Origin of the sequence: Microbacterium terrisoli (assembly GCF_030866805.1) — a bacterium.
Taxonomy (GTDB): domain Bacteria; phylum Actinomycetota; class Actinomycetes; order Actinomycetales; family Microbacteriaceae; genus Microbacterium; species Microbacterium terrisoli.
The window spans coordinates 2,456,616-2,514,286 of sequence record NZ_CP133019.1 but is presented as its reverse complement, the minus strand read 5'-3'; the positions used below and the strand labels follow the sequence as shown (position 1 = coordinate 2,514,286).

The following is a 57,671-nucleotide window of genomic DNA, read 5'->3' as shown; positions in this document are numbered from 1 at the left end:
CGCGCGAGTACGACGGACGGATCGCGCTGATCACCGGTTCATCGCGGGGCATCGGCCGCACCCTCGCGCTGCTGCTGGCAGGCAAAGGCGCCCGCGTGGTCGTCAACTACCGCACCAACGCCGACCTCGCCGACGAGGTCGTCGCCGAAGCCCGGCGGCGCGGCGGTGACGGCATTGCGGTGAAAGCCGACATGGAGAGCCCCGAAGACATCGTGCGGCTGTTCGACGCGGTCGCCGAGGAGTACGGCCGCCTCGACTTCTTCGTCAGCAACGCGGCCGCCGCAGCCTTCAAACGCGTGACAGACCTGAAGACGCACCATCTCGACCGCTCATATGCCATGAACCTGCGACCGTTCGTGCTGGGCGCACAAGAGGCGGTGAAGCTCATGGACGACGGCGGGCGGATCGTCGCGGTCTCCAGCTACGGAAGCATGCGCGCGTTCGCGACGTATGCGGCCCTCGGGTCGTACAAGGCGGCGATCGAGTCGTTCGTGCGGTTCATGGCGGTGGAGTTCGCCGGCTATGGCATCACCGTCAACGGCGTGAACGGCGGGCTGATCGACTCCGACTCCCTGGAGTACTTCTACTCGATGCCCGGGATGGCGCCGATGCAGAAGGTCATCGACGCGATTCCGCTGGGGCGGCCGGGAACGGTGGACGACATGGCCGACGCCATCGACTTCCTGCTGTCGAGGCGTGCGGGCTACATCACCGGGCACACCATCGTCGTCGACGGGGGCATGACCGTGGCAGCACCTCCGTACTGGCACGACACGACCGACCCGCTGGGGCTGCCGCCGCGCCCGACCAGGGGATAGCCGTTGTCAGGTCAGGGCCAGGGTATGGGCGCTGCGCCGGTGAGACACCCGTCGGCGCGATACCCGACGGTGCAGACGCCGGTGCGCATCGGCGCGCTCACACTGCCGCATCGGGTGCTGATGGGTTCGATGCACCTGAACCGCGAGACCGGCGACCCGGCGGCCCTGGCAGCCTTCTACGCCGAGCGGGTGCGCGGCGGGGCCGCACTGATCGTCACCGGCGGGGTCGCGGTCAGCCGGGTCGGTGCGGGAAACGCGGGCTACAGTCTGGCAGGCGACCCCGCGCACGCAGCGTCCTGGCGTGTCGTGGTGGATGCCGTCCACCGTGCCGGCGGGCTCATCGCGATGCAGCTGTTCCACGCCGGCCGGTACGCGTTCACCTCGTCGTTCGGTCTGACTCCGGTGGCGCCGTCGGCGGTGCACAGCCGGTTCTCGGGCGCGACCCCGGTGGCGCTGGACGAAGACGGCATCGCCGCGACCATCGCCGATTTCGCCGCCGCCGCACGCATGGCCGTGGAGGTGGGCTTCGACGGTGTGGAGGTGATGGCCTCGGAAGGCTATCTGCTCAACCAGTTCGCGTCACCGGTGACGAACCTGCGCGACGACGAGTGGGGCGGCGACGCCGTGCGTCGGCAGGCCTTTCCTGTCGCGGTGGTGCGGGCCGTGCGCGAGGCGGCGGCGGGCGCGCCGATGCTCGTGCGCATCTCGGGCGCAGACCTGGTCGAGGGGTCCTCGACGCCCGATGAGGTCGACGCGCTGGCGCTGTCGCTGGTGAAGGCGGGGGCGGATGCGATCGACGTGGGCATCGGCTGGCACGAAGCTGCGGTGCCAACGGTGCAGACGCTGGTGCCGCACGGGGCTTTCACCTCGGTGGCGGGACGAATCCGCGGGGCGCTGGCGGCTGCGGCGGCCACCGTGCCGATCGTTGCGGCCGGTCGCATCAACACGCTGGCCCAGGCCGAGCAGGTGCTGGCGACGGGCGAGGCGGATCTGGTCTCGATGGCCCGGCCGTTCCTGGCCGATCCGCACATCGTGGCCGTCTCGTTCGCCGGCCGAGCGGCAGAGGTCACTCCGTGCATCGCGTGCGACGAAGCGTGCATCGACCGTTCGTTCGGGCTGGAGCCGGTCTCGTGCACGGTCAATCCGCGTGCCGGCCGTGAGCTCGAATTTCCCCTCGTGCCGGAGCGCCCCCGTGAGGGCGAGGGAGGTGCTGCGGGCGGCGGCAGCGGTGCGGACGGAGCCCTGGCGCCGCGCATCGCCGTCGTGGGGGCGGGACCTGCGGGGATGGAAGCGGCGCGTGCGGCGGCGTTCGCCGGTGCCCGGGTCACGCTGTTCGAGGCCGGCGAGGTGATCGGCGGTCAGTTCCTGCTGGCCGGCGCCGTGCCGGGCAAGAGTGATTTCGCCGAGTGCGCGCGATCGTTCGCGCGCGCGCTGGACCGCCTGGGCGTGGAGGTGCGCACGGGTCGCACGGCGACCGTGGACGATCTCGCGGAGTTCGCCCACGTGATCGTGGCCACGGGCGTCACACCGCGCCGGGTCGAGCTGCCGGGCATCGACGGGGCGAACGTGCTCGACTACCCGCAGGCCTTCGCGCAGCTGCTGCACCCGGGCGCGGGGCAGCTGGGCTCGCGCGTCGCGGTGATCGGTGCGGGCGGCATCGCCGTCGACCTGGCGCACCTGCTGGTCGAAGGACCCGATGCCAGGCAGGAGACGGACCGGAAGGAGCGCTTCGAGCGCGAGTACGGGTTGCGCGCCGGCGCGGTGCCGGCGCCGGCGCGGCAGGTGACGATCATGCGGCGCAGCGGACCGATCGGTGCGGGGATGGGAGTGACCACCCGGTGGGCGGCCGTCCAGGCGATCCGCCGGCGCGGGGTGCGCACTCTCACCGACGTGTCGTATCGGGCGATCGAGCCCGACGGAGTGCGCATCGAGGTGAACGGAGCCGAGGAGGTCATCGAGGCCGATGTCGTCGTGGTCGCAGCCGGACAGACCTCACGGACAGAGCTGGCCGCGCAGCTGAGTGCGCGCGGCATCGCCCACACGGTCATCGGCGGCGCGCGCAACACCGCCGGTCTGAACGCGGTCGCCGCGTTCGAAGAGGGACTTCGTGCCGGTGACGCCCTCGCCCGCGGCAGACGGTGACTGTCGAACATAGCGAATGGATAGTGCCGGTTCGGATGTCGGAAGGAGGGTTTATCGTCGTTCTCACGATTGATCATCTAGAACATGTGTTCTAGCATGAAGAAGTGAGGGCGATCATGGGGGCGCAGACAGCCGAGGCGGTGAGCACGGCTTCGAGCACGGTGGTGAGCGAAGTCTCACGACTGCGCGTCCAGCTCGAGCGGGCGCAGGGGCGTCGGCTCGATGCGCCGGTGTTCCCGGTACTCCCTGCCCTATCGTCGCTCCTGCCCGGGGGCGGGCTGCGTGCGGGCGCCGCCTACACTCTCGACGCGTCGATGTCGTTGCTGCTGGCGCTGCTGGCCAAGCCCACGCAAGAGGGCTCCTGGTGTGCCGTGGTGGGCATGCCCGAGCTGGGCGCCGAGGCCGCCGCACAGATGGGAGTCGACCTCGGCCGGCTCGTCCTGGTGCCCGAGCCCGGTCCGCGGTGGCTCGCCGTGGCAGCGACCCTCGCCGACGTGCTTCCCGTGGTCGCGATCCGGCCGACCGGGCGCACCAGCGCCGCCGAGGCATCCCGATTGGCGGCCCGGCTGCGTGACCGCAGCGGGGTGCTGCTCGTGCAGGGGGAGTGGTCGCAGGCCGAGGCGGCACTGGCCGTCGACAGCTCTGAGTGGACGGGTCTGGGAGACGGCCACGGCAACCTCCGGGCGCGCACGGTGACCGTGAGTATGCGCAGCAGGCGCCGGCCGACACCGCGCAGGTCGAGGATGCTGCTGCCGGACGGTTCCGGAGCCGGTGTCAGGATGGGCTCCCGTGCAGGCGGTGCATGGCTCGACGAGAGCGAACGGATGCGGGCGGTGGGGTGAGATGGAGGCCCCGGTGCGCAGCCTGGTGCTGTGGTTTCCCGACTGGCCGGTCACGGCGCTGCTGCGTGACGGTGCGGCCGAATCCGGGCCGATCGCGATCGTGCACGACAACACAGTCGTGGCGTGCTCGGCGTCTGCGCGTGCCGACGGCGTGCGACGCGGGCAGCGCCGTCGTGACGCGCAGTCCCGCTCGCCGCGTCTCGAGGTCATCGCCGCAGATCCCGCCCGCGACCAGCGCGTGTTCTCGCCCGTGGTCACCCGCATCGAGCAGTTCGCCCCGGGGGTGCAGATCATCCGCCCGGGCCTGTGCGCACTGCGCGTGCGGGGTCCCGCACGCTTCTACGGGGGCGAGGTGGCCGCTGCGTGCGAGATCCTCGACATCCTGGCCGAGCAGCAGGATCTGCCGGGCGTGCGCGCGGGGATCGCTGACGGCCCGTTCACCGCGCAACAGGCGGCGCGCGCCACGCGTGACGACGATCCGGTGCGAGTGGTCGAGGCGGGGGGAGCGGCGGCGTTCCTGGCCCCGCTTCCGGTCGCGGTGCTCGAGGACGCCGCGCTCGTGCATCTGCTCTCCCGTCTGGGCGTGCACACGCTCGGCGCGTTCGCGGCGCTCGAGGCCACGCGCGTGCGCGACAGGTTCGGTCCGCACGGCCTGCGCCTGCACGATCTGGCGGCCGGGTCCGACTCGCAGCCGGTGATCGCGCGCACGCCGCCGGCCGAGCTCGACCGCGAAGTCGCGTTCGAACCGGCGCTCGAGGCGACCGAGCAGGTCGCGTTCGGCGTGCGCATCGCCGCCGACGAGTTCATCGCGGGGCTCGGGGCGGTCGACCTGGTGTGCACCGAGCTGCGGATCGAGCTGAGCGGAGAGCGCGGTGAGCGCAGCGAGAGGGTCTGGCTGCACTCGGGCTCCGGCAGCGGGGGCGCATTCGATGCCGCCGCAGTCGTCGACCGGGTGCGCTGGCAGCTGGCCGACGACGCGCAGAACCGGGTGCTGCGCAGCGGGGTCGCGCTCGTGCGGATCGCCCCCGAGGCGGTGGATGCGGCATCCCACCACCAGCCCGCGATCTTCGGTTCGGGACCCGACGATCGGGTGCACCATGCGCTCTCGCGCGTGCAGGCGATGCTCGGGCATCGGGGCGTGCTGACACCGCAGCTCGGCGGCGGCAGGTGGCTCGCCGAGCGCGAAGTGCTCGTGCCGTGGGGCGACCGGGGCATGGGGCAGCAGCCGCGCGACAGGCCGTGGCCGGGCAGCCTGCCGGCGCCGGCGCCGGCGACGGTGTTCCGTCCGCCCCGTGCAGTCGAGGTCGCCGCAGCGGGCGGCGGGCTGGCCGTCGAGGTCGACGAGCGCGGCACGCTCACCGCCGCTCCGGCCGTGCTCACCGAGGGTGGGCGGCGCCGCGAGATCGTGTCGTGGACGGGGCCGTGGACCGTCGATGAGCGCGGGTGGGACGCGCGGCGCGCGCGGCGCGCGCACCGGTTCCAGGTCGTCGACGCCGACCAGGGGGCATGGCTGCTCGTGTGCGAAGACGGCCGATGGAGCGCCGAGGCCCGCTATGACTGACGCGCGAGGGGCACGCTGATGGGGTTCGACAACCCGTCGGTCCCGTGGTCCGAGATCGAGCGGGTGCTCAGCGACCGGCGCAGGCCCAGCCCGGTCCCCGCCGGCGCGGGCGCCGACGACAGCCCGGCCTGGTCGCACAAGCGCGGGCCGTATGTGCCGCCGCCGATCCAGCCCCCGGCCGATGCCGTGCCGTACGCCGAGCTGCACGCGCACTCGTCGTTCTCGTTCCTCGACGGAGCGTCCTCTCCCGAAGAGCTCGTCGAAGAAGCCGAGCGCCTCGGCCTGCACGCCCTGGCGATCACCGACCACGACGGCTTCTACGGCGTCGTGCGCTTCGCCGAGGCCGCGCAGGGCAGACAGGTCAAGACGGTCTACGGCGCCGAGCTGTCGCTCGAGCTGCCGAAGCTCCAGAAGGGGCAGGCCGACCCCGCCGGCTCCCACCTGCTGGTGCTCGCACGCGGGCAGGAGGGCTACCACCGGCTGGCGGCGGCCATCACGCACGGGCAGCTGCGCGGTGGCGAGAAGGGCCGCCCGCTCTACGACCTCGACGAGCTGGCAGCCCGGGCCGACGGCCACTGGGCGATCCTCACCGGGTGCCGCAAGGGTGCCGTGCGCCGGGCTCTCGACGACGAGGGGCTGACCGGCGGTGCGCAGGCCGCGGCATCCGAACTCGACCGTCTCGTGGCACTGTTCGGCCGGGACGCCGTGCACGTCGAGCTCATCGATCACGGTGAGCCGTTGGATGCCGCGACCAACGATCTGCTCGCGGCCCTCGCCGCCGATCGGGGCCTGCCGGTGGTGGCCACCAACAACGTGCACTACGCGGAGCCCGCGCGCCGGCACCTGGCCGCGGCAGTCGCCGCGGTGCGCGCGAATCGGAGCCTGGACGAATTGGACGGATGGCTGCCCGCCCACGCGGGGGCGCATCTGCGCTCGGGCGAAGAGATGCGGCGACGGTTCGCGCGCTACCCGGGGGCGGTGGCGCGCTCGGTGACACTGGCCGACGAGCTCGCCTTCTCGCTGCGATCGGTCAAGCCCGCGCTGCCCACGCTCGAGGTGCCCGGCGGGCACACGCCGATGTCGTATCTGCGGCAGCTGGTGTGGGATGCCGTGCCGCGCAAGTATCCGACGCTCGGCTCGGCGGGGCGCACGCGCATCGCGCACGAGCTCGACGTCATCGAGCAGAAGGACTTTCCGGGGTACTTCCTGATCGTGTACGGCATCGTGCAAGAAGCGCGGCGCCGCGGCATCCTGTGCCAGGGGCGGGGATCGGCGGCCAGCAGCGCCGTGTGCTATCTGCTGGACATCACCGCCGTCGACGCCATCCGCTACAACCTGCCGTTCGAGAGGTTCCTGTCGAGCATGCGCGACGAAGAGCCCGACATCGACGTTGATTTCGACTCCGATCGGCGTGAAGAGATCATCCAGTGGGTCTACCGGCAGTACGGGCGCGAGCGCGCCGCACAGGTGTGCAACGTCATCCAGTACCGGCCCAAGAACGCGGTCCGCGACATGGCCCGGGCGCTGGGCGCCTCGCCCGGGCAGCAAGACGCCTGGTCGAAGCAGGTCGAGCGATGGGGGTCGTCGCTGTCGACGGCCGAAGGCCACGACATCCCCGACCAGGTCATCGAATACGCCGAAGAGCTGCTGAAGGCGCCGCGGCACCTGGGCATCCACTCCGGTGGCATGGTGCTCACCGAGCGGCCGGTCGGCGAGGTCGTGCCGATCGAGCACGCGCGCATGCAGGATCGCACGGTCATCCAGTGGGACAAAGACGACGCCGCGTGGATGGGCCTGGTCAAATTCGACCTGCTGGGTCTGGGCATGCTCGCCGCCCTGCAGTACACGTTCGATCTCGTCCGGGACTCGACGGGGGAGGTGTGGGAGCTCTCGACGATCCCGAAAGAAGAGGCGGCCGTCTACGACATGCTGTGCCGGGCCGACTCGATAGGGGTGTTCCAGGTGGAATCACGCGCACAGATGGGGCTGCTGCCGCGACTGCAGCCGCGGGAGTTCTACGACCTCGTGATCGAGATCGCCCTGATCCGCCCGGGGCCGATCCAGGGCGGGGCGGTGCACCCGTTCGTGCGCCGCAAGCTCGGGCTCGAGACGGTGACCTACGCGCACCCCAAGCTCGAGCCGGTGCTCGAGCGGACCCTGGGCATTCCGGTCTTCCAGGAGCAGCTCATGCAGATGGGCATGGCCGTCGGGGGCCTGACCGGCGAAGATGCCGACCTGCTGCGACGGGCGATGGGCTCCAAGCGGGGCATCGAGCGCATCGAATCGCTCAAGAAGAAGCTGTACGAGGGCATGGCGGGCAACGGACTGGTGGGGGATGCCGCGGACGCGATCTACGCGAAGATCCAGGCGTTCGCGAACTTCGGCTTCGCCGAGTCGCACTCGCTGTCGTTCGCACTGCTGGTGTACGCGAGTTCGTGGCTGAAGCTGCACTATCCGGCGGCATTCCTGGCGGGGCTGCTGCGGGCACAGCCGATGGGGTTCTATTCGCCGGCGACGCTGACCGGCGATGCCCGGCGGCACGGCGTGCAGGTGCGTCGCCCCGACCTGCACGTCTCGGGCGTGCATGCGCTCGTCGAGCCGGTCGACGCCCCGGTCCCTGAGCGGTCGCGGCGAGATGCCCCTCAGACGCGGCGAGATGCCCCTGCGGCGCAGCGAGATGCCCCTCAGTCCCAGCGAGATGCCCCTGCGGCGCAGCGAGATGCCCCTGCGGCGCAGCGAGGCGAAGGGCCGGAAGCCGCGCACCCCGACCTCACCCCCACAGGTCGAGACTCCTGCCTCGACCCCGAACAGCCGCCGGTCGGGGCCTTCGACAGGGACGCACCCGACGCTTCCGCCGCGCATCGCCGCGACGGGGCGTTCGCTGTGCGCCTGGGACTGGCGGCGGTCAAGGGCGTCGGCGTGGCGCTGGCAGAGAAGATCGTGGCCGAACGCGATGCCCACGGCCGCTATCGCGACATGCGCGACCTCGTGCGTCGGGTGGGGGTGACCGCAGCCCAGCTCGAGGCACTGGCCACCGCCGGTGCCTTCGACGCTCTGGGGCTGCGCCGGCGCGATGCGATCTGGATGGCCGGCTCCGCGGCAATGGACCGCGCCGAATTCCTGCCCGATTCGATGGTGTCGGTGCAGCCGCCGCTGTTCCCCGATCCGTCGAGCTATGAGCGGCTGGCCGCCGATCTGTGGGCGACCGGCATCTCGACCGACGACCATCCGATGACGCACTTCCGCGCTCCGCTGGATGCACGCGGCGTGATCACCTCGAACGGGCTGCGGCAGCACGAAGTGGGACGACGGGTCGAGGTCGCGGGTCTGGTGACGCACCGACAGCGGCCGGCGACGGCATCCGGAGTCACATTCGTGAATCTCGAAGACGAATTCGGCCTGGTCAACGTGGTGTGCTCGGTCGGGGTCTGGCAGCGGTACCGGCGCGTGGTGCGCGATGCACCGGCGCTGATCGTGCGCGGCATCGTGGAACGCTCGGTCGAAGGCGTGACGAACCTGGTCGCCGACGCGTTCGAAGACCTGCGCGTGGGGGTGACCCACCGCTCGCGGGACTTTCAATAGCGCATGCGCCGTCTGGTTCTGCGAACGCGGTCGCATTCTGCGTTCGCGCACGTGTTCTGCGTCCGCGCCTGTGTTCTGGCGGTTCCGTCGTCTTGCGCTGTCGTGTTCTGCGTTCGCGCCTGTGTCTTGCGGTAGCGGGTGCCGATTCGAGTAGCGCGACGAATTGGGCGGTGACTCGCGCTGCCACATTCCGCGAACGCGGTCGCGTTCTGCGGTTCAGGCAGTGCCGGCACACGAAGAAGGGGTCCCGACCGACCGGCCGGAACCCCTGGGTCGCCTGCGCGTCAGCGCTTCATCGCGAGAGCGAAGTGCACGGCACCCGCCTCGTCGACCTCGGCGTCCAGCACCTGGTTGTCCAGCGCCGTGGCGGCGTCGGTGTCCAGGAACACCCGCGCGCCCGACTCGTCGACGATCGCGTCGCTGGTCTCAGGTGCGGCTGCGACGGTCAATGCGAATCCTTGCGCCGGATCATCCGATCCGTGGATGCGCAGGCCTGCTGTCTCGGTCTCCGCTCCGCGCGCGATGATGGTCTTCACCGCGGTGGCGGCGTTCTCGGTGAGTGTGAGCATGTGCTCTCCTTCCGTAGGGCCCTTCGGAACCCGCAACGATTCCGCGATCGAACCGCCGATGCAAGCACACGGGTTCTTTCGGAGGGGATTCACACGTGCCGACACCGCGACCGGGAGGTGGCCGATGGCGCGGCACAGCAGTGTCGCAGGCGTGGCGGGCCTTCCGGCCGTGGGCCGCCGTGCATCTGCGCGCACTGCGCGAGGAGCGCACGCACCCACGGGCTGACGGGTGTGCCCCCGAGAGGAATCGAACCTCCGACGCGCGGCTTAGGAGTCCGCCGCTCTATCCACTGAGCTACGAGGGCGCCCGTCAAGCTTACGTGCCCGGCCGGTAGGCTCGAATCAGCCCATGACCTCGCACGAAGAACCCGACTCTCCCGCGGCACCCGCGCACCACGCGCCCGTGCGCATGTCTGCGGCTCTGCGCGGTGCCGCCGACATCCTCGCGCGTGCCGGAGTGGCCGACCCGATCGTGGACGCCGAACTGCTCATCGGGCATGTGATCGGCCTGTCACGCGGGGGAGTGCAGGCTGCCTACATCCGCGACGACGTCCTGGGCGCCGAACCGGCGGCGCGTCTGCGCGAGCTCATCGCCCGGCGCGCGAACCGCGAACCGCTTCAGCACCTGACCGGACTGGCGGCATTCCGTCACCTCGAGCTCGAAGTGGGCCCGGGTGTGTTCGTGCCGCGACCCGAGACCGAGGTGCTCGCGCAGCTGGCGATCGATGCGCTCGACGACGTCCCGGCCGCACACCCGCGCGCGGTGGACCTGGGCACCGGCAGCGGTGCGATCGCCCTCGCGATGGCCACCGAGGTTCCCCGCGCCGAAGTGTGGGCCCTCGAGCGGTCCGCGCAGGCGCACGCCTGGGCCGCGCGCAACATCGCGCGCCATCACGCTGCGAATGTGCACCTCGTGCGCGGCGACCTGGCCACGGATCTGACCGAGCTGGACGGGACCGTCGACGTCGTGGCATCCAATCCGCCGTATGTTCCGGATGCCGCAGTCCCGCGCGATCCCGAAGTGCAGCTCCACGATCCCGAAGAGGCCCTCTACGGCGGCCACGACGGCCTGGACGTCGTGCGCGTGTTGGCCGGGGTCGCGCTGCGCCTTGCCCGGCCCGGCGGCCTGGTCGTGATCGAGCACGGCGAATGGCAGGGCGGCGGCACCCGGGCCATCCTCGAAGCCGCGGGATGGGTCGATGCCCAGACCCGCACCGACCTCACCGGACGCGACCGCGTCACGTTCGCCGTGCACCCCTGATCGTGCGGTGATCCCTGGGCCGCCGTCGCTACACTGGTCGGGACATGTCCCCCCTCTTCGACTGCGACGATCCGGCGCAGCTGCTCGCCGGTATGCGTCACGCACGCCAGGCGATCGGCCGCGGCGAACTGATCGTGATGCCCACCGACACCGTCTATGGCGTGGCCGCTGACGCGTTCTCGCCCGAGGCGGTCACACGCCTGCTCGAGGCCAAGGGCCGCGGCAGGCAATCGCCGCCGCCCGTGCTGGTGGCCGGGCGTCCCATGATGGACGCGCTGGTCTCCGAGACCCCCGAGGCGGTCGCCCTGCTGATCGACGAGTTCTGGCCCGGAGGACTGACGATCGTGCTACCCGCCCAGCCGTCGCTGTCGTGGGATCTCGGCGAGACGCACGGCACGGTCGCCGTGCGCATGCCTGCGCAGCGGGTGGCGCTCGAGCTGCTCGAAGAGACCGGGCCGTTGGCCGTGTCCAGCGCGAATCTCACGGGACGACCGGCCGCGATCAGTGCAGAGGATGCCGAGAGAATGCTGGGCGACAGCGTTGCGGTGTACCTCGACGCCGGTTTCAGCGAGACCGGCATCTCGTCCACGATCGTCGATGCGACCGGGCTGGTCGGCGGTGACGGCATCGTGCGCGTCCTGCGCGATGGGGCCATCAGCCGAGACCGCCTGCGTGAGGTGCTCGGCGACGTGCTCGAGCCAGACCCCGAATCAGACCCCGAACCGGAGCCCGACCCGCTTGCGCAGCCGGCGGCGGTGGTCGAGCCCGATCTTGACCCCACCGGTGACGCCGGGTGAAGCAGTACATCTTCACGATCCTTTTCACCGCCACGGTCACGCTGGTGTTCTCGTGGGCGGTGTGGAGGCTCGGGCTGCGGTACAAGCTGTATCCGGCGATCCGTGCGCGTGACGTGCACACCACTCCCACACCGCGCCTGGGTGGGATCGCGATGTTCCTGGGCGCCGTGGCCGCCTTCGCCGTGTCGGCGTTCACTCCCTACTTCGAGATCTTCTGGACGAACCCGCGCACGGTGTGGGCGATCCTGGCGGCGATGGCGCTCACGGTGCTCGTCGGCGTCGCCGACGACCTGTGGGACCTCGACTGGATGATCAAGCTCGCCGCCCAGTTCTTGGCCGCCGGCATCATCGCCTGGTTCGGGCAGCTGCAGATCTACTCGCTCCCCATCGGCGGGATGACGGTGCCTTCGGCGGGGGTCAGCTTCACGCTGACGGTGTTCGCGATCGTCATCGTGATGAACGCGGTGAACTTCATCGACGGCCTGGACGGCCTGGTGGCCGGCGTGTGTCTGATCGCCGGCGTCATCTTCTTCGCGTACTCCTACTTCGTGGTGCGCGACTCGGGCGCATCGAGCTACTTCAACCTCGCATCGTTCATCGCCGCGGTTCTGGTGGGCATGTGCGTGGGGTTCCTGCCGATGAACTGGCACCCGGCCAAACTGTTCATGGGCGACTCGGGTGCCCTCGTGCTGGGCCTGCTGATGGCCACCAGCGCCATCGCGATCACCGGTCAGTTCGACCCGGCGACCCTGGACCCCGACGAGTTCGGCCGCTCACAGCTGCTGGGCGCGTTCGTGCCCATCCTTCTGCCGGTTGCCGTCGCGATCCTTCCGCTGATCGACTTCGGCTCCGCAGTGATCCGCCGTTACTGGCGCGGCAAGTCGCCGTTCTCGCCCGACCGCAAGCACTTGCACCACCGCATGCTCGACATGGGCCACTCCGCGCGCACTGCGGTACTCGTCTTCTACTCGTGGACCGCCGTGCTCGGCCTGTCGATCCTGCTCATGTACATCGGCGTCAGCCACGGTTGGCCCGGCCAGTACTGGGGCGGCGTGGTGTTCGGGGTGATCGGCATCGCCGCGTGCCTGGTCGTCACGCTCATGCCCAACCACCGCAGGCCCGTTGCCGCGGCATCCACCCCCGACGCCCCCGACGCCCCCGACGCCCCCGGCGCCGCCGTGACCGGCGCTGCCGCACCGCCCGCATCCGCGCGACCGGCCGCCGTGCCGGTCGTGCACGAGGAGAACCGATGACCACGCCCGACGGCGCGAGCCGCATCACCAGCACCCCCGTTCTGCGCACGACCCTGATCTGGTCGGCGGTCGTCACCGGCGCGCTCGCCGTCATTGGCGCGATCATCGGATTCCTCGTCGCCGGCGCCCCCGGACTGTTCAGCGCACTGGCGGGGATCCTCCTGGCAGCGCTGTTCCTGGGCATCACCGGGGCGAGCATCCTGATCGCCAACCGCTGGTTCGGCGACGACCTGTACGTTCCGATCTTCTTCGGAATCGTGCTGGGAGGATGGATCCTCAAGCTCATCGTGTTCATCGTGGTGCTGATCGTGCTGCGCGGGCAGCCGTGGATCCAGCCGACCGTGTTCTTCATCGCGATCGTGGTGGGCGTGCTGGCGGCCCTGGTCACCGACATCGTCGTGCTGGTGCGCATGCGCATTCCCGCGGTGGCCGCCGACCTGCCCACTGAGGCGCCCGAAGACGAGGCGCCGCACGCCGACGGGCGATGAAGCCCGCGCGGCGAACGTGAGAGCCCGCTGAGTTTGATAGGGTGGTGTTGCACCGCCCCGCTCGCGTCTGAAGTCCGAGTTGATCGGCGTGTGCAACCCATCGATCATCGTCGCACCGGTTCTCCGGTGCCCCGAAGTTGGAGCCAGCGCTGTTTACCGAAGCTGCGACCCTCATTGCGAAAACCGCGGAGAACGATGGCGGATTCCATCCGCCGTCGATCCTCGAGTTCTTCCCTCCGGTCGTCCTCTTCGAAGGCACGCCCTTTGCGCTCACGCGCATCACGCTCATCCAGATCTTCGCCACTGTCGCGCTGATCCTGATCTTCTGGCTCGGCACGCGCCGCATGAAGCTGGTCCCCGGCCGCTTCCAGAGCATCGTCGAGATGGGACTGGACTTCGTCCGCAACGGCATCGCGCATGACCTGCTGGGTCGCAAGGACGGCAACCGCTTCCTGCCGATCCTGACCACGATCTTCTTCATGATCCTGTTCATGAACCTCACCGGGATCGTCCCGGGCCTGCAGGTCGCGGGTACGGCCATAATCGCCGTGCCGCTGCTGCTGGCCATCATCTCCTACGTGACGTTCATCTACGCCGGCTTGAAGAAGAGCCCGAAGAAGTTCCTGCGCAACTCGTTCGCGCCGTCGGGCATCCCCGTCTTCCTCGTGTGGTTCGTGGCGATCCTCGAGTTCATCTCGACGTTCCTGATCCGCCCCGTCACGCTGACCCTGCGTCTGCTGATGAACATGATGGTCGGGCACCTCATGCTCGTCCTGTTCTTCTCGGCGACGTGGTTCTTCTTCTTCACAGCCGGTGGCCTGTGGAGCCTTCTGGGCGCGGGAACCCTCGCCTTCGGCTTCGCCTTCACCGTCTTCGAGATCCTGGTGGCCGTCCTTCAGGCGTACATCTTCGCAATCCTCACCGCGGTCTACATTCAGCTCGCGATCGCGGAAGAGCACTGAGCGGGTCGGCACAGGCCGTCCCACCCAACGAAAGGAAAAACCCGTGGAACCCACTATGGTCCTTGCCGCAGTGAAGGGCTCGATCGCTACGGTCGGCTACGGCCTCGCCGCCATCGGCCCGGCCATCGGCATCGGCATCGTCGTCGGCAAGACGATCGAGGGCGTTGCGCGTCAGCCCGAGTTGGCGGGCCGCCTGCAGGTCCTCATGTGGATCGGTATCGCGTTCACCGAGGCGCTCGCGTTCATCGGCATCGCCACCGGCTTCATCTTCGGCTACTGATCCCCCTCTTCACGTAAGGAGACAGGATGCTTAACGCTCTTGTCACTCTGGCGGCGCAGGAGTCAGAACCGAACCCGCTGGTTCCAGAACTCTATGACCTCGTGTGGGGCACACTGTGCTTCCTCGTGATCTTGTTCGTGTTCTGGAAGGTCGTGCTGCCCCGCATGCAGGACATGCTCGACCAGCGCGCGGCCGCGATCGAGGGCAACATCGAGAAGGCCGATGAGGCCCAGCGTCAGGCTGAGGTCGCCCTCGAGCAGTACACGGCACAGCTCGCCGAGGCTCGCAAAGAAGCCGGCGAGATCCGTGACGCCGCTCGCGAGGACGCCAAGAAGATCGTCGCCGAGGCCAAAGAAACCGCAACCGCTGAAGCGGGTCGCGTGACCACGGCCGCACACGCGCAGATCGAAGCCGAGCGCCAGAGCGCGCTGGTGTCGTTGCGCGGTGAGGTCGGTTCGCTCGCGCTCGACCTTGCCGGCGGTGTGATCGGCGAGACCCTCTCGGACGACGCGAAGGCCCAGTCGGTCGTCGACCGCTTCCTGGCCGAGCTCGAGGCATCCGAAGCACAGAAGGCAGCGCAGTAATGGGCAGCGCGACCACTCAGGCCCTTGCGGCTTCGAACGCGGCCCTGGCTGCCGCGTCCGGCGTCGACCTCGGTGTCGCCGGCGAGCTGTTCGCCGCGGGACGTGCCCTGGCCGACGTGCCGCAGCTGAGCGGGGCGCTTTCCGATCACGGTGCCAGCATCACCGCGCGTGAGAAGGTCGTCGCCGACGTGTTCGGGAGCTTGAGCGCGACAACGCGCTCGGTGCTGGGGACCGTCGTCGCGCAGCGCTGGTCTCGCGCGTCCGACCTGGTCGACACCGTCGAAGAGCTCGCGATCCGTGCGGCCGCGTCGAGCGAGCCGAGCGCCGACGTGGAACGCGAGCTGTTCCAGTTCTCCCGCGTCGTGGCCGGCGATGCGCAGCTCGAGCTTGCACTGGGCGGCCGTCTGGGTGACCCGGCGGCGAAGGGCGCGCTCGTGGACGCGCTGCTGAAGGATCGTGTGAGCCAGGCCACCGCACTGATCGCCGCATCCATCGTCCAGCGCCCCCGCGAGCGGCGCGTGCGCGAACTGCTCGGCCGCGCCGAGGGGATCGTGGCGGCCCAGCGCGGACGCGCAGTGGCCACGGTCACCAGCGCCGTCGCTCTGAGCGAAGCACAGACGAAGCGGATCGCAACGATGCTGACGGCCAAGTACGACACCACCGTCTCGGTGAACACCGTCGTGGACCCGACTCTGGTGGGCGGCCTGCGCGTGCAGATCGCCGACGATGTGATCGACGCGTCCATCGCGTCGCGCTTGACCGACCTGCGGCAGAGGCTCGCAGGCTGACATGGATTTCCCGTCGCAAGACGGTGACTTCGGGGCCGAGGCCCCTCGAACAAAAGGAAGACAATGGCAGAACTCTCCATCAGCCCCGACGTCATCCGTGACGCGCTGAAGGACTTCGTCGCTGCATACGAGCCCACGGGAGCGGCGGCAACCGAGGTCGGAACGGTCGTTGACACGGCCGACGGCATCGCCCACGTCGAGGGCCTGCCCGGCGTCATGGCCAACGAGTTGGTCACCTTCGGGGACGGCACGCAGGGCCTGGCCCTGAACCTCGACGAGCGCGAGATCGGTGTCGTCGTCCTCGGCGACTTCACGGGCATCGAAGCCGGCCAGCAGGTCACCCGCACCGGTGAGGTGCTCTCGGTCCCCGTGGGCGACGGGTACCTCGGCCGCGTTGTGGACCCGCTGGGCACCCCCATCGACGGCTTGGGCGAGATCGCGACCGAAGGGCGCCGCGCGCTCGAGCTGCAGGCGCCGGGCGTCATGCAGCGCAAGAGCGTGCACGAACCCCTGCAGACCGGCATCAAGGCCATCGACGCCATGATCCCTGTCGGCCGCGGCCAGCGTCAGCTGATCATCGGCGACCGCCAGACCGGCAAGACTGCCCTGGCGATCGACACGATCATCAACCAGAAGGCCAACTGGGAGTCCGGCGACGAGAACAAGCAGGTTCGCTGCATCTACGTCGCGATCGGCCAGAAGGGCTCGACCATCGCCTCGGTGAAGGGCGCGCTCGAAGACGCCGGCGCGATGGATTACACGACGATCGTCGCTGCTCCCGCCTCTGACGCCGCCGGCTTCAAGTACCTGGCTCCCTACACCGGTTCGGCCATCGGCCAGCACTGGATGTACCAGGGCAAGCACGTTCTGATCGTCTTCGACGACCTGTCGAAACAGGCCGAGGCCTACCGTGCCGTGTCGCTTCTGCTGCGTCGCCCGCCGGGGCGCGAGGCCTACCCGGGTGACGTGTTCTACCTGCACTCCCGTCTGCTCGAGCGTTGCGCGAAGCTGTCGGACGAGTTGGGTGCAGGTTCGATGACCGGTCTGCCGATCATCGAGACCAAGGCCAACGACGTGTCGGCCTACATCCCGACCAACGTGATCTCGATCACCGACGGCCAGATCTTCCTGCAGTCGGACCTGTTCAACGCGAACCAGCGCCCCGCGGTCGACGTGGGCATCTCGGTGTCCCGCGTCGGCGGCGACGCCCAGGTCAAGTCGATCAAGAAGGTCTCCGGCACGCTGAAGCTGGAGCTGGCGCAGTACCGCTCGCTGCAGGCGTTCGCGATGTTCGCCAGCGACCTGGATGCGGCATCCCGTCGTCAGCTCGAGCGCGGGGCACGTCTGACCGAGCTGCTCAAGCAGCCGCAGTACTCGCCGTACCCCGTCGAGGAGCAGGTCGTCTCGATCTGGGCCGGCACCAACGGCAAGCTCGACACGATCGCCGTCGAAGACGTTCTGCGCTTCGAGCGCGAGCTGATCGACTACGTGCGCCGCAACACCACGGTGCTGGACACCCTGCGTTCGACCAATGTGCTCGACGACGACACCGTCGCCGCCCTCACGAAGGCGACCGACGACTTCATCCCGCAGTTCCAGCCGGGTGACGGTCAGTCGATCACGGCTGTGGGCAACGAAGAGGTCGATGCCGCCGATGCCGCAGACGTGAACCAGGAGAAGATCGTCAAGGGCCGTCGGGGCTGAGGCCCTAGGGACTGCATTCATGGGCGCTCAACTCCGGGTCTACAAGCAGAAGATCGCTTCTGCTCAGACGACCAAGAAGATCACGAAGGCGATGGAACTCATCGCGGCTTCGCGCATTCAGAAGGCGATGGCGCGCGTGCGCGCCGCCTCGCCGTTCGCGCGGGCCGTGACGCGAGCGGTGTCGGCCGTTGCGACCTACTCTGATGTCGACCACCCGCTCACGCGAGAGCGTGAGCAGGTGCGCCGTTCGGCTGTCGTCATCTTCTCGTCCGACCGCGGCCTTGCCGGCGCGTTCAACGCGCAGATTCTGCGGGAGGGACTCGAGCTCGCGCAGCTTCTGCGCGACGAGGGCAAGGAGCCGGTGTTCTACCTCGTCGGCCGCAAGGCGGTGGGCTACTTCCAGTTCCGCCGCATCACGGCCGCAGCCGAGTGGATCGGCGAGACCGACACCCCGCGCTTCTCGTGGGCCGAAGACATCTCCGCCACGCTGCTGGACGCGTTCACGCGCGGCGGTGAAGACGACGGCGTGGATGAGATCCACCTCGTGTACAACCGCTTCGTGAGCATGATGACGCAGAGTCCCGAGACGGTGCGTCTGCTGCCGCTCGAGGTGGCCGAGGCATCGACCGACGATGAGAAGTCGCGCGTGTACCCGCTGTACGAATTCGAGCCGGATGCCGAGTCCGTGCTGGATTCGCTGCTGCCGGTGTACATCCAGAGTCGCGTCTTCAACGCGCTGCTGCAGTCCTCGGCTGCCAAGCACGCCGCGACGCAGAAGGCGATGAAGTCGGCCAGCGACAACGCCGACAAGCTCATCACCGATTACACCCGCCTGCGCAACAACGCACGCCAGGCCGAGATCACGCAGCAGATCGCCGAGATCGTCGGCGGCGCGGACGCCCTCGCGTCCAGCAAATAGACCCCATCGAAAGAGAAGAAGCCATGAGCCTCACCGCACAGGACACCGCGACGCAGGTCGTCGGCCGCGTCGCGCGCGTCACCGGCCCCGTGGTCGACATCGAGTTTCCGCACGATGCGATCCCGGACATCTACAACGCGCTGAAGACCACGATCACCATCGGCGACGAGACGCACGAGATCACGCTCGAGGTCGCTCAGCACCTCGGCGACGACCTGGTGCGTGCGATCTCGCTGAAGCCGACCGACGGCATGGTCCGCGGCCAGGATGTGCGTGACACCGGCGGGCCCATCTCGGTGCCCGTGGGCGACGTGACCAAGGGTCGTGTGTTCAACGTCACGGGCGACATCCTCAACGCCGCACCCGGCGAGAAGATCGAGATCACCGAGCGCTGGGGCATCCACCGCCAGGCGCCGAGCTTCGACCAGCTCGAGTCGAAGACCGAGATGTTCGAGACCGGCATCAAAGTCATCGACCTGCTCACCCCGTACGTGCAGGGTGGCAAGATCGGCCTGTTCGGCGGCGCCGGTGTCGGCAAGACGGTGCTCATCCAGGAGATGATCCAGCGCGTCGCGCAGGACCACGGCGGCGTCTCGGTGTTCGCCGGTGTCGGTGAGCGCACCCGTGAGGGCAATGACCTGATCGCCGAGATGGAAGAGGCGGGGGTCTTCGACAAGACCGCCCTCGTGTTCGGCCAGATGGATGAGCCGCCGGGGACGCGTCTTCGCGTTGCCCTGTCGGCGCTGACGATGGCGGAGTACTTCCGTGACGTGCAGAATCAGGACGTCCTGTTGTTCATCGACAACATCTTCCGCTTCACGCAGGCAGGCTCCGAGGTCTCCACGCTGCTGGGCCGCATGCCTTCGGCCGTGGGCTACCAGCCGAACCTCGCCGACGAGATGGGTGTGCTCCAGGAGCGCATCACCTCGACGCGCGGCCACTCGATCACCTCGCTGCAGGCGATCTACGTGCCCGCCGACGACTACACCGACCCGGCTCCGGCCACGACGTTCGCACACCTGGATGCGACGACCGAGCTGTCGCGTGAGATCGCTTCGAAGGGTCTGTACCCGGCGGTGGACCCGCTGACCTCGACCAGCCGCATCCTGGACCCGCGCTACATCGGTGCCGAGCACTACCGCGTCGCCACGGCCGTGAAGCAGATCCTGCAGAAGAACAAGGAGCTGCAGGAGATCATCGCGATCCTCGGTGTCGACGAGCTGTCCGAAGAGGACAAGATCGTCGTCGCCCGCGCGCGCCGCATCCAGCAGTTCCTCTCGCAGAACACCTACATGGCCAAGAAGTTCACGGGTGTCGAGGGTTCGACGGTGCCGATCAAGGAGACCATCGAGTCGTTCGACGCGATCGTGAAGGGCGACTTCGACCACGTGGCCGAGCAGGCCTTCTTCAACGTCGGCGGTATCGCCGATGTCGAAGCGAAGTGGGCGCAGATCCAGAAGGAGAACGGCTGATCATGCCGCTGCAGGTCACTCTCGTCTCGGCCGAAGAAGAGGTCTGGTCCGGCCAGGCCACCCTCGTGGTCGCCAAGACCGTCGAGGGCGAAGCCGGGTACATGACCGGCCACGAGCCCGTGCTCGCGATCCTCGCCGAGGGTCAGGTGCGCATCACCGGCACCGACGGCGAGAAGGTCGTGGCCACGGCCAAGGACGGTTTCATCTCGGTGGAGCGCGACACCGTCACGATCGTGGCAGGTCAGGCCGCGCTGGCGTCCTGACCCCGCCCCCGCCTGGGGTCGAAATCATATGATTTCGACGGGAGCACATCGAACTGGCGACAGATCGATGTGCTCTCGTCGTTTCGGTGTGCGCTCGATGAGTTGAGCGCCGAGGATGCCGCGCCCCGGGCGCTGCGAGAAGGGGAGCCGTCGTCGTGCTGATCCTGCTGCCGCCGTCCGAGACGAAGCGTCCCGGCGGCCGCTCGCGCGTGCTCGACCACGGCCGGCTCGCCCTGCCCGAACTGGCCGCACATCGCGATCGGGTCGTCGACGCGCTGGTGGCGCTGGCCGCCGACGAAGACGAAGCCGCCCGTGTGCTCAAGCTCTCGGCGCGCCAGCGCGGCGAGATCGCGCACAACGCCGCCCTGCGCACGGCGCCGACGATGCCTGCCGCCGACCGCTACACGGGTGTGCTCTATGACGCACTGGATGCCGGGACGATGGATGCCGCTGCCCGTCGCTGGCTCGGCGCACACGTCATGATCCACTCGGCACCGTTCGGGCCGGTCGGTGCCCTGGACCCGATCCCCGCGTACCGGCTGGCGGCGGGGACGAGCCTGCCCGGGCTGGAGTCGCTGCGGCAGGTGTGGGCCGATGCGGTGTCCGCCGCGCTGGCCGCGGCATCCCCCTCCTTCATCCTGGACCTGCGCTCGGAGGCCTACGCGGCGCTCGGGCCGGTGCCGGCCGAGGTGCCCAGCGTGTATCTGCGGGTCGTCACCGCGGGGTCGGACGGCACCGTACGCGCGCTGAACCACTTCAACAAGCACACCAAGGGCGAACTGGTGCGGCGCTTGGCGTTCGAGCGTCCGCGCATCGGATCGGTCGGAGGTCTGCGCCGGTGGGCGGATGGTGCCGGCCAGGTGCTGCGCCCCGGCGCCGACGGCGAGCTCGACCTGCTCGTCTGACGCGGTCGCCCCTCCGACGTGGTCGCCCCCCTGCCGGCCACGATGGCCCGAGCGTGAGCCAGGCGGACCGCGCGCTGCTGTCGCTGCTCGTGCTCGGGATGACCGATGCCGCCGCTGCCGCGCAGCTCGGGATCTCGGTACGCACCTCCCAGCGCCGGCGTCGGGCGATACCGTGGAGGGGTGACAGATCTGCAGCAGCGCCGCGTGGGCGCATCCGGACTCCTGGTCAGCGCCGTCGGGCTCGGGTGCAACAACTTCGGCCGCTCGGGCACGGCCACCGAGACGCTCGAGGGCACCCAGGCGGTGCTCGATGCCGCGATCGAGGCGGGCGTCACGTTCCTTGACACCGCCGACATGTACGGCAAAGAACCAGGTCTTTCCGAGACACTCATGGGTCAGGCGCTGCGCGGGCGGCGGGACGAGGTGGTGCTGGCCACCAAGTTCGGCCACTCCGGGGCACCGTTCGCCTACGGAGCGTCGAACGGCGCGCGCACCTACGTGCGGCGGGCGGTGGAGGCATCCCTGCGACGTCTGCAGACCGACTGGATCGACCTGTACCAATTGCACACGCCCGACAACGACACGCCCATGGAAGAGACGCTGGATGCCTTGACCGACCTGGTGCGCGAGGGCAAGGTGCGCTACCTCGGGCATTCGAACTTCTCGGGCTGGCAGATCGCCGAGGCGCACTTCGTCGCGCGCGAGCAGCACTGCGTGCCGTACGTGTCGGCGCAGAACGAGTACAGCCTGCTGGCGCGGGGGGCCGAGCGCAATGTGCTGCGTGCGGCGCGTCGCTACGGTCTGGGGTTCTTTCCCTACTTCCCGCTGCAGAACGGCCTGCTCACCGGCAAATTCACCCGTGCGGGCGGCCCCGACGACAGCCGCATCATGCGCCAGCGTCCGCACCTGTGGCAGAACGCACCGTGGGATGCGCTGGACGCCTACCAGGCGTTCTGCGACCAGCGCGGCATCACGATGCTCGAGGCGACCTACGGGTGGCTGCTGTCGCGGCCCGAGTTGTCGAGCGTGATCGCGGGGGCCACCCGCCCCGAGCAGGTGCGTGCGAACGCGTCGGCGGGTTCGGCATGGTCTCCGGATGCTGAGGACCTCGCCGCCATCGACGCACTGTTCCCGCCGCCCGAGCCCGCGATGTAGCAGTCAGCGGGTGCGCAGCCCGTCGAGGGCGACGGTGAGCACATCCTCGGCGAGCTGTCCGGCGCGTTCGGGGCCTGTCGGCCGATACCACTCGACGAGCGAGTTGACCATGCCGAACACGAGCCGCGTGGCCACCCGCGCGTCGACGTCGGCGCGCACGGCGCCTTCGGCCTGCGCCGATCGCACGAGTTCGGTGACCCGCTGATCGAACGCGCGCCGTCGCTGCAGGGCGGCCCGCTCGATGTCGCTGTTGCCGCGCACCCGCAGCAGCAGCGTCACATACGGCAGCTGGTCCGCCAGCACATGCACGGCGCCGCGCAGCACTGCCGCGAGCCGGTCCGAGGCGGGACCGGAGACCGCATCAGGGGCGGTCAGCACGGCCTCCAGGCCCCCGAGGGCACGCTCCAGCGCAACAGCCAGCAGCTCTTCCTTCGAATCGAAGTGGTGATACAGCGCCGCCTTGCTCACGCCGAGGCGCTCGGCCAGGTGTGCGACCGAGGTCGCGTCGTACCCCTGCTCGTTGAACGCCACGACCGCGACGGCGAGGATCCGGTCGCGGTCGTACCCGGGGCGGCCGCGCCGCGCCTGTTCGCTCACCGTTCCAGTCTGGCACGGGTGTGGGCGAATTCCTGAACGATCGGTAGGGTATTCGTGTGGGCGAAGACGACACGCAGGAACAGCACGACGAGCCGTTGCTGATCGAGCGCCGCGACGATCGGGTCGTGGCGACGCTGAACCGGCCGCGCGTGCGCAACGCGATCGACCAAGACCTCGTCGATCGCCTGCATGCGCTGTGCGCGGAGCTGGAGGCATCCCCTCGCATCCTCATCATCGCCGGCGCCGGGGGCGTGTTCGCGTCGGGCGCCGACATCCGACAGATGCTGCAGCGTCGTGCGCCCGAGGCGCGTGCGGGCATCAACACCCGCGTGTTCATGCGCATTCGGGAGCTGCCGATGCCGGTGATCGCCGCGATCGACGGCTACGCGTTGGGTGGCGGGGCCGAGCTCGCCTTCGCCGCCGACCTGCGCATCGGGTCGCCGCAGGCCAAGATCGGCAACCCCGAGACGGGCCTGGGCATCATCGCCGCGGCGGGCGCGACCTGGCGCCTGCCGGCGCTGGTGGGCGAAGCGCGCGCCGCCGAACTGCTGTACACCGGGCGGATCCTCAGTGCCGACGAGGCTCTCGAATGGGGACTGCTCAGCGCAATCCACCCCTCTGGCGAGTTGCTGGGCGCCGCCCACGCGCTCGCCGACCGCATCGCCGTGAACGACCCGCTCGCCGTGCGGCACACCAAGACTGCGCTGCGCGCCGCCGACCACCCCGCGGTCGACCTCGAACTGCAGGCGGAACTGTTCGAGAGCTCAGAGAAGATGCGACGCATGACGGCGTTCCTCAACAGGCACAAGCGATGATCCCCGCACAGGTCGGTGTCATCGGCGGCGGGCGCATGGGAGCGGGCATCGCGCACGCCTTCGCCTGCGCGGGCGCGCACGTCGCGGTGATCGAGAGGGACGACGAGATGGTGGATGCCGCAGCCGAGCGCATCCGTGATCTCATCGGCCGCTCGGCCGAGCGCGGCACGCTCCAGCGCGATCGCGCCGCGGTCGAGGCATCCGTCACCGTCACGACCGACGCCGATGCGCTGAGCTCAGTCGCACTCGTCGTCGAAGCGGTGCCCGAAGACCGCGTCATGAAGGCCGCCGCCTTCGCGCGCGCCGAGGCGGTGATCGGCGATGACGCCGTGCTCGCCTCGAACACGTCGTCGATCTCGATCGACGCGCTGGCCGAAACCGTGCGGCACCCCGAGCGGTTCGTCGGCATGCACTTCTTCAACCCGGTGCCGTCTTCGTCGCTCGTCGAGGTCGTGACCGGGGCCGCGACCGACCCGGCGGTCACCGCACGCGTGCGGGAGTGGGTCGAGGGCATCGGCAAGACCGCGATCGTCGTGCGCGACGCGCCCGGGTTCGCCTCCAGCAGACTCGGCGTCGCGCTGGGCCTGGAGGCCATCCGCATGGTCGAGGAGGGTGTCGCCAGCCCTGCCGACATCGACGCGGCGATGCAGCTGGGGTACCGGCATCCCATGGGCCCCCTGCGCACGACCGACATCGTCGGGCTCGATGTGCGGCTGGGCATCGCCGAAGAACTGCACGCGCAGCTGGGCGAGCGGTTCGCGCCGCCCGAGCTGCTGCGGCGGATGGTTGCCGAAGGACGCCTGGGTCGCAAGTCCGGCCGTGGATTCTACGAATGGAGCGAAGGATGATCCTACCCAGCTACCTGCAGGGGGAGTGGTGGACCCCGACGGATGACGCCGGCGGTGTCGTCGTGCGCGACGCGTCGACCGGTGAGGAGATCACGCGGGTCGACAGCTCCGGCGTCGACCTCGCCGGGGCCGTGGACTACGCGCGCAGCGTCGGGCAGCGGTCGCTGGGGGCGTTGACGTTCCATCAGCGGGCGCTGCTGCTCAAGCAGTTCGGCACGGTGCTGAACGACCGCAAGGGCGAGCTGTACGCACTGAGCGCACGCGCGGGCTCGACCGTGCGCGACGCTGCGATCGACGTCGACGGCGGCATCGGAGTGCTGTTCACCTACAGCTCGAAGGGCCGGCGCGAGCTGCCCAACGCGCAGATCTACCTGGACGGCCCGGCCGAATCGCTGTCGAAGGACGGCACGTTCCTCGGGCGACACGTCTACACGCGTCTTCCGGGCACAGTCGTGCAGATCAACGCGTTCAACTTTCCGATGTGGGGGCCGCTGGAGAAGTTCGCCCCCGCATTCCTGGCGGGCGTGCCCACGATCATCAAGCCCGCCACTCCCACCGCGTACATCACCGAGGCGTGGGTGCGCATGCTCGTCGAGTCGGGCGTCGTGCCCGACGGCGCGCTGCAACTGGTGTCGGGTGCGGTGCCCGGCGTGTTCGACCTGCTGCGCTTGGGGGACGTGGTGGCCTTCACCGGGTCGGCTTCGACGGCCGCTTCGCTGCGCGCGCAGTCGCCCGACGGCGTGCGGTTCATGAGCGAGACCGACTCGATCAACGCGTCGATCCTGGGGCCCGACGCGCAACCGGGCACTCCGGTCTTCGATGCTTTCGTTCGTCAGCTGATGGTGGAGCTCACCGCCAAGAGCGGCCAGAAGTGCACGGCGATCAGGCGGGCCATCGTGCCGTCGTCGTCGATGGATGCCGTTGCCTCCGCGCTGCGGCAGAAGCTCGCCGAGAAGGTCGTGGTGGGTGATCCTCGCGCCGAAGGCGTGACGATGGGGCCGCTGGTCTCGCTCGAGCAGCGCGGCGAGGTGCTGCGCGGGGTGAAGACGCTCGTGGATGCCGGCGGTGAGGTGCTGGTCGGCTCGACGCAGAGGCCCCAGGTCGTGCGCGCCGACGGGACGAGCGGTGCGGCCGAGGACGGCGCGTTCATCGACCCGATCCTGGTCGGGTTCGGGTCGGATGCTCCCGCCGCCGTGCACGAGGTCGAGGCGTTCGGGCCGGTTTCGGCGCTGATCGGCTACGACACGGTGGCGCAGGCCGTGGAGCTTGCCAACCGCGGCGGCGGATCGCTCGTGACCAGTGTCGCAACCGACGATCCCGCCGTGGCGGCGGAGCTCATGGCCGGCATCGGCGCCTACAACGGGCGCGTGCTGTTCCTCGATTCGGTCGATGCCCGCACCTCGACGGGGCACGGGTCGCCGGTTCCGCATCTCGTGCACGGCGGGCCCGGCCGCGCCGGCGGGGGAGAGGAGCTCGGCGGCATCCGGGCTGTGCTGCACTTCATGCAGCGCACGGCGGTGCAGGGCTCGCCCGCCATGCTCACCGCTCTGACCGGAGTGTGGCATGCGGGAGCGGGGGTGTCCTCGGACGGTCTGCATCCGTTCCGCAAGTCGCTGGCGCAGCTGCGCATCGGCGATCAACTTGCCTCGGCCAGCCGAGAGGTCACCCTCGACGACATCGAGACGTTCGCGCGGTTCACCGGCGACACGTTCTATGCCCACATGGACGAAGAGGCCGCCGCGGCCAACCCGTTCTTTCCGGGGCGCGTCGCGCACGGCTATCTTCTCGTATCGTTCGCCGCGGGCCTGTTCGTCGATCCGGCGCCCGGGCCGGTGCTGGCCAACTACGGCCTGGAGAACCTGCGGTTCGTCACCCCGGTCTCACCGGGCGACAGCATCCACGTCGCGCTGACGGCTAAGCAGATCACGCCTCGCGAGACCGACGACTACGGCGAGGTGCGCTGGGACGCGGTGATCCGCAACCAGAACGACGACATCGTGGCGACCTACGACGTGCTGACCCTCGTCGCGAAGCAGTAGCCGCGCGCCGTCCGTGTCGGGACGTGGGTGGTGTGCTCGAACACCCGCTGCCGAAAACAGGTATATCCCCGTTTTCGGCATTCACCCTCCCGCTCACACAGCACGGGGGCCTCGGCCGCCATGTGTGTGAACGGGAGGGTGAATGCGGTTTCAGAGGGTATGGGTGTCTTTCGCGGCGGGGCGACGCGGGGCGAAGCCGGGCAGGTCATCGCAGGTCGTAGACGCGCTTGTACTTTCCCTCGCTGCGCGGCAGCGCCCCTGGCTCCTCGAGCCGCACCTCGACGGTCGTGCCCAGGTGCGCCTTGATGCGCTTGCGCAGCACCTCGGTGGCGGCCAGGCACGTGGAAACCGACAGCGAGGGGTGGCGTTCGATGCGCACGGCCATCGCATCCAGCTGCCCCTTCTTGGTCAGCTCGATCACGAAGTTCGAAGTCAGCGCCTCGATACCCAGCACGATCTCTTCGATCTGCGTGGGGAACAGGTTCACCCCGCGCAGGATGATCATGTCGTCGTCGCGTCCGGTGATCTTCTGGATGCGGCGCATGCCCGGCCGCGCCGTGCCCGGAAGCAGCCGCGTGAGATCGCGCGTGCGGTACCGGATGATCGGGAACGCCTCTTTCGTCAGCGACGTGAAGACCAGTTCGCCCAGCTCTCCGTCGGCCACTGTCGCGCCGGTCTCGGCGTCGATCGTCTCCGGCAGGAAGTGGTCCTCCCACACGTGCGGGCCGTCCTTGGTCTCGATGCATTCGTTCGCCACCCCCGGACCCATCACTTCGCTCAGGCCGTAGATGTCGACGGCGTCGATGCCCAGGCGCCGCTCGATCTCGGCGCGCAGCTCGTTGGTCCACGGCTCGGCGCCCAGCACACCGATGCGCAGCGACGTCGAGCGCGGGTCGATGCCGGCCTCTTCCATCGCGTCGGCGATCGTGAGCAGATAGCTCGGGGTGCACGAGATGACCTCGGGCTCGAAATCCCGGATGAGCTGCACCTGACGTGCGGTCTGCCCGCCCGAGACCGGGATCACCGTCGCCCCCAGCATCGCTGCCCCATCGTGCAGACCGAGCCCGCCGGTGAACAGCCCGTACCCGTACGCGTTGTGCACCTTCATGCCCGGCCGTACGCCTGACGCGCGCAGCGAGCGGGCCACCAGCCGCGCCCAGCGCTGCAGGTCGCCCTCGGTGTAACCGACGACGGTGGGGCGCCCGGTCGTGCCCGACGAGGCATGCAGCCGCCGCACCTGATCCATCGGCACGGCGAACATGCCGAACGGATATGTCTCGCGCAGATCGCCCTTCGTCGTGAACGGCAGTCGCTGCACGTCGTCGAGGGTGCGGATGTCGTCCGGCGCCACGCCGGCCTCGTCGAACCGGCGGTGGTACAGGGGCACGTTCTCATACGCATGTCGCACGGTCCACTGCAGTCGCTCCAACTGCAGCGCGCGCAACTCGTCCTGTGACATGCGCTCTTCAGGGTCGAGCGTCTCGAGTGCGGCACCCTTCGCAGCAGAACCCGTCGCGGCCACCGTCTCAGACATCCGCGTCTCCTCTCGTACGGTTCGTGGTCAACGAGCGGCCGCGGAATTCGGCCACCACGTCGCCGGTCTCATCGCGCACCGTCACGTCGTACAGTCCGCTGCGGCCGGTGACGATCCGACGTACGGCGGTGGCGGTCAGGGTCTGGCCCGCCCGCGTCGACTTCACGAAGGTGATCTCGGCGCCTGCGGCGACGGTGACCCGCTCGTCCTCGTTGCACGCGATCGCGAACGCCGTGTCGGCGAGGGCGAACACCAGCCCGCCGTGGGTGATCGCGAATCCGTTGGTCATGTCCTCGCGCACCGGCATCGACACGACTGCCCGGCCCGGCTCGTCGGCTTCGACGCGCATACCCAGGGCCGCCGATGCGCGGTCCCTCTGCATCATCGGCCGGGTTGCGGCATCCGTCATCGTCGATCCCTTCGCGCGGGCGCGTCATCGCGCCCCCGGCACGAGTATGTCATAATTACTGAACGAGCGGTAGGTAATTACCGGAGGAGTCGACGATGACGACCGTGATCAGTCAGGCGCACGATCAGGCCGAGCCCGAGCAGGCCGCCTTCGATGCGCTCATCGCAGCCGATCAGCGCATCGAACCGCGCGATTGGATGCCCGAGGCGTACCGCAAGACGCTCATCCGCCAGATGTCGCAGCACGCGCACTCCGAGATCATCGGCATGCAGCCCGAGGGCAACTGGATCACCCGCGCCCCGAGCCTGAAGCGCAAGGCGATCCTGATGGCCAAGGTGCAGGATGAGGCCGGCCACGGCCTCTACCTGTACTCGGCCGCCCAGACCCTGGGCATCACCCGCGAGGAGATGACCGAGCAGCTGATCTCCGGCCGCGCGAAGTACTCGTCGATCTTCAACTATCCGACCCCCACGTGGGCCGACATGGGGGCCATCGGCTGGCTTGTGGACGGCGCCGCGATCGTCAACCAGGTGCCGCTGTGCCGCTGCTCGTACGGGCCGTACGGCCGGGCGATGGTGCGCATCTGCAAAGAGGAGTCGTTCCACCAGCGGCAGGGATTCGAGATCCTGCTCGCGCTCTCGCAGGGCACCGAGGCCCAGCACGAGATGGCTCAGGATGCCGTGAACCGGTGGTTCTGGCCGAGCCTGATGATGTTCGGCCCGCCCGACGACGAGTCGCCGAACTCGGCACGGTCGATGGCGTGGAAGATCAAGCGATTCAGCAACGACGACCTGCGCCAGCGGTTCATCGGGATGCTGGTGCCGCAGGCCGAGGTGCTGGGCCTGGCCCTGCCCGACCCTGAGCTGCGCTGGGATGAGGACGCCCAGCAGTGGCACACGAGCCCGATCGACTGGGACGAGTTCATGGAGGTGCTCTCCGGGCGCGGCCCGATGAACGCCGTGCGCATCCAGAACCGCCGCACCGCGCACGAAGACGGCGCGTGGGTGCGCGAGGCCGCCGCCGAGTACGCCCGCAAGCAGCAGCAGAAGGAGGCCGCGGCATGACCGTGTCAGGAGCCGACCCCCGCGAGAGCTGGCCGCTGTGGGAGGTGTTCGTCCGTGCCGGACGCGGCCTGAGCCACGTGCACGTCGGATCGCTGCACGCCCCCGACGCCGAGCTCGCCGTGCGCAACGCGCGCGACCTGTACACGCGCCGCAACGAGGGAGTGTCGATCTGGGTCGTGCCCTCCGACGCGATCACCACGAGCGATCCCGACTCGAAGGGCGCGTTCTTCGAGAGCCCGGCGGGCAAGAACTACCGGCACGCGACGTACTACACCGCGTCCGAGGGGGTGCCGCACCTGTGACCCGCGCCATCCACATCTCCGTCGACGAGGTCGAGCTGTCTGCCGAGCTCGCCGGCGATCAGGCGCGCACGGCGACGCCGGATGCCGCCGAGTACGCGCTCTGGCTCGGCGACGACGCCCTGGTGCTGGCGCAGCAGCTGGGCGCCTGGATCGCGCACGCCCCCGAGCTCGAAGAGGACGTCGCGCTGGCCAACATCGCGCTGGACCAGCTCGGGCACGCCCGCAGCCTGTTGCATTACGCCGGATCGGCCGATGGCCGCAGCGAGGACGAGTTGGCGTACTTCCGCGACGAGCCGCAGTGGCGCAGCGCATGGCTCTTCGAGCAGCCCAACGGCGACTTCGCGCACACGATCGCGCGCCAGCTCGCGGCATCCGTCTACCACTTCGCCCTCTACTCGCGGCTGCAGCACTCCGACGACCCGGTGCTGGCTGCGGTGGCGGGCAAGGCCGTCAAAGAGGTCGAATATCACCGCGACCACGCGATCCAGTGGACGCTGCGGCTGGCCGGCGGCACCGACGAGTCGCGCACGCGCATGATCCAGGCCGTGGAGGACGTCTGGCCGTACGTCGACGAGCTGTTCCGCGACGAACCGCTCATCGACCGGCTGGAGGGCGTGGCGGTGCGGCCGTCGACCCTGCGCGCCCCGTTCGACGAGGTCATCGGCGCGGTGTTCGCCGAGGCGGACCTGGTCGCGCCGACGCGGTTCACCGCTTCGGGCGGCGGGCGCCGCGGCGAGCATTATCCGACCCTCGGATACCTGCTGGCCGAGATGCAGGTGCTCGCGCGACAGCATCCGGGGGCGACATGGTGACCGCGACAGCCCTGCAGCCGACCCGCGCCGAAGCCCTCGAGGCAGTGCTCGGGCCGTGGGATGACCGTGTCGCCGTGGCGGGCGGCCCGATCCGCGTCGTCGATGACATCGTCGGCACGGCGCCCACTGACACGGGGCGGGCGTGGGCTGCGGCATCCACCGTCTGCGACCCCGAACTGCCGCAGGTGACCATCGCCGACCTCGGCGTGCTGCGCGACGTGCGGATCGACGCGTCGAAGGTCACCGTCATCATCACACCCACCTACTCGGGCTGCCCGATGATGGACGTCATGGCCCGGGACGTCGCCGCCGCGGTGCGCACCGCCGGGTTCACCGACGTCGAGGTGCACACGGTGCTCGCGCCGGCCTGGACCACCGATTGGATCAGCGCCGAGGGCAGACGAAAGCTCGAGGAGTTCGGCATCGCACCGCCGACCGGCATCCGGCCCACCGAACCGGTGCTGGGCGGGCTGCACGTGCGCTGCCCGCACTGCCGCTCACTGAACACCCGCGAGATCTCGCACTTCGGCTCCACCGCGTGCAAGGCGCTGTACGAGTGCCGCGCGTGCCTCGAACCGTTCGACTACTTCAAGACGCACTGATGGAGGATGCGATGCAGGATGCCGCGTCCGCGGCGGCTGCCGCCGCCGATGCAGACGGTGCACAGGCGCCCGTGGCCGACGCCGAACGCGTCGCCGACACGTTCCTCGCCGGCGCCGTGGGCGGCCCGGCCCCGCGCCACCGCGCGCGGTTCCACACGCTGACGGTCGCCGAGGTCCGCCCGCTGACCGACGACGCCGTCGAGGTGACCTTTCAGGTTCCGGGGGATCTGCAGCCGGAATACGAGTACCTCGCCGGCCAGCACGTCGCCCTGCGCCTGCACCTGGACGGCGACGAGCTGCGCCGGTCGTATTCGCTGTGCCGGCCGCCGTCGGCGGGGTCGCTCAGCGTCGCGATCAAGCGTGACCTCGGTGGCCGCTTCTCGACCTGGGCGCAGACCGAGCTGCACGCCGGCGACGCGCTGGATGTCATGAGCCCGCAGGGCACTTTCACCACGCGCCTGGCAGATCTGGACGGCCGCCACCTCGTGGGCATCGCCGCCGGCAGCGGCATCACGCCGCTGATGGCGCTGGCCACCGCCGCACTCGCGCGGTCCGAGACATCCCGTTTCACCCTGATCTACACGAACAGGTCGCGGTCGGACGTCATGTTCCTCGACGACCTCGCCGACCTGAAGGACCGCTACCCGTCGCGGCTCGCGCTCTACCACGTGCTCTCGCGCGAGCAGCGCACAGCACCCCTGCTGTCGGGGCGCATCGACGAGCAGAAGCTGCGCACCATGCTGGATGTGCTGGTGCCGCCGGCCACCGTGGACGAGTGGTTCCTGTGCGGGCCGTTCGAGCTCGTGCAGCTGTGCCGCGACACGCTCACCGACCTCGGCGTCGACCGGCGCCACATCCGCCACGAGCTGTTCACGACCGGCGAGCCGGGGCAGGTCGTGCCCCACGCGGGCCGACCCGTGGTGGTCAAGGCCGATGAGCCGGTATGTCACATCAGCTTCACGCTCGAAGGTCAGTCCGCGACCGTGGACAGCCCCCGCAGCGCCCACGAGACGATCCTCAACGCCGCACTGCGGGTGCGCTCGGACGTGCCGTTCGCATGCGCCGGAGGAGTGTGCGGCACCTGCCGGGCACGCTTGATCGACGGCGACGTGCGCATGACGGAGAACTATGCGCTCGAGCCCGACGAGCTCGAACGGGGTTACATTCTGACGTGTCAGTCGCACCCCACGACCGACGCCGTCGTCGTCGACTACGACGTCTAGCAGACACCTGCCGCATCTGAAGGAGCAGCCGTGATCGATCTGACCATCGCCGACGGCGTCGCCGAGATCGTGCTGAACGCCCCCGACAAGCGCAACGCGCTGGACGAGAGCGGGCTGCGCGAACTCGACGCCGCGTACGCCGACGCCGAGCAGTCGGGCGTGCGCGCCCTGCTGCTGCGCGGTGAAGGACGCGCATTCTGCGCAGGTCGTGACATCTCGCACGTGGATCCGGCCACCGACGACGTGCCCGGGTATCTCGACGAGCTGCTCACCCCGCTGCTGCGGCGGATGGCGTCCTTTCCCGCACCGACGTTCGCCGCTGCCCAGGGCGCGTGCCTGGGAGTCGGACTGGGGCTGCTGATCGCGACCGATGTGGTCTACGTCGCAGGCACCGCGAAGATCGGTTCGCCCTTCGCGGCGCTGGGAGCGACCCTGGACTCCGGCGGGCATGCGCTGTTCGTGCAGCGGCTGGGCGCGCACAAGACCCTGGATCTGATCTACACCGGCCGTCTCATGACCGGCGACGAAGCCGTCGCCGCGGGCCTGTTCTCGCAGGCGTTCCCGGAAGATCGTGTGCAGGATGCCGCATCCGCCGCCGCACGTCAGGCAGCCACCGGCGCCACTGCGGCGTTCCTTGCCAGCAAGATGATCGTCGCGCGCCTGCGCGACGAGCGGATGAACCTGTGGCAGGCCATGGCCGCCGAATCGCTCGCTCAGACGCAGCTGTCGCAGACCGAGGACTACCGTGAGGGGTTCGCCGCCTTCCAGCAGAAGCGTCCGCCGGTCTTCCGCGGGCGGTGACGCCGGGGCGGTTCGCTGACAGCGCACGGCCAGACGCGTGAGGGTGTCGCGCGCAGGGCGTAGCGTCATGTCCTGCGCCGGGAATTGCCGCGCGCGGAGAGGAGTCGGCATGCTCGGTCCACTGCTCGTGCGCTATCTGCGGCCGGCATGGCCGCTGATCGTCGGCGTGCTGGTGTTCCAGCTCGCGCAGGCCCTGGCATCCCTCTGGCTGCCGACCCTGCAGGCGGCCATCATCGACGACGGCGTGCTCAAGGGCGACATCGACTTCATCTGGCGCACCGGCGGGGTGATGCTGCTGATCAGCTTCGGTCAGATCATCTGCGCGATCGTCGCGGTGTACTTCGGCTCGCGCCTGGCGATGGGTGCCGGACGCAACATGCGTGCAGACCTCTTCCACCGGGTGGTCGCGTTCTCGCAGCGCGAGGTCGGCCAGTACGGTGCGCCGTCGCTGATCACCCGCAACACGAACGACGTGCAGCAGGTGCAGATGCTCGTGCAGATGTCGGCCACGCTCATGGTGTCGGCGCCCATCCTCGCGATCGGCGGTGTGATCTTCGCGATCCGGCAGGATGTCGGGCTCTCGTGGCTGATGGCGGTCGCGGTGCCGATCCTGCTGATCATCGTCTCGCTGATCGTGGTGCGGATGGTGCCGGCGTTCCGGGCCATGCAGAAGCGCATCGACCGCGTCAATCAGATCATGCGCGAACAGCTGACCGGCATCCGTGTGGTGCGCGCGTTCGTGCGTGAGCGTCAGGAGCGTGCGCGGTTCGAGAAATCCAGCGCCGACGTGATGGAGTCGGCCGTGCGCGCCGGCAACCTGATGGCGATCATGTTCCCGGCGGTGATGGTGGTGCTGAACGTGACCGGTGCCGCCGTCATCTGGTTCGGCGCGTTCCAGGTGCAGACCGGCGATGCGCAGATCGGCACGCTGTTCGCATTCCTGACGTACATGATGCAGATCCTCATGGGGGTCATGATGGCGACCTTCATGTTCGTCATGATCCCGCGCGCGGCGGTGTGCGCGAACCGCATCGGCGAGGTGCTGCAGACCGAGCCGTCGGTGGCCGCGCCCGCCCGGCCCGCCGAGGCTCCGGTGCCGGCCGGTCGGGTGGTGTTCGACCGTGTGGGCTTCACCTATCCGGGAGCCGACGACGCGGTGCTCAGCGACATCTCGTTCACCGTCGAGCCCGGCACCACGACGGCTGTCATCGGGTCGACCGGATCGGGCAAGACCACACTGGTGGGCCTGATCTCGCGCCTGTTCGACGTGACGGCCGGAGCGGTCAGCGTCGACGGCGTGGACGTGCGCGAGTACGACCCCGACGAACTGTGGCGGCGCACCGCGCTCGTGCAGCAGAAGGCATTCCTGTTCTCGGGCACGATCGCCTCGAACCTGCGCTACGGCGACGAAGCGGCCACCGACCAGCAGCTGTGGGACGCGCTGGAGATCGCCCAGGCGAAGGACTTCGTCGGTGAGATGGCCGAGCAGCTGGAGGCGCCCATCGCCCAGGGCGGCACGAACGTGTCGGGCGGTCAGCGACAGCGGCTGTCGATCGCCCGCGCCCTCGTGCACCGGCCCGAGGTGTTCGTGTTCGACGACTCGTTCTCGGCTCTGGATCTGCGCACCGATGCGGCCCTGCGCCGCGCGCTGGATCAGCGCGTGCCCGACGCCACACGCATCATCGTCGCCCAACGCGTGTCCACGATCCAGCATGCCGACCAGATCGTCGTCCTCGACCACGGCCGGGTGGTGGGTCTGGGCGCGCACGATGAACTCGTCGAGACCTGCGAGACGTACCGCGAGATCGTGGAATCGCAGCTCTCGGCGCAGGAGGCGGCATGAGCACGCCCGGCAACCGGCAGCGCGGCGGCGGACCGATGGGCCGCGGCGGCATGGGTGCGCCCGCCCAGAAGGCGCAGAACTTCGGGCCCAGCGCGATGCGCCTGCTGCGGACGCTGCGCCCCGATGCCCTGTGGCTCGTGTTCGTGGTGGTGCTCGGTGCCCTCAGCGTCGCGCTGAGCGTCACCGGCCCCAAGCTGCTCGGCGAGGCCACCAACGTCGTGGTCGAAGGGTTCGTCTCGCTGCAGTTCGCGAACCTTCCCGCGGGCGTCACCCAGCAGCAGGCCATCGACGGACTGCAGGCGCAGGGCCAGGGGCAGCTGGCCGACATGCTGCGCAGCATGACCTTCACGCCCGGCGCCGGCATCGACTTCGGTCGCCTGGGCTGGCTCATCGCGGCGGTGCTGACCGTCTACATCATCTCGGCCGTGTTCATGTGGATCCAGGGTCGCATCCTCAACATCGTCACGCAGCGGGCGATGCACCGACTGCGCATGCAGGTCGAAGACAAGCTGCACCGTCTGCCGCTGTCGTACTACGACCGCATGCAGCGCGGTGAGCTGCTCAGTCGGGTCACCAACGACGTCGACAACATCGGTCAGACCCTGCAGCAGAGCATGTCGCAGGTGGTCATCTCACTGCTGACGGTGCTGGGCGTCCTGATCATGATGTTCACGATCTCGCCGCTGCTGGCAGTGATCGCCCTGGTCACCATCCCTCTGACGATCGTGGTGACCGTCGTGGTGGCCAAGCGTTCGCAGAAGCTGTTCATCGCGCAGTGGGCGGCCACCGGCGTGCTCAACGCACGGGTCGAAGAGACCTTCTCGGGTCACACGGTCGTCAAGCTCTACGGGCACCAGCACGATGTCGAAGCAGCCTTCGCCGGCGAGAACGACGCCGTCTACCGGGCCAGCTTCGGCGCACAGTTCGTCTCGGGCATCATCATGCCCGCGATGATGTTCGTGGGAAACCTCGTCTACGTCGCCATCGCCGTGGTCGGCGGACTGCAGATCACCAGCGGTGCGATCTCGGTGGGCGGCGTGCAGGCGTTCATCCAGTACTCGCGCCAGTTCACCCAGCCGCTGAGTCAGCTGGGATCGATGGCGAACCTGCTGCAGTCGGGCGTGGCCAGCGCGGAGCGGGTGTTCGAGCTGCTCGACGAAGAAGAGGAGAAGCCCGACCCCGAGCCGGCGGCCACCGTCGCACCCGAAGCCAGCACACTCGTCTTCGACGACGTCGCGTTCCGGTACCTGCCCGACAAGCCGCTCATCGCCGACCTGAACCTGGCTGCCCGCCCCGGCAGCACCGTGGCGATCGTGGGGCCCACCGGAGCAGGCAAGACGACGCTGGTCAACCTCATCATGCGCTTCTACGACGTTGATTCGGGGGTGATCAGCCTCGACGGCATCGACACCCGCACGATGACCCGCGGCGACCTGCGTGCGCGCACCGGCATGGTGCTGCAGGACACCTGGCTGTTTGCCGGCTCGATCCGAGAGAACATCGCATACGGCCGGCCCGAGGCATCCGACGAACAGATCCAGGATGCCGCGACCGCGGCCTACGTCGACCGCTTCGTGCACGCGCTGCCCGACGGCTACGACACCGTCCTGGACGACGAGGCGACGAACCTGTCGACGGGGGAGAAGCAACTGGTCACCATCGCCCGGGCGTTCCTGGCCGACCCGCGCATCCTGATCCTCGACGAGGCGACGAGCTCGGTCGACACCCGCACCGAACTGCTGATCCAGCGGGCGATGTCGCGACTGCGGGTCGATCGCACCTCGTTCGTGATCGCCCACCGCCTCTCGACCATCCGCGACGCGGATCTGATCCTGGTGATGGAGGACGGGCACATCGTCGAGCAGGGTCCGCACGACGCCCTGCTGGCCGCCAAGGGCGCATATTGGCGTCTGTACAACGCGCAGTTCGAGGCACCCGTACTCGACTCCGGTGCACCCGCGATCCCGACCGGCACCGTGCCGATCGTGGCGGAACGGGATGCCGCGGACAGCGTCGATTAGGATGTGAACGTCGCCGGCGGCTTGTCGCGGCGGAAGCCACCCCAGGGAGGACATGGCGTGCCCGACGTGCTCACGCGGTTCCACACGGTCGAACTGGCCGCTGGATCGATCGACCTCGCCTGGGCGGCGGCGACCGATGTCGGCAAGCGGCGTGAGGCGAATCAAGACGCCGTGCTCGCCGAGTATCCGCTGTTCATCGTCGCGGACGGCATGGGCGGGCACATCGGCGGTGAGATCGCCAGCACCAGCACGGTCGACCGGCTGCGGCCGGTCGCCGAATCAGGTGAGGTCTCGGCGAAGACGATCGAGAAGGCGCTCGCTCGCGCGGTGAAGGACATCGCTTCGCATCCCGAGACCACCGACGACGGCACGGGGACGACAGTGACCGGCGTCTACCTCGACCTCGGGCACGACGAGCCGCATTGGGTGACCCTGAACATCGGCGACTCGCGCGTCTACCTGGTGCGCGACGGCGAGATCGGCCAGGTCACGACCGACCATTCCGTCGTGCAGGAGCTCATCGCCGCCGGACGGCTCAGCCCCGAAGAGGCCGAGAACCACCCGTACGGCAACGTGATCACGCGCGCGGTGGGGCCTTCCGACAGCGTCAAGCCCGACTACGTGCGTCTGGACCTGGTCGACGGCGACCGGTTCGTGATCTGCTCGGACGGACTGACCAAAGAGCTCACCGACTACGGCATCCAGCACTTCCTCGCCGAACACGCCGACCCCGGTGAGGCAGTGTCGGCGATGCTCGAAGCTGCATTGAACAACGGCGGGCGCGACAACGTGTCGATCGTCGTGATCAACGTCGCGCTGCGGGGCACCGTCTCCTCCACAGACGAGGACTGACTGCTCTCTTCTCCACAGATCGGGCTCAGCGGTCCCGTGTGCGGTGCGCGGGTGCGTTGACTGGGGTGCATGCCTCATCGTCCCGATCCGACAGCCGCGCTGACCGACCTCGAAGGTGTGCCCGAACGATACGGCCCGGTTGCCGGCGCGGGGCTGCCCGATCGGCTGGATGCGCCGCTGCGGCTGCCGGATCCGCCGGTGGCTCCCCGGCGCGGGGCGCTGCCGCTCGTGGCCTCGGCCGTGCCGATACTGGGCGCGGTCGTGCTGTGGGCGGTGACCGGAACCGCCATGATGCTCTGGTTCGCCGCCCTCGGGCCGGCGATCGCCGCAGCGTCGCTCATCGACGGGGCGCGGGCGACACGCACGGCCAGACGCCGCGGTGCGCTGGAAGCGGAGGGTGCGCGCCGGCGGGTGGCAGCGGTCGTGCACGCACGACACGACCGCGAGCGGCGCGAGGCATGGACCCGCCATCCCGATGTGCTGGCGTTGACCGGTGACGGGGCACGGGCAGGCGACATCTGGCGTGCGGGAGCGGGTCGCGGCGATGAGCTGGTGGTGGGGCGCGGCGTGGTGCGCAGCATCGTGCAGGTGGACGGCGGTACGGCAGATCCCGCCTCGGCCCGACTGGCGCGGATGGCCGCGGTGCTCGAGGACGCACCGATCACCGTGCCGTGCGATGCGGGCATTGCGGTGTGCGGGCCCGAAGCGCTCGCTCGCGCGGTCGTGCGCGCGCTCGCGCTGCAGGCATGCCTCCTGCTGCCGCCCGATCGCCTGCGGGTGTCACCGGCTGTGCCTGCTCGGGCCGAGCGCTGGGTCGCGCGGCTCCCGCATGCGCAGCCGGGTCACGCGGCGCGCCGGCTCGTGCTGTGCGAGGCGGGGATGCCGGCACCGGCCGGTGCCCTCGTGATCGCACGGATCGACCCGCACACCGCCCCGCCGCCCGGGTGCGCCGCGGTGATCACCGTGACCGGCATCGATCGCGCACGACTGGACCACGACGGCCAGAGCTGCGACATCCGGATCGAGGGAATCAGCCGAGAGCAGGCCGAGGGCCTGGCGAACGCGTTGGCGGCGCGCGCCGAGGCAGCGTACGGGCCGTTCGACGATGACGGTGCGATCTCGCTGGACGAGCTGCTGCCCGGGAGCGCACCGGACGATGCACGCGATCTGCGGGTGACGATCGCGCGCGAGCACGGGGCGCCTTTCGACCTCGATCTGGTCCAGGACGGTCCGCACGCAGTGGTGGCGGGCATGACCGGGGCGGGCAAGAGCGAGCTGCTGACCAGCTGGATCACCGCGTTGTGCGCGCGCTTTTCGACTCACCAGGTGACCTTCCTGCTGGCCGACTTCAAGGGCGGCACGGCGTTCGATCGGCTCGAGTCGCTCGCACACGTGACCGGGGTGATCACGGATCTCGACGGTGCCGGGGCCAGACGCGCGCTGCAGAGCCTTCGCGCCGAACTGCGGCGTCGTGAGGCAGAGATCGTCCGCGCCGGCGCGCAGGATGTGACCGGCACCCGTCTTGCGCGCCTGGTGATCGTCGTCGACGAATACGCGGCGCTGACCTGGGCGCACCCGGAGCTGGATGCGGTGTTCACCGACATCGCCGCGCGGGGCCGGGCACTGGGCATGCACCTGATCCTGGGCACGCAGCGGGCCTCGGGCACATTCCGCGACGCGCTGCTGGCGAACTGTCCGCTGCGCATCAGCCTGCGGGTGTCGGACCCCGTCGACAGTCGTGTGCTCGTGGGCACCGATGCGGCCGCCGCCCTGTCGGGCGACGTGCGCCGGCGGGGCATGGCGCTCGTGCGCCGGGCTGCCGATGACGCCCCGCACACCGTGCGGATCGCGCTGACCTCGGCCGCGCTCGTCGAAGCGACGGCGGCTGCTGTGCGCGGCGAGACGCCGAGACCCACCTGGCTGCCGGCGCTGCCGGAACGGGTGACGCTGGGTGAGGCGGCCGCGCTGGGCGGGGACCCGGCGGACGGCCTGACCAGGTCGGCGCACGCGGCGGGGGATCTGCTGCTGGGAATCGCCGACGACCCGGAACGGCAGCGGCGCATGCCCGCGGTGCTGCCGACCGCCGAGCGTGGGCTGTGCGTGATCGGCGCGGCGGGGTCGGGCCGCTCGACCCTGCTCGAGACGATCGCCGCACAGACCGCCGATCCGATCTGGATCTCGCGCGATGCCGAAGCCGCGTGGGACCTGATCGCACGGCTGGCCGACGAGCCGACCGCAGCGATCGGCCGACTCGTGCTGGCGGACGATGTGGACGCGCTGCTGACCCGCTTTCCCGCGGAGTACGCGCAGGCGCTCACGGAGCGCTTCGAGCGGCTCGTGTACGCGGCGGGTGCCGGTGGGCCGCGCATCGTGCTCGCCCTGCAACGGGCGGCCGGGGCCGCTGGCCGACTGGCCGAGCTGCTGCCGCGGCGGGTGATCCTGCGTTGCACGACACGGGCGGAATTCGTGGCCGCAGGCGGGGCACCCGGCGATTTCGACGCCGAGATGCCGCCGGGGCGGGCGTTGATCGACGGGCGCACGGTGCAGATCGCGGTTGTACCCCGCGCTCGGCCGGCCGAGCCTGCGGGAGTGGACCGGTGGGTCCCGCATGCGGACGTGACTGCGGTGGTGACCCGCGGCGGCCCGCTGGGACGTGCCGTCGAAGCGACGGCGGCGGCGGCGGGCGCGCGAGTGATGAGCCTGGACGAGTACGCCTCGCGGGGCATGACCGGGATGGCCTCGGGCGCCGCGCCCGGTATCGGATCGGATGCGGTGACCGGCATCCGACCTGTCGTGGTCATCGGCGACGGGGAGCAATGGCAGCGGTCATGGCTGGCGCTGCAGGCGGTGCGCGTCAGCGGCGACCTGCTCGTGGATGCCGCCTGTGCACCCGACTACCGGATGCTCACCGGCGAACGTGCGCTCGCCCCCTACTGCGAACCCGGCCGGGGACGGGCATGGCTCGTACGCGCGGGCGTGCCCGTCGTGCGCGTGCAGCTCGTGCTCCCGGCCGATCCGCGCTGACGCGCCGCCGCCCTCGGTGCCCCGTGCCCAGTGCCTGCTCGCCTGCAGCGTACTAGGCCAGGGCGTCGGTCAGGGGCAGTGCCTCCAGGTCGTGGGCGGCGGCCACACCGGCGTTGGCGACGCGCCCGGCGGTGGTGTTCAGCCCCGCCGCCAGCGCCGCATCCGCGCGCAGCGCATCCTTCCAGCCGAGGCGGGCCACCTGTCGGATGTAGGGCAGTGTCGCATTCGTCAGGGCAGAGGTCGACGTGTTCGGCACGGCCCCGGGCATGTTCGCGACGCAGTAGAACACGCTGCCGTGCACCGTGAAGGTCGGCGCGTCGTGCGTGGTCGCGTGGGTGTCGGCGAAGCAGCCGCCCTGATCCACCGCGATGTCCACGAGCACCGATCCCGGCCGCATGCGCGAGACCATGTCATTGGTGACGAGCTTGGGTGCCTTCGACCCCGGGATCAGCACCGACCCGATCACCAGATCGCTGTCGACGACCGCACGGTCCAGGTCGAGAGGGTTGGATGCCGCGGTCTTCACACGCCCCTGGAAATGGTCATCGAGCAGCCGCAGCCGCGCGACGTTCGTGTCGAACACGGTCACATCGGCGCCCATGCCCGCGGCGATGACGGCGGAGTTCGCCCCAGCCACGCCACCGCCGATGATGGTGACCCGCGCCGGACGGGTGCCGGGCACGCCCGACATCAGAAGGCCCAGACCGCCCGACGAGCGCATCAGGGTGTGCGCGCCCACCATCGGGGCGAGCCGACCTGCGACCTCGCTCATCGGTGCGAGCAACGGCAGCGAGCGGTTCGGCAGCTGCACTGTCTCGTACGCGATCGCCGTGGAGCCGGCGCCGAGAAGCCTGTCGGTCAGCGCGCGGTCGGCGGCCAGATGCAGGTACGTGAAGATGACGAGGTCGTCGCGGAGATACCCGTACTCACTTGCGACGGGCTCCTTCACCTTCAGCAGCAGTTCGGCGCGCGCCCAGACTTCGGCGGCGTCGTGGAGCATCGTCGCTCCTGCGGCCTCGTACTCCGCATCGGGCATGGACGAACCCTCGCCTGCCCCATGCTGCACGAAGACCTCATGTCCCGCCGCGACCAGATCGTGTACCCCGGCAGGCGTCAATGCCACGCGGTACTCGTTGTTCTTCACCTCAGTGGGGACGCTGATCCTCATCGTGTTCCCTTCCGCTCCTGATCAGAGCTCGCTCGATTCGACTCGCTTGTTGTGAAGCGGAGTCCGTTTAGAACGCGGGGCGGATGGCCCCGACGTCCCGTCCGCCGCCAGTGACGGTCAGCGGAAGCTGTGACATCGTGTCGGCGACGTCGGCGCTGTCCAGGGCGCCGGCGAGCTCGAGCAGGCGCAGCGCGACAGCGGTCGTGGCGCGAGAGGAACCGTCGAGCATCTTGATCGCGACGGTCGTCCCGTTCGGGGCGACCATGACCTGCACTCCCTCGGCGCCGACCTTTGAGAACACTCCCAGCCGCTCGATGACGATGGTGTCGGGCTGTCCGGGGCCGGCGATCGTCCAGGGATCGGCACGCACGGCCCGTACCAGGGTGCCGGCGTTGCGGTGCAGTGCGAACGGCGAAGTCATCGATGAGGTCGCGATGCGGTGGATGGCCTTCGCGAGCCCGGCCAGCGTCATCGCGAACACCGGCGCCCCGCATCCGTCGATCGCCGTGGTGCCCACCTTCGCGCCGGTGAGACGCTCGGCCAGTTCGCGCACCTGCACCTGCAGCGGATGGGCGGGATCGAGGTAGGACGCGGTGTCCCATCCGGCGGTGCGGCACGCCAGCAGCATCGCTGCGTGCTTGCCCGAGCAGTTCATCCGCACTCGACTGGGCTGGCCGTGATCGCGCAGCATCTCGTCTCGCGTGGCGGAGTCGCTCGGCCACGCGGCCGGGCACCCCAGATCGTCTTCGGTGAGCTCTGCAGAGGCGAGGATGTCGCGCACGACCGCGACGTGGCGGTCGGTGCCCGAGTGGCTTGCGGTGGCAAGGGCGAGGCGTTCGCCCTCCAGCGGTGCACCCACGCCGAGGCAGGTCAGAGCCTGTATCGGCTTCATCGTCGAGCGCGGCAGGATCAGCGCCGACGGGTCGCCGTATTCGCGCATGACTTCGCCGTCGGGGGCCAGCACGATCGCCGAGCCGGTGTGGCGAGACTCCACGAAGCCGCTGCGTTCGATGACGGCGAGTTCGGCGGCGGCGGTGGCGGCGAAGGTCTGCGACACGACTCCAGCCTACCGTCGCGGCATCCGGTGCCGCGGGCGGTGCCACGCCGTGCCGCGGGCGGTGCCACGCTGTGCCGCCCACGGCCATGACCTCGGGCGCGCAGACCGCCGTCGATCATGCCGTGTGCGGCACGGTGGCCCCGGGATCTCAGGCGGCCTTGTCGTCCAGATAGCCGTTCGGGTTCAGCACGTACTTCTTGGCCGCACCCTGGTCGAACTCGGCGTAGCCGCGCGGAGCGTCCTCCAGCGAGATCGGCGTCGCGTTGACGTTCTTGGCGATGTGCACCTTGTCGTGCAGGATCGCCATCATCAGCTGCCGGTTGTAGCGCATGACCGGGCACTGTCCGGTCGTGAACGACAGCGACTTCGCCCAGCCCAGCCCCAGGCGCAGCGACAGCGAGCCGACCTTCGCCGCCTCGTCGACCCCTCCCGGGTCACCCGTGACGTACAGGCCCGGAATGCCGAGCGCACCGCCGGCGGCGGTCAGCGTCATCAGCGAGTTCAGCACGGTCGCCGGCGCCTCGTGCGTCGCATCCGCGCCGTGGCCCTTGGCTTCGAAGCCCACCGCGTCCACGGCGCAGTCGACCTCGGGTTCGCCGAGGATCTGCTCGATCTGGTCCTGCGGCTCGCCCTTGGTCAGGTCGATCGTCTCGCAGCCGAACGAGCGCGCCTGCGCAAGCCGGTCCGCGTTCATGTCGCCGACGATCACCGCTGCCGCACCCAGCAGCTGTGCTCCTGTCGCAGCGGCCAGTCCCACGGGCCCGGCACCGGCGATGTAGACGGTCGAGCCCGGCCGCACACCGGCGGTGTAGGCGCCGTGGAAGCCGGTCGGGAAGATGTCGGAGAGCATGGTCAGGTCGAGGATCTTCTCCAGAGCCTGATCGCGGTCCGGGAACTTCAGCAGGTTCCAATCGGCATACGGGACGAGCACGTACTCAGCCTGGCCGCCGACCCAGCCGCCCATGTCGACATAGCCGTAGGCGCTGCCCGGTCGGTCCGGGTTCACGTTCAGGCAGATGCCGGTCTTGCCCTCCTTGCAGTTGCGACAGCGCCCGCAGGCGATGTTGAAGGGCACCGAGCAGATGTCGCCGACCTTGATGAATTCCACGCCGGGTCCGACCTCGACGACTTCGCCGGTGATCTCGTGACCGAGGATCAGCCCGGTGGGAGCGGTGGTGCGCCCGCGGACCATGTGCTGGTCCGATCCGCAGATGTTCGTGGCGACCGTGCGCAGGATCGCCCCGTGCGGAACCTTCCGTCCGACGTTGGCCGGGTTCACCCCGGGGCCGTCCTTCAATTCGAACTCCGGGTAATCGGTGTCGACGACCTCGACCACTCCCGGGCCCTTGTATGCCACGGCACGATTGCTGGCCATAGCAACCTCCATTCTCGGGCTTCTTCGCCCACTCATGCGGATGGTCGCGTTCTCCACGGCGATCCGCTCTCAGTGTCTCGCGGGCGCGTCGTGCGAGCCATCCTCGGTATGGGCGGGATCGCCTATACCAACGGGCGGCGGCGGCCTACCGTGGGGATATGTCGGATGCCGAGATGCAGACCGTCGGCGGTGTTCTGCGCCGCCTCGCCGGAGCCGTCACTGCTGGCTCGGGTCGCGCGCAGCCGGCCCGGCTGTCGCAGTTGCTGATGTCGTTCGTCGCCCACGATGCGCTCGGCATCCTCCTGCTGGACTCCGCCGGCGCACGCCTCCAGGGTGCCGGCGACCTCACCGCCTTCGAGCACGTCACGCCTGCGGAGCTGGCCGACCTGCAGCGAACGGCGCGGCCGGGCACCGCGCACAGTGTGCCGTGGGCCGTCGGCGGCGACCGTGCTCAGGCTCTGCAGCTCACGTCGCGGGGCGGTGTGCCGCTGATCCTGGTGGCGCCGCACCCCCGTCCCGGCGGCGTGGCCGCGGCACTGGATCTGTGGAACGTGGTGGCCCAGTCCACCCAGAACGCGACGGATATCGCGTTGCCTCGCGCTCTGCGCGTCGAGCGGGCGACTTCGGGCGAACGGCTGGAGGCGGTCACCGAACTCGCCGACGAGTACTCGGCCACGCTCGAGTCGATCCTCGGCGCTCTGCGGGCATCGCATCTGGATGATCGGGCAGCGCGCGCGTCGGCCACCGCGTTGGCCGCCGCGGGCCTGGTCACACTGCGCACCGCCGCGGACCGCGTGGTCTCTTCGGCGCAGGAATCGGTCGCGGGAGCATTCGCCCGTCTGCGCGAGGACCTTCGCCCGATCGTGCGGTACCAAGACCTGGAGGTCGAATTCGTCGAGCCGCCGGCGGACGGTCGGCCCCTGCCCAGTGAGGTGGCCCGCGGCGCTCGCGCCGCCGTGCGCGGCTCGATCCTCGCCCTCCTGGACAGCCCCGAGGTCAGCCGCGTGCGAGTGCAATGGGACTGCGACGGCACGAACCTGCTGATCGACGTGCGTGACGACGGGGCCGGGGGCGCGACCGGTGACGCGGTGCAGCTGAAGCTCGTGCGCCAACGGGTGCACGCACTGGGCGGCAGCTTCGAGCTGGATGCGACGCGTGGCTGGGGGACGCACATCACCATCGTCATTCCCCTGGATCCGCCGCAGACGGCCGCCGGGGGTGCGGTGGAGTGGGGCCTGCGGCCGCGCGAGATCGACGTGCTGAGCCGACTCGCCGCCGGCCGTCGCAATCGTGAGATCGCCGCCGAACTGTCCATCAGCGAGAACACGGTGAAGTTCCACGTGGGCCGCATCTATCGCAAGCTGCACGTGCAGAGTCGTGCCGAGGCGACGGCACGGTATCTGTCGCAGCCGGGTGTGGAGCTGTAGCGCTCAGGCGGGGGATGCCGTCAGGACGGCGCGCGCGGCATCCCGCGCGTGCGCGGCCGAATCGGCGGCCGCACTTGCCACCGCCGCACGTTCGCACGCCGCACGGGTGACCGCGCGCAGCTTCGCGCCGACGGCGGGGATCATCCGCGCCGTCATCGACAGGCTCGTCACCCCCATCCCGACCAGCACGCAGGCCAGCAGCGGGTCGGCGGCGGCCTCACCGCACACGCCCACCGGTTTGCCGGTGCGCACTCCCGCCTGCGCGGCGGCCTGCACGAGCCGCAGCACCGCCGGCTGCCACGGGTCGTTCAGATCGGCCAGCGCACCGACGGTGCGATCGGCGGCCAGAGTGTACTGCGCCAGGTCGTTCGTGCCGATACTCGCGAAATCGACGTGGATCAGAAGCTCTTCGGCCAGGAGCGCGGCGGCGGGAGTCTCGATCATGATGCCGACCTGCGCGATGCCTGCGGCCCGTGCGCGTGCGGCGAACGCCTCGGCCTCGTCGGCGGTGGCGATCATCGGCGCCATGACGCCGACATCGGTCGGCTGCGAGCAGGCCGCGGCTGCATCGTGCACTGCCTGTGCGATGGCGCGCAGCTGCCCGTCGAGCACTTCCGGGTGGGCGAGCGCCGTGCGCAGCCCTCGCACACCCAGCGCGGGGTTGGGCTCGTCGTTCGGGGTGAGGAACGGCAGCGGCTTGTCGGAGCCGGCATCCAGGGTCCGCATGATGACCTTCTGCCCGCAGAACCCCGCCAGGACCGTGCCGTACACATGCGCCTGCTCATCGACGTCCGGTTCTTCGTCACGGCCGAGGAAGGCGAATTCGGTGCGGAACAGCCCGACTCCCGACGCGCCGGAAGCGACCGCACCGGGCACCTCGGTCGGCTCTCCGATGTTGGCCAGCAGCACCACCGGCGAGCCGTCGGCGGTGACCGCAGGGCCTTTCGCAGCCGCGTCGGCCGAGTCCGCAGCGCCGGCAGGGCCGGTCGTCGCGGTCGCCGCCTGAGCGGGGGTGGGATCGACGATCACCTCACCGGTCGAGCCGTCCACGAGCACGGTCATGCCGTCGAGAAGACCGGTGGCGCCGGCGAAGGCCACGACGGCGGGGATGCCGAGCGTGCGCGCCAGGATCGCCGTGTGCGAGGTGGGTCCGCCCTCGGCGGTCACGATCGCCAGGCACCGCTGGGTGGTGAGCTCGGCCGTGTCTGCCGGGGCGAGATCGGTGGCCACCAGCACGAAGGGATGGTCCAGGTCCGGGATGCCGGGGGTGGCCTGCCCGGTCAGCGCGGCCACGAGCCGCCCGCGGATATCGCGGACGTCGCCGGCGCGCTCGGCCTGCAGGCCGCCGAGCGCATGCAGCTGCGCGGCGATGTCGCTGAAGACGGTCCACACCGCCCGCTCGGGTGTGACCCCCTCGTCGCGGACAGCGGCTGCGGCACGGTCGAGCACGGCGGAATCGGCGGCCATCGCCTCGGTGGCGGCGAGGATGTCGCGGGCTGGGCCTTCGTGGTCTCGTGCACGGGCCTGCAGGTGGGCTGCCACGCGCGCCGAGGCATCCCACACCCGGCGCACGGCCGCGTCACGGTCGCCGACGGCGACACGCGCATCGGGATCGGGTTCGGGCACCGGGTCGGGCATGCGGGCCACCGTCCCCAGCACGCGTCCGGGGCTCACGCCCCGCCCCTCTGCGGCGGCCGATCCGACCTCACCGTTGCGCGGTGTCTGGTCGGGGTGAGCACGCCCGGTCTGCGGCTCCGGTTCGGCCGGTGCCGCCTCGTCCTCGCCGAATCCGCTCTCGATCAGCGCGATCAGCGCCTGCACGGCTGCGGCCGCGCCGGGGCCGCGTGCGGTGATGGTCACCGTGTCGCCGGCGCGGGCGGCCAGAGTGGCAAGCCCCGTGGGGCTGACCGCCGGCACCGAAGCCCCGTCTCGCACCGAGATGCGCGTGTCGGCGTCGTAGCGCGCCGCCGCCGCCGCGAGTTGGGCGGCCGGTCGTGCGTGCAGTCCTGCGGCGTTGATCAGCACCGCCTGCGCGCGGGTCGCGTCACCCTCGCCGCCGTCTGGGCTCGGCGCGGCAACCTCGGGTGTCGTCGGAGCGTGCGCTGCGTCATCCGCACCGGTCGGCCCGGCTCCGGGTGAGTCATCCAGCTGCGATGATTTCGCCGACAGCGCGGCCGTCGCCTCGCGTGCGACCTCGTCGAGCCCGGCACCTCCGGCGGCGCGCACCGCGGCGGCCAGAAGTCCCTCGACGAACGGTGCCGCCACCAGCCTGGTCTGCACCGGGTGCGGCAGCAGCTCGAGGGCGAGCTCGGCGCTGAGCACCGCCGAGCCGAGGTCCATGATGACCACCACTCCGTCGTCGTCTGCCTCCACGATCGCATCGGCCACCCGCGTCGCGTCGGTGCCGGTGCGTCCGTCGTCGGTGCCGGCGGCGATCACGATGCGCGGAGGAGCGTCAGCGACCATCTCCAATGCCAGTGCCACGGCCGCCTCGGCCAGCGCACGGCTGTGCGAGACAGCGACGATTCCGGTCACGATTCAGTCCTGGCCGGCCACCTGGTCGGCCAGAGCCTGCATGAGCAGCGTCGCCGAGGTCGCACCGGGGTCGAGGTGACCCGCACTGCGCTCGCCCAGATAGCTGGCCCGGCCCTTGCGCGCCACCAGCGGAATGGTCGCGTCTCGCCCCTTGGCCGCCGCTGCCGCCGACTGTCGGAGGGCCACCGCCAGCGACGCGTCGCCGTCCAGGGCCCAGTCCAGAGCGTCCATCGCCGGCTGCAGGGCGTCGTACATGGTCTTGTCGCCGGCCTCGGCCTTGCCGCGTGCCACGATGCCGTCCAGGCCTGCACGCAGGGCACCGGCGAGCTCTTGGCCGTCCAGCTGGGTGTCGCTGCCGACCGCCGCGCCCATGCGCAGGAAGAAGGTGCCGTACAGCGGTCCGCTGGCACCGCCCACCGAGGTCACCAGCGTCATCCCGACCTTCTTGAACAGGTCGGCGACGGTGGCCGGGGCCGGATCCAGTTTGGCGACCACGGCATCCATGCCCCGCGCCATGTTCGTGCCGTGGTCAGCATCGCCGATCGCCGAGTCCAGCTCGGTGAGGTAGGTGCGGTTCTCCGCGATGACGTCTCGGAAGCGGTGCAGCCAGGCGATCAGATCGCCCACATCGATCAGGTCCGTCATAACCTCACATCCCCCAGCGCAGCCCGGGAGTGCTCACCGGTGCGTCCCACAGCTTCAGCATGTCGTCGGTGGCGCGCAGCACCGTCAGCGAGCACCCGGCCATGTCCAGCGATGTGATGTAATTGCCCACCAGGTTGCGGGCGATGCTCACCCCGGCGGTCTCGAGGATGCGGGCGACCTCTCCGTACATCAGATACAGCTCCAGCAGGGGAGTGGCACCCATGCCGTTGAGCATCACGATGGTGGGGGCTCCCGTGAAGTCGAGGTCGGCCAGCACCGGCTCGGCGAGCATCTGCGCGACCTCGCGCGCAGGCGCCAGCGGCACGCGGCGTCGCCCAGGTTCGCCGTGGATGCCGATGCCCACCTCCATCTGGTCATCGGGCAGATCGAACGTGGGCTTTCCTGCGGCCGGCACGGTGCAGCTGGTCAGGGCGATGCCCATCGAGCGGCCGGCGGCGTTCACATCGCGCGCCATCTGCGCCACGGCGGCGAGGTCACGACCCGACTCGGCGGCAGCTCCCACTATCTTCTCCAGCAGCACCGTCAGACCCACTCCACGACGCCCGGCCGTGTACAGCGAGTCCTGCACCGCGACGTCGTCGTCCACCACGACGGTCTCGACCTTCACGCCCGACTCCGCCGCCGCCATCTCTGCGGCCATGTCGAAGTTCATGACATCTCCGGTGTAGTTCTTCACGATGTGCAGCACGCCGGCGCCGCCGTCCACTCCCGTGGTGGCCGCCATCATCTGGTCGGGCGTGGGCGAGGTGAAGATCTCACCCGCGCACGCGGCATCCAGCATTCCGAAGCCCACGAAACCGCCGTGCAGCGGTTCGTGCCCCGATCCACCGCCCGAGATCACCCCGACCTTTCCCGCTCGCGGAGCGTCGCCTCGGAATACGACGCGGTTGGCGTGGTCCACGCGCAGCTCCGGGTGGGCAGCCTGGATTCCGATCAAAGCATCGGTGACGACATCCTCGACACCGTTGATGAGTTTCTTCATGACGGGCACGCCTCCTTGCGTGTATCTTCGAAAACTGTTCGACAATGTCGAATATCCCGCGACATCGTGCGCGTGTCAAGATGCGATGATGACCGGGGTCGACGAGGACCGGCGCGGCGGGAGGCGATGACGATGATCCAGGCGATCGATCGTGCGGCGATGATCCTGCAGTGCCTGCAGGGCGCGCGCCACCTCGGCATCAGCGAGCTGGCCGAGGCCGTGGATCTGCCGGCCTCGACGGTGCATGGGATCGTCAAGTCGCTCCAGACGCACGGCCTGGTCGCCCGCGAGAGCGATGGGCGCCGGTACATGCTGGGGCCGGCGCTGCTGAAGCTGTCCAGCGTGTATCTGGAGAGCCTGGAGGTGCGTGCGCGCGCGATGCGGTGGACGCAGGAGCTCGCCCGCCGTACGGGGTGCGCTGTGCGACTGGGGGTCTCCCTCGGGCGCGAGGTCATCATCATCCACCACAACCGGCGGCCCGATGAGAGCCAGCAGATGCTCGAGACCGGCATCGTGATCCCTGTGCACGCCTCGGCTCTGGGCAAGGTGCTGCTGGCCTACGACCCGGAGCTGGCCGACGACGTGCTGGCGATGCCGCTGCCGAGTCTGAGCAACGCGACCCTCACCGACCCGAGCGAGATCCGCCTCGAGCTCGCGCGGGTGGCCGACCGCGGACTGGGCGTGGAGCAGGACGAGGCGGTGCTGGGGGAGTCCTCGGTCGCAGCCCCGGTGGCCGACCGCAGCGCGCGGGTGATCGCCGCCGTGTCGATCGTGATGCCCTCCACGCAATGGCCGCCCGAGACCAGCGCGCTGAACGATCTGCGCGAGGCGGCCCGCAACATCTCGCGCGAGCTGGGTTGCGCCGTGTGGCCACCGCGCGTGGACGACGCTTCCTGACCCGGTCGGACGCGGCAGGATCGACGAAGGGGGTGGACCCGCCGAGCGCGGCGGGTCCACCCCCTTGGTCGGAGGGCGCGTCACTTCACGTCGTCGTCGACCCAGTCGAACGTCTTGGTGACGGCCTTCTTCCAGTTGCGCAGCAGGCGGTCGCGCTCAGCGGGATCCATCTGGGGCACCCAGCGCCGGTCCTCCTGCCAGTTGCCGCGCAGCTCGTCCTGGTCGTTCCAGAAGCCGACCGCGAGCCCTGCCGCGTACGCGGCACCCAGTGCGGTGGTCTCGGCCACGACCGGGCGCACCACCGGAACATCGAGGATGTCGGCCTGGAACTGCATCAGCACGTCGTTGGCGGTCATGCCGCCGTCCACCTTGAGCTCGGTCAGCGGAACGCCGGAGTCGGCGTTGACGGCATCCAGCACCTCGCGGGTCTGGAAGGCCGTGGCCTCCAACGCCGCACGGGCGATGTGCCCCTTGTTGACGAAGCGGGTCAGTCCCACCAGCGCACCGCGCGCGTCTGCGCGCCAGTACGGGGCGAACAGGCCCGAGAAGGCCGGCACGAAGTACGCTCCGCCGTTGTCTTCCACGCTCAGCGCGAGCTGTTCGATGTCGGGGGCCGAGGAGATGATCCCGAGGTTGTCGCGCAACCACTGCACCAGCGAGCCGGTGACGGCGATCGAGCCCTCCAGAGCGTAGTGCGGCGCCGCGTCGCCGAGCTTGTAGCCCACCGTGGTCAGCAGCCCGTTCTTGGAGTGGACGATCTCCTCGCCCGTGTTGAAGATCAGGAAGTTGCCGGTGCCGTAGGTGTTCTTCGCCTCGCCGCTGCGGAAGGCCGCCTGACCGAACGTGGCCGCCTGCTGGTCGCCGAGGATGCCCGCCACCGGGACCTCGCGCAGCAGGCTGTTCGGTTCGACGGTGCCGTAGACCTCGGACGAGCTGCGGATCTCGGGCATCATCGACAGCGGCACCCCGAAGACGTCGAGGATGTCCTGCCGCCACTGCAGCGTCGTCAGATCCATGAACATCGTGCGGCTGGCATTGGTCACGTCGGTGGCGTGCACGCCTCCGTTGACGCCGCCGGTGAGGTTCCACAGCACCCAGCTGTCGGTGTTGCCGAAGTACAGGTCTCCGGCTTCGGCGCGCTCACGGGCACCGGCCACGTTGTCGAGGATCCACTTGATCTTCGTGCCCGAGAAGTACGTCGCCAGCGGAAGTCCGACCACATCCTTGAACCGCTCGGGTCCGCCGTCGCGTCCGAGGTCGTCGACGATGCTCTGCGTCCGGGTGTCCTGCCACACGATCGCGTTGTAGACAGGTTCGCCGGTGTTCTTGTCCCACACCACAGCGGTCTCGCGCTGATTGGTGATGCCCACGGCCGCGATGTCGTGACGGGTGAGGTTGGCGCGGCTGAGCGCCTGACCGATCACTTCGCGGGTGTTGTTCCAGATCTCCATCGGATTGTGCTCGACCCACCCGGGCTTGGGGAAGATCTGCTCATGCTCGAGCTGGCCGACCGAGATGATCGACCCTGCCTTGTCGAAGATGATCGCACGACTCGAGGTCGTACCCTGGTCGATGGCGATGACATAGTCGCTCACGGTAATCAAACTCCATTGTCAGATGATTTGGCCTCACGCCCGCCGGTCGGCGGGGTGGGTTCGGGTGTGGTGCGAGGTCGGGGATGCTGAGGCGCGGTCACCCCCGCCCGCTTCGGGGTGCGGATGCGGTCGGGCCGCCGTCCGAGGAGAGCAGGCCGGAAGGCTCCAGCCGCACACCGTGGACGTCGGTCATCACCTGGCGGCAGTCGGCGATCTCGGCGCGCATGCGCTCATCGTCCCACTGCAGCGCCTCGGCGAGCACGCGGGCCACCTCATCGATGACCAGCGCGGTGGCCAGTCCGTCGAAGGCCGAGCTGCTGCGGCGCAGGAGCACGTCCTGCAGGTGCACCACCTGCTCGGTCTCGGCCATGTGGCGCACTTCCTGTGCGCTGAACTCATCGGTGCCCTGGAGCGCGTCGTCGCCGTTGGCCTCCAGATAGGCGATCACGTCGGTGGCCCGCGTGCCGTACCGCGCCAGCAGCCGCGCCACGCGCGGAGCCGGCACGACGCCGGCGTGCGCGATGATCCATTCGTAGCGTGCGGCGTCGGTGCGCGGGTAGTCCCGGCCTCCGCCGATCGCCAAGCCCTCGGTGCTGACCGTGCGCGGCCAGCCGAGGTGCTCGAGGGTCTCGTTCGCCAGGTGCTCGGCGACGGCGCGGAACGTCGTCCACTTGCCGCCGACCAGGCTGAACACCGTCTTGCCGTTCAGCCCCCGCGGCTTGGACGGCACGATGCGATAGTCGCGCGAGACGAAGCCCGGCTGGGTGTCTTCGTGCCGCGGCAGCGGGCGCACCCCCGAGAACCGATAGACGATCTGCGAGCGGTCGATCGCGATGTCGGGAAAGACGTGCGCGACCAGGTCGATGAAGTAGTCGATCTCTTCTTCGGTGCAGCGAATGGGCTCGCGGATGTCGGCATCGATGTCGGTGGTTCCCACCATCACCTTGCCGCGCAGCGGGTAGATCAGCACGATCCGCCCATCGGAGTTCTCGAAGAACAGCTCGCGGCCGGCGCATGCGGCCAGAAGATCCGGATGGTTCAGCACGATGTGCGAGCCCTTCGTGCCCCCCATGTACCGCGTCTGCTCGCCGAGTGTCTCGTTGGTCAGGTCGGTCCACGGTCCGCTGGTGTTGATGACCACGTCGGGCGTGAGCTCGAACTCGTCGCCGGTGAGAGCATCGCGAACGCGCACTGCACCGTCGTGCACTCCGACGGCCTCGAGGTAGTTGGCGGCCCGCGCATGCGGGCCGGTGGAGAGCCCATCGCCCAGCACGTCCAGCGCAAGGCGCTCCGGCTCGTGCACCGAGGCGTCGAAGTACGTCGCCGTGTACTTCACTCCGCGGTTGAGCCGGGGCAGCTGCTGCAGCGACTTCTTGCGCCCGTGGAAGCGGTGGCGCGGCACGGTGCCGCCGTCGCGCGAGAACGAATCGTAGATCGTCAGCCCCAGCTTGATCAGGAAGGCGCCGCGCTCGACGGTCGACTTCTGCTTGTGCGTGAGGAAGCGCATCGGCGCTGCCACGATCCCCGAGAAGGTCTTGAAGATCGGGATCGTCGTCTCCAACGGCTTGACGTAGTGCGGCGCGATCTTCAGCAGGCCGTTGCGCTCGTGCACCGCCTCGCGCACGAGCCGGAACTCACCGTTTTCGAGGTAGCGGATGCCGCCGTGGATCATGTGGGAAGAGGCGCTGGAAGCGCCCGACGCGTAGTCTCCCCGCTCGACCAGCGTGACATCCACTCCCTGCAGCGCAAGCTCGCGGAAGGTGCCGACCCCGTTGATTCCGCCGCCGATGATCAGCACTGTGGGGTGGGCGGCGTCTTTCACCTCCGACACGTTCGATCGTGTCCTGGTCGCGGCATCCATCACCATCATCGCTCCGCTCGCTGTTCACTCGTCGCGTGTGCGCACGTGCTCGAAAGCCTGCTTCCTGCGCCGCGCGTTCAGAGCTATTGTGCGAACATCGGAAAATAATCGTCAAGCGGTCTGCACGGACGTGCAGGAAGGACTTCGACGTCATGGGAGAAAACCTGCCCAAGAAGGTCCGAGACGCGTTGCGCGCCGTCCACTTCTATTTCGTGCAGGACCTGACGATGGACACCATCGCGCGCGAGATGCACACGTCGCGCTCGACGGTGTCGCGACTGCTGTCGTACGCGCGTGAGACGGGGCTGGTGGAGATCACGATCCACTCGCCGCTGGACACATCCAGCCACGTGCAGCAGCAGATCCAGGACCGGTACGGCATCACTGCGCACATCATCCCGCTCACGGACCAGACCAGCGATGTCGATCGTCTTGAGCGCGTGTGCATGTCTGCGGCACGACTGCTGAACGACTTCATCGATTCGGGCATGACCGTCGGCATCGCATGGGGGTCCACGCTGACCGCGGTCAGCAGGCACCTGGTGCCGCACCGGCTGCACGACGTCGTCTTCGTGCAGATGAACGGCGCCGGCAACGACCACACGACCGGCATCGTGTACGCCAGCGAGATCCTGCGCAGATTCGCCGATGCGTTCGGCGGAGTGAGCCAGCAGTTCCCCGTGCCCGCGTTCTTCGACGAGGCGGCGACGAAGTCGGCGATGTGGAAGGAGCACAGCACGCAGCGGATCCTGAACATCCAACGACGCATGGATGTCGCGGTCTTCGGCATCGGCTCGCCCGCCGCCGTCGTCCCCGGTCACGTCTACGTGGGCGGCTACCTCACTCGGGCCGATCATGCCTCGCTGAGTGCGGAGGGCGCCGTGGGAGATGTCGCGACGATCTTCTACCGCGAGGACGGGACGTATCGCGACATCCCCATCAATGCCCGCGCGACCGGCCCCGATTTCGCCATGCTGCGCCGCGTGCCGCGTCGGATCGGGATCGTGGCGGGACTGTCTCGCCTGTCGAGTCTGCACGGCGCACTGGCGGCCGGCCTGATCACCGATCTCGTCATCGACGAAGGTACGGCGCACGCGTTGATCCGGGGCGCCTGACCCGTGCCGGGCGGACGTGCGACGTGTGCGGGCGACGGTCTGGACGGCAACCAGACCCTGCACGTTTTCTCATTCCCATTGACCCACTTTCTGTGAAGCGCTGATATGGGGATTGCGGTGCCGGTTGCGGTGTCGCGAACGGGTGCGGCGAGCTTCGCCGTAAACGTATGGGGACGGCAAGACATCAAAGGAGATCATCGTGAGCCTCATCACCCCGCTGCGAGGCGCATTGCGCCACGGAGCACCGTTGAAGCGCTTGGGAGGGACGTGGGGAGAAGTCCTCGCCGAGTTCCTGGGCACCCTGATCATCATCGCCTTCGGCGATGGCGTGGTCGCCATGGCGGTGGCCGCACTCCCGGGATCGGGTCGTGCACAGACGCCGACGACGATCTTCCTGGCCGCCGGCGACTGGCTACTGATCGCATGGGGCTGGGCGTTCGCGGTCGCCTTCGCCATTTACATCGCCGGTGGAATCAGCGGTGCGCACCTGAACCCGGCTGTGACGCTCGCCTTCGCGGTGCGTCGCAAGTTCCCGTGGAAGAAGGTGCTGCCGTACTGGGGGGCGCAGCTGGCGGGCGCGTTCGTGGGCGCCGCCCTCGTGTACGCCGTGTACTTCGAAGCCATCGACGCGTTCAACAAGGCGTCCAAGACCGCGCGGGATGCCGCGGGGGGCCTGGCCACGTTCTCGATCTTCGCGACGTTCCCGGCGCCGTACTTCGGCGGCAACAACTGGGGCCCCTTCCTCGACCAGGTCGTGGGCACGATGTTCCTGGTGATGCTCATCGCCGCGATCGTCGACCAGCGCAACATGGGTGGGTTCGTGAAGCACTTCGCGCCGCTGATGGTCGGCCTTCTGATCGCGGCGATCGGCATCTCCTTCGGCGCCAACGCCGGATATGCGATCAACCCTGCACGTGACCTCGGACCGCGCCTGTTCGCGTGGTTGGCCGGGTGGGGGCAGGTCGCGATGCCAGGCACCGTGGACGGTTCGTTCAGTTGGTACTTCTGGGTGCCGATCATCGGACCTCTCATCGGTGGTGTCATCGGTGTGATCATCTACGACCTGTTCATCGGCGACGTGCTCCACTCGCGGGAGGTCGCTGCCGAGATCGCAGGCGAGGGCGAGGCCGAGAAGGCCGAGGCCTGACCCCGAGCCGCACTATCGCACGCCCGTGCACTCACCGCCGCGCTTCGCCCCTGCGCGGCGGTGAGTGGTGCGTGGGTCGGCGCAGCGCCGGTGCCACACTGGGATCATGAGCGCAGAACACACGTATCGGCTGCGGACGGTGTGGACCGGAGACCGGGGGACCGGCACCAGCGGCTACCGCGACTACGACCGCAGCGTCACCATCAGCGCCGAAGGCCGACCCGATCTGCTGGCTTCGGCCGACCGCACCTTCCACGGTGACCGCTCGCGCTGGAACCCTGAAGACATGCTCGTGGCGGCGCTGTCCGAGTGCCACCTGCTGTCGTATCTGCACGCGGCGGTGAAGGCGGGTGTGGTGGTCACCGGGTACGACGACGAGGCGACCGGCGTCATGGCCGAGGACGGCCGCGGTGGCGGGGCGTTCACCGAAGTGGTGCTGCGTCCGCACGTGACCGTGGCCGAGGCGGCCATGGTGGATGCCGCCACCGCCGCGCACCGTCAGGCCCACGAATGGTGCTTCATCGCCAATTCGGTGAACTTCCCGGTGCGGGTCGAGCCCGAGGTGGCCGTCAGAGCCGCTCGTGGGGCAGAGCCCGCTTGATCCGTTCGATCGGCGTCTGTGCGGGCACCTCGTTGTAGGCGTTGGCGAGCTCCTGCCCGCTGAGCTCGTGGATCGCCGCCATGATCTCGTCGGTGGCGAGCCGCCGGGCCCGCC

The 57,671-nt window shown here is 69.5% G+C and carries 50 protein-coding genes and 1 tRNA gene (2 of these 51 cut by a window edge); 37 read left to right on the top strand and 14 right to left on the bottom strand.

Annotated features, from left to right (window positions below; all coding sequences use genetic code 11):
- The 5 genes from QU603_RS11280 to QU603_RS11260 all read left to right on the top strand — a co-directional run.
- On the top strand, nt 1-818 hold the 3' portion of the coding sequence (locus QU603_RS11280; protein ID WP_308491484.1) for an SDR family oxidoreductase. The gene continues 37 nt to the left of window position 1, outside the view; 818 of the gene's 855 nt are visible here — the last part of the coding sequence; its start codon lies beyond the left edge, outside the window; the stop codon is at nt 816-818.
- A 39-nt stretch (nt 819-857) separates the two neighbouring features.
- On the top strand, nt 858-2,960 hold the full coding sequence (locus QU603_RS11275; RefSeq protein ID WP_308491483.1) for an oxidoreductase: 2,103 nt from the start codon (nt 858-860) through the stop codon (nt 2,958-2,960).
- Between the two features lie 104 nt (nt 2,961-3,064).
- Complete coding sequence (imuA', locus tag QU603_RS11270) at nt 3,065-3,802, top strand: DnaE2-dependent mutagenesis accessory factor ImuA' (protein WP_308491482.1); 738 nt, start codon at nt 3,065-3,067, stop codon at nt 3,800-3,802.
- A 1-nt stretch (nt 3,803) separates the two neighbouring features.
- The gene (locus QU603_RS11265) at nt 3,804-5,363 is read left to right on the top strand and encodes a DNA polymerase Y family protein (protein WP_308491481.1); all 1,560 of its coding nucleotides are present in this window, start codon (nt 3,804-3,806) and stop codon (nt 5,361-5,363) included.
- A gap of 18 nt (nt 5,364-5,381) precedes the next feature.
- Nucleotides 5,382-8,945, top strand: a complete 3,564-nt coding sequence (locus QU603_RS11260; protein WP_308491480.1) for an error-prone DNA polymerase — start codon at nt 5,382-5,384, stop codon at nt 8,943-8,945.
- Between the two features lie 284 nt (nt 8,946-9,229).
- Here QU603_RS11260 and QU603_RS11255 read toward each other — a convergent pair whose 3' ends face one another.
- Nucleotides 9,230-9,514, bottom strand: a complete 285-nt coding sequence (locus tag QU603_RS11255; protein ID WP_308491479.1) for a Fe-S cluster assembly protein HesB — start codon at nt 9,512-9,514, stop codon at nt 9,230-9,232.
- A 232-nt stretch (nt 9,515-9,746) separates the two neighbouring features.
- Nucleotides 9,747-9,819: transfer RNA gene (locus QU603_RS11250), tRNA-Arg, on the bottom strand.
- 44 nt (nt 9,820-9,863) lie between these two features.
- Here QU603_RS11250 and prmC point away from each other — a divergent pair.
- The 14 genes from prmC to QU603_RS11180 all read left to right on the top strand — a co-directional run bounded on the left by prmC (nt 9,864) and on the right by QU603_RS11180 (nt 22,345).
- On the top strand, nt 9,864-10,775 hold the full coding sequence (prmC, locus tag QU603_RS11245; RefSeq protein WP_308491478.1) for a peptide chain release factor N(5)-glutamine methyltransferase: 912 nt from the start codon (nt 9,864-9,866) through the stop codon (nt 10,773-10,775).
- Between the two features lie 44 nt (nt 10,776-10,819).
- Complete coding sequence (locus QU603_RS11240) at nt 10,820-11,572, top strand: L-threonylcarbamoyladenylate synthase (protein WP_308491477.1); 753 nt, start codon at nt 10,820-10,822, stop codon at nt 11,570-11,572.
- Entirely contained in the window at nt 11,569-12,825 is a 1,257-nt protein-coding gene (locus tag QU603_RS11235) for an MraY family glycosyltransferase (RefSeq protein WP_308491476.1), read from the top strand. Before QU603_RS11240 ends, QU603_RS11235 begins: the two co-directional genes overlap by 4 nt.
- On the top strand, nt 12,822-13,313 hold the full coding sequence (locus QU603_RS11230; RefSeq protein WP_308491475.1) for a Cg1360 family ATP-synthase-associated protein: 492 nt from the start codon (nt 12,822-12,824) through the stop codon (nt 13,311-13,313). Before QU603_RS11235 ends, QU603_RS11230 begins: the two co-directional genes overlap by 4 nt.
- Nucleotides 13,314-13,450: 137 nt before the next feature.
- Nucleotides 13,451-14,275 carry a F0F1 ATP synthase subunit A gene (gene atpB, locus QU603_RS11225; RefSeq protein ID WP_308491474.1) on the top strand — a complete coding sequence of 275 codons (825 nt, stop codon included), beginning with the start codon at nt 13,451-13,453 and terminating at the stop codon, nt 14,273-14,275.
- 55 nt (nt 14,276-14,330) lie between these two features.
- Nucleotides 14,331-14,555, top strand: coding sequence for an ATP synthase F0 subunit C (gene atpE, locus QU603_RS11220; protein WP_308494005.1), 225 nt, complete (start codon nt 14,331-14,333; stop codon nt 14,553-14,555).
- 26 nt (nt 14,556-14,581) lie between these two features.
- Nucleotides 14,582-15,139, top strand: coding sequence for a F0F1 ATP synthase subunit B (locus QU603_RS11215; RefSeq protein ID WP_308491473.1), 558 nt, complete (start codon nt 14,582-14,584; stop codon nt 15,137-15,139).
- Nucleotides 15,139-15,927, top strand: a complete 789-nt coding sequence (locus QU603_RS11210; protein WP_308491472.1) for a F0F1 ATP synthase subunit delta — start codon at nt 15,139-15,141, stop codon at nt 15,925-15,927. Before QU603_RS11215 ends, QU603_RS11210 begins: the two co-directional genes overlap by 1 nt.
- Before the next feature lie 63 nt (nt 15,928-15,990).
- Nucleotides 15,991-17,631, top strand: coding sequence for a F0F1 ATP synthase subunit alpha (gene atpA, locus QU603_RS11205; protein ID WP_308491471.1), 1,641 nt, complete (start codon nt 15,991-15,993; stop codon nt 17,629-17,631).
- Between the two features lie 19 nt (nt 17,632-17,650).
- Complete coding sequence (locus QU603_RS11200; RefSeq protein ID WP_308491470.1) at nt 17,651-18,550, top strand: F0F1 ATP synthase subunit gamma; 900 nt, start codon at nt 17,651-17,653, stop codon at nt 18,548-18,550.
- 23 nt (nt 18,551-18,573) lie between these two features.
- Nucleotides 18,574-20,022, top strand: coding sequence for a F0F1 ATP synthase subunit beta (atpD, locus tag QU603_RS11195; RefSeq protein WP_308491469.1), 1,449 nt, complete (start codon nt 18,574-18,576; stop codon nt 20,020-20,022).
- A 2-nt stretch (nt 20,023-20,024) separates the two neighbouring features.
- Complete coding sequence (locus QU603_RS11190; RefSeq protein ID WP_308491468.1) at nt 20,025-20,285, top strand: F0F1 ATP synthase subunit epsilon; 261 nt, start codon at nt 20,025-20,027, stop codon at nt 20,283-20,285.
- A gap of 155 nt (nt 20,286-20,440) precedes the next feature.
- Complete coding sequence (locus QU603_RS11185; RefSeq protein ID WP_308491467.1) at nt 20,441-21,190, top strand: YaaA family protein; 750 nt, start codon at nt 20,441-20,443, stop codon at nt 21,188-21,190.
- Nucleotides 21,191-21,370: 180 nt separating this feature from the next.
- On the top strand, nt 21,371-22,345 hold the full coding sequence (locus QU603_RS11180; protein ID WP_308491466.1) for an aldo/keto reductase: 975 nt from the start codon (nt 21,371-21,373) through the stop codon (nt 22,343-22,345).
- A 3-nt stretch (nt 22,346-22,348) separates the two neighbouring features.
- Here QU603_RS11180 and QU603_RS11175 read toward each other — a convergent pair whose 3' ends face one another.
- A complete protein-coding gene (locus QU603_RS11175) occupies nt 22,349-22,942 on the bottom strand; it encodes a TetR/AcrR family transcriptional regulator (RefSeq protein ID WP_308491465.1) in 594 nt (197 codons plus the stop codon).
- Nucleotides 22,943-22,998: 56 nt separating this feature from the next.
- Between QU603_RS11175 and QU603_RS11170 the strand changes: the two genes are divergently transcribed.
- From QU603_RS11170 to paaZ, 3 genes are read left to right on the top strand one after another with little or no spacing between them, the layout of a single operon-like run.
- Complete coding sequence (locus QU603_RS11170; protein ID WP_308491464.1) at nt 22,999-23,757, top strand: enoyl-CoA hydratase/isomerase family protein; 759 nt, start codon at nt 22,999-23,001, stop codon at nt 23,755-23,757.
- Entirely contained in the window at nt 23,754-24,605 is an 852-nt protein-coding gene (locus tag QU603_RS11165; protein ID WP_308491463.1) for a 3-hydroxyacyl-CoA dehydrogenase family protein, read from the top strand. The genes QU603_RS11170 and QU603_RS11165 overlap by 4 nt, the downstream gene beginning before the upstream one ends.
- A complete protein-coding gene (gene paaZ / locus QU603_RS11160; protein ID WP_308491462.1) occupies nt 24,602-26,644 on the top strand; it encodes a phenylacetic acid degradation bifunctional protein PaaZ in 2,043 nt (680 codons plus the stop codon). The genes QU603_RS11165 and paaZ overlap by 4 nt, the downstream gene beginning before the upstream one ends.
- A gap of 205 nt (nt 26,645-26,849) precedes the next feature.
- Here paaZ and paaK read toward each other — a convergent pair whose 3' ends face one another.
- Complete coding sequence (gene paaK / locus QU603_RS11155; RefSeq protein ID WP_308491461.1) at nt 26,850-28,178, bottom strand: phenylacetate--CoA ligase PaaK; 1,329 nt, start codon at nt 28,176-28,178, stop codon at nt 26,850-26,852.
- Complete coding sequence (gene paaI / locus QU603_RS11150; RefSeq protein WP_308491460.1) at nt 28,171-28,587, bottom strand: hydroxyphenylacetyl-CoA thioesterase PaaI; 417 nt, start codon at nt 28,585-28,587, stop codon at nt 28,171-28,173. Before paaI ends, paaK begins: the two co-directional genes overlap by 8 nt.
- A gap of 95 nt (nt 28,588-28,682) precedes the next feature.
- Here paaI and paaA point away from each other — a divergent pair, with 95 nt between their 5' ends.
- The 10 genes from paaA to QU603_RS11100 all read left to right on the top strand — a co-directional run bounded on the left by paaA (nt 28,683) and on the right by QU603_RS11100 (nt 41,131).
- Nucleotides 28,683-29,651: a 1,2-phenylacetyl-CoA epoxidase subunit PaaA gene (paaA, locus tag QU603_RS11145; protein WP_308491459.1), complete on the top strand. Its 969-nt coding sequence runs from the start codon at nt 28,683-28,685 to the stop codon at nt 29,649-29,651.
- Nucleotides 29,648-29,953, top strand: coding sequence for a 1,2-phenylacetyl-CoA epoxidase subunit PaaB (paaB, locus tag QU603_RS11140; protein WP_308491458.1), 306 nt, complete (start codon nt 29,648-29,650; stop codon nt 29,951-29,953). Before paaA ends, paaB begins: the two co-directional genes overlap by 4 nt.
- The gene (paaC, locus tag QU603_RS11135; RefSeq protein WP_308491457.1) at nt 29,950-30,765 is read left to right on the top strand and encodes a 1,2-phenylacetyl-CoA epoxidase subunit PaaC; all 816 of its coding nucleotides are present in this window, start codon (nt 29,950-29,952) and stop codon (nt 30,763-30,765) included. Before paaB ends, paaC begins: the two co-directional genes overlap by 4 nt.
- A gap of 107 nt (nt 30,766-30,872) precedes the next feature.
- Nucleotides 30,873-31,367, top strand: coding sequence for a 1,2-phenylacetyl-CoA epoxidase subunit PaaD (gene paaD / locus QU603_RS11130; RefSeq protein WP_308494004.1), 495 nt, complete (start codon nt 30,873-30,875; stop codon nt 31,365-31,367).
- Entirely contained in the window at nt 31,367-32,590 is a 1,224-nt protein-coding gene (paaE, locus tag QU603_RS11125) for a 1,2-phenylacetyl-CoA epoxidase subunit PaaE (protein ID WP_308491456.1), read from the top strand. The genes paaD and paaE overlap by 1 nt, the downstream gene beginning before the upstream one ends.
- A 30-nt stretch (nt 32,591-32,620) precedes the next feature.
- On the top strand, nt 32,621-33,391 hold the full coding sequence (locus tag QU603_RS11120) for an enoyl-CoA hydratase/isomerase family protein (protein WP_308491455.1): 771 nt from the start codon (nt 32,621-32,623) through the stop codon (nt 33,389-33,391).
- 109 nt (nt 33,392-33,500) lie between these two features.
- On the top strand, nt 33,501-35,234 hold the full coding sequence (locus tag QU603_RS11115; protein WP_308491454.1) for an ABC transporter ATP-binding protein: 1,734 nt from the start codon (nt 33,501-33,503) through the stop codon (nt 35,232-35,234).
- Nucleotides 35,231-37,255: an ABC transporter ATP-binding protein gene (locus tag QU603_RS11110; RefSeq protein WP_308491453.1), complete on the top strand. Its 2,025-nt coding sequence runs from the start codon at nt 35,231-35,233 to the stop codon at nt 37,253-37,255. Before QU603_RS11115 ends, QU603_RS11110 begins: the two co-directional genes overlap by 4 nt.
- Before the next feature lie 57 nt (nt 37,256-37,312).
- Entirely contained in the window at nt 37,313-38,107 is a 795-nt protein-coding gene (locus QU603_RS11105; protein WP_308491452.1) for a PP2C family protein-serine/threonine phosphatase, read from the top strand.
- 69 nt (nt 38,108-38,176) lie between these two features.
- Entirely contained in the window at nt 38,177-41,131 is a 2,955-nt protein-coding gene (locus QU603_RS11100) for an FtsK/SpoIIIE domain-containing protein (RefSeq protein WP_308491451.1), read from the top strand.
- 52 nt (nt 41,132-41,183) lie between these two features.
- On the opposite strand, the gene ald is transcribed toward QU603_RS11100, so the two are convergent.
- The 3 genes from ald to fdhA form a co-directional block, all read right to left on the bottom strand.
- Nucleotides 41,184-42,299, bottom strand: a complete 1,116-nt coding sequence (gene ald, locus QU603_RS11095) for an alanine dehydrogenase (protein ID WP_308491450.1) — start codon at nt 42,297-42,299, stop codon at nt 41,184-41,186.
- A 67-nt stretch (nt 42,300-42,366) separates the two neighbouring features.
- On the bottom strand, nt 42,367-43,356 hold the full coding sequence (locus QU603_RS11090) for an asparaginase (protein WP_308491449.1): 990 nt from the start codon (nt 43,354-43,356) through the stop codon (nt 42,367-42,369).
- 148 nt (nt 43,357-43,504) lie between these two features.
- Nucleotides 43,505-44,731 (bottom strand): formaldehyde dehydrogenase, glutathione-independent, encoded by a 1,227-nt coding sequence (fdhA, locus tag QU603_RS11085; protein WP_308491448.1) that lies wholly within the window; start codon nt 44,729-44,731, stop codon nt 43,505-43,507.
- A 158-nt stretch (nt 44,732-44,889) separates the two neighbouring features.
- Here fdhA and QU603_RS11080 point away from each other — a divergent pair, with 158 nt between their 5' ends.
- Complete coding sequence (locus QU603_RS11080; RefSeq protein ID WP_308491447.1) at nt 44,890-46,158, top strand: helix-turn-helix transcriptional regulator; 1,269 nt, start codon at nt 44,890-44,892, stop codon at nt 46,156-46,158.
- Between the two features lie 3 nt (nt 46,159-46,161).
- Here the strand turns inward: QU603_RS11080 and ptsP are convergent, their stop codons facing one another.
- From ptsP to dhaK, 3 genes are read right to left on the bottom strand one after another with little or no spacing between them, the layout of a single operon-like run.
- Nucleotides 46,162-48,693: a phosphoenolpyruvate--protein phosphotransferase gene (gene ptsP, locus QU603_RS11075; RefSeq protein WP_308491446.1), complete on the bottom strand. Its 2,532-nt coding sequence runs from the start codon at nt 48,691-48,693 to the stop codon at nt 46,162-46,164.
- Nucleotides 48,694-48,696: 3 nt separating this feature from the next.
- Nucleotides 48,697-49,338: a dihydroxyacetone kinase subunit DhaL gene (dhaL, locus tag QU603_RS11070; protein ID WP_308491445.1), complete on the bottom strand. Its 642-nt coding sequence runs from the start codon at nt 49,336-49,338 to the stop codon at nt 48,697-48,699.
- A gap of 4 nt (nt 49,339-49,342) precedes the next feature.
- Nucleotides 49,343-50,341: a dihydroxyacetone kinase subunit DhaK gene (gene dhaK, locus QU603_RS11065; protein WP_308491444.1), complete on the bottom strand. Its 999-nt coding sequence runs from the start codon at nt 50,339-50,341 to the stop codon at nt 49,343-49,345.
- A 126-nt stretch (nt 50,342-50,467) separates the two neighbouring features.
- On the opposite strand from dhaK, the gene QU603_RS11060 reads away from it, so the two are divergent.
- On the top strand, nt 50,468-51,238 hold the full coding sequence (locus QU603_RS11060; RefSeq protein WP_308491443.1) for an IclR family transcriptional regulator: 771 nt from the start codon (nt 50,468-50,470) through the stop codon (nt 51,236-51,238).
- 80 nt (nt 51,239-51,318) lie between these two features.
- On the opposite strand, the gene glpK is transcribed toward QU603_RS11060, so the two are convergent.
- Entirely contained in the window at nt 51,319-52,833 is a 1,515-nt protein-coding gene (gene glpK, locus QU603_RS11055; protein ID WP_308491442.1) for a glycerol kinase GlpK, read from the bottom strand.
- A gap of 97 nt (nt 52,834-52,930) precedes the next feature.
- Nucleotides 52,931-54,694 carry a glycerol-3-phosphate dehydrogenase/oxidase gene (locus QU603_RS11050; RefSeq protein WP_308494003.1) on the bottom strand — a complete coding sequence of 588 codons (1,764 nt, stop codon included), beginning with the start codon at nt 54,692-54,694 and terminating at the stop codon, nt 52,931-52,933.
- Between the two features lie 152 nt (nt 54,695-54,846).
- Between QU603_RS11050 and QU603_RS11045 the strand changes: the two genes are divergently transcribed.
- The 3 genes from QU603_RS11045 to QU603_RS11035 all read left to right on the top strand — a co-directional run bounded on the left by QU603_RS11045 (nt 54,847) and on the right by QU603_RS11035 (nt 57,557).
- The gene (locus QU603_RS11045) at nt 54,847-55,809 is read left to right on the top strand and encodes a sugar-binding transcriptional regulator (RefSeq protein ID WP_308491441.1); all 963 of its coding nucleotides are present in this window, start codon (nt 54,847-54,849) and stop codon (nt 55,807-55,809) included.
- A gap of 199 nt (nt 55,810-56,008) precedes the next feature.
- Complete coding sequence (locus QU603_RS11040) at nt 56,009-56,956, top strand: MIP/aquaporin family protein (protein ID WP_308491440.1); 948 nt, start codon at nt 56,009-56,011, stop codon at nt 56,954-56,956.
- A 106-nt stretch (nt 56,957-57,062) separates the two neighbouring features.
- Nucleotides 57,063-57,557 carry an OsmC family protein gene (locus tag QU603_RS11035; RefSeq protein ID WP_308491439.1) on the top strand — a complete coding sequence of 165 codons (495 nt, stop codon included), beginning with the start codon at nt 57,063-57,065 and terminating at the stop codon, nt 57,555-57,557.
- Here the strand turns inward: QU603_RS11035 and QU603_RS11030 are convergent.
- Nucleotides 57,526-57,671, bottom strand: the 3' portion of a protein-coding gene (locus QU603_RS11030) for a lysophospholipid acyltransferase family protein (protein WP_370655300.1). 604 nt of this gene lie beyond the right edge of the window; the window shows 146 of its 750 coding nt (coding positions 605-750); its start codon lies beyond the right edge, outside the window; it ends in the stop codon at nt 57,526-57,528. The two genes, QU603_RS11035 and QU603_RS11030, sit on opposite strands and share 32 nt — an antisense overlap.

Excerpts from the sequence above, each read along its gene's own strand:
- QU603_RS11265 (WP_308491481.1), top strand. The coding sequence starts at position 3,804 with ATGGAGGCCCCGGTGCGCAGCCTGGTGCTGTGGTTTCCCGACTGGCCG.
- QU603_RS11260 (WP_308491480.1), top strand. The coding sequence starts at position 5,382 with ATGGGGTTCGACAACCCGTCGGTCCCGTGGTCCGAGATCGAGCGGGTG.
- QU603_RS11255 (WP_308491479.1), bottom strand. The coding sequence starts at position 9,514 with ATGCTCACACTCACCGAGAACGCCGCCACCGCGGTGAAGACCATCATC.
- prmC (WP_308491478.1), top strand. The coding sequence starts at position 9,864 with ATGACCTCGCACGAAGAACCCGACTCTCCCGCGGCACCCGCGCACCAC.
- QU603_RS11240 (WP_308491477.1), top strand. The coding sequence starts at position 10,820 with ATGTCCCCCCTCTTCGACTGCGACGATCCGGCGCAGCTGCTCGCCGGT.
- QU603_RS11230 (WP_308491475.1), top strand. The coding sequence starts at position 12,822 with ATGACCACGCCCGACGGCGCGAGCCGCATCACCAGCACCCCCGTTCTG.
- atpE (WP_308494005.1), top strand. The coding sequence starts at position 14,331 with ATGGTCCTTGCCGCAGTGAAGGGCTCGATCGCTACGGTCGGCTACGGC.
- QU603_RS11215 (WP_308491473.1), top strand. The coding sequence starts at position 14,582 with ATGCTTAACGCTCTTGTCACTCTGGCGGCGCAGGAGTCAGAACCGAAC.
- QU603_RS11210 (WP_308491472.1), top strand. The coding sequence starts at position 15,139 with ATGGGCAGCGCGACCACTCAGGCCCTTGCGGCTTCGAACGCGGCCCTG.
- atpA (WP_308491471.1), top strand. The coding sequence starts at position 15,991 with ATGGCAGAACTCTCCATCAGCCCCGACGTCATCCGTGACGCGCTGAAG.
- QU603_RS11200 (WP_308491470.1), top strand. The coding sequence starts at position 17,651 with ATGGGCGCTCAACTCCGGGTCTACAAGCAGAAGATCGCTTCTGCTCAG.
- atpD (WP_308491469.1), top strand. The coding sequence starts at position 18,574 with ATGAGCCTCACCGCACAGGACACCGCGACGCAGGTCGTCGGCCGCGTC.
- QU603_RS11190 (WP_308491468.1), top strand. The coding sequence starts at position 20,025 with ATGCCGCTGCAGGTCACTCTCGTCTCGGCCGAAGAAGAGGTCTGGTCC.
- QU603_RS11165 (WP_308491463.1), top strand. The coding sequence starts at position 23,754 with ATGATCCCCGCACAGGTCGGTGTCATCGGCGGCGGGCGCATGGGAGCG.
- paaZ (WP_308491462.1), top strand. The coding sequence starts at position 24,602 with ATGATCCTACCCAGCTACCTGCAGGGGGAGTGGTGGACCCCGACGGAT.
- paaK (WP_308491461.1), bottom strand. The coding sequence starts at position 28,178 with ATGTCTGAGACGGTGGCCGCGACGGGTTCTGCTGCGAAGGGTGCCGCA.
- paaI (WP_308491460.1), bottom strand. The coding sequence starts at position 28,587 with ATGACGGATGCCGCAACCCGGCCGATGATGCAGAGGGACCGCGCATCG.
- paaA (WP_308491459.1), top strand. The coding sequence starts at position 28,683 with ATGACGACCGTGATCAGTCAGGCGCACGATCAGGCCGAGCCCGAGCAG.
- paaB (WP_308491458.1), top strand. The coding sequence starts at position 29,648 with ATGACCGTGTCAGGAGCCGACCCCCGCGAGAGCTGGCCGCTGTGGGAG.
- paaE (WP_308491456.1), top strand. The coding sequence starts at position 31,367 with ATGGAGGATGCGATGCAGGATGCCGCGTCCGCGGCGGCTGCCGCCGCC.
- QU603_RS11115 (WP_308491454.1), top strand. The coding sequence starts at position 33,501 with ATGCTCGGTCCACTGCTCGTGCGCTATCTGCGGCCGGCATGGCCGCTG.
- QU603_RS11110 (WP_308491453.1), top strand. The coding sequence starts at position 35,231 with ATGAGCACGCCCGGCAACCGGCAGCGCGGCGGCGGACCGATGGGCCGC.
- QU603_RS11100 (WP_308491451.1), top strand. The coding sequence starts at position 38,177 with ATGCCTCATCGTCCCGATCCGACAGCCGCGCTGACCGACCTCGAAGGT.
- ald (WP_308491450.1), bottom strand. The coding sequence starts at position 42,299 with ATGAGGATCAGCGTCCCCACTGAGGTGAAGAACAACGAGTACCGCGTG.
- fdhA (WP_308491448.1), bottom strand. The coding sequence starts at position 44,731 with ATGGCCAGCAATCGTGCCGTGGCATACAAGGGCCCGGGAGTGGTCGAG.
- QU603_RS11080 (WP_308491447.1), top strand. The coding sequence starts at position 44,890 with ATGTCGGATGCCGAGATGCAGACCGTCGGCGGTGTTCTGCGCCGCCTC.
- dhaL (WP_308491445.1), bottom strand. The coding sequence starts at position 49,338 with ATGACGGACCTGATCGATGTGGGCGATCTGATCGCCTGGCTGCACCGC.
- dhaK (WP_308491444.1), bottom strand. The coding sequence starts at position 50,341 with ATGAAGAAACTCATCAACGGTGTCGAGGATGTCGTCACCGATGCTTTG.
- QU603_RS11060 (WP_308491443.1), top strand. The coding sequence starts at position 50,468 with ATGACGATGATCCAGGCGATCGATCGTGCGGCGATGATCCTGCAGTGC.
- QU603_RS11050 (WP_308494003.1), bottom strand. The coding sequence starts at position 54,694 with ATGGATGCCGCGACCAGGACACGATCGAACGTGTCGGAGGTGAAAGAC.
- QU603_RS11045 (WP_308491441.1), top strand. The coding sequence starts at position 54,847 with ATGGGAGAAAACCTGCCCAAGAAGGTCCGAGACGCGTTGCGCGCCGTC.
- QU603_RS11035 (WP_308491439.1), top strand. The coding sequence starts at position 57,063 with ATGAGCGCAGAACACACGTATCGGCTGCGGACGGTGTGGACCGGAGAC.